56 protein-coding genes (2 of these 56 running past the window's edge) are annotated in these 57,671 nt (G+C 50.6%); 40 read left to right on the forward strand and 16 right to left on the reverse strand.

Annotated elements, in window-relative coordinates; all coding sequences use genetic code 11:
• From Q2J34_RS07800 to Q2J34_RS07830, 8 genes are all read left to right on the forward strand, one after another.
• Positions 1-3,281, forward strand: the 3' portion of a protein-coding gene (locus Q2J34_RS07800) for an InlB B-repeat-containing protein (RefSeq protein WP_300969820.1). It extends 2,005 nt beyond the left edge of the window; the window shows 3,281 of its 5,286 coding nt (coding positions 2,006-5,286); the start codon falls outside the window, past its left edge; its stop codon occupies positions 3,279-3,281.
• A gap of 711 nt (positions 3,282-3,992) precedes the next feature.
• Entirely contained in the window at positions 3,993-5,222 is a 1,230-nt protein-coding gene (locus Q2J34_RS07805; protein WP_300969822.1) for a site-specific integrase, read from the forward strand.
• A 5-nt stretch (positions 5,223-5,227) separates the two neighbouring features.
• Positions 5,228-6,406, forward strand: coding sequence for a site-specific integrase (locus Q2J34_RS07810; protein ID WP_300969824.1), 1,179 nt, complete (start codon positions 5,228-5,230; stop codon positions 6,404-6,406).
• 167 nt (positions 6,407-6,573) lie between these two features.
• Complete coding sequence (locus Q2J34_RS07815) at positions 6,574-7,191, forward strand: TetR/AcrR family transcriptional regulator (RefSeq protein ID WP_300969826.1); 618 nt, start codon at positions 6,574-6,576, stop codon at positions 7,189-7,191.
• A gap of 98 nt (positions 7,192-7,289) precedes the next feature.
• Positions 7,290-8,123, forward strand: coding sequence for a hypothetical protein (locus Q2J34_RS07820; RefSeq protein ID WP_300969828.1), 834 nt, complete (start codon positions 7,290-7,292; stop codon positions 8,121-8,123).
• Between the two features lie 254 nt (positions 8,124-8,377).
• Positions 8,378-9,268, forward strand: a complete 891-nt coding sequence (locus Q2J34_RS07825) for a hypothetical protein (RefSeq protein WP_300969830.1) — start codon at positions 8,378-8,380, stop codon at positions 9,266-9,268.
• 249 nt (positions 9,269-9,517) lie between these two features.
• Positions 9,518-9,754, forward strand: a complete 237-nt coding sequence (locus Q2J34_RS09935; RefSeq protein ID WP_422764068.1) for a T9SS type A sorting domain-containing protein — start codon at positions 9,518-9,520, stop codon at positions 9,752-9,754.
• Positions 9,755-9,775: 21 nt separating this feature from the next.
• A complete protein-coding gene (locus tag Q2J34_RS07830; RefSeq protein ID WP_300969832.1) occupies positions 9,776-10,501 on the forward strand; it encodes a hypothetical protein in 726 nt (241 codons plus the stop codon).
• A gap of 543 nt (positions 10,502-11,044) precedes the next feature.
• Here Q2J34_RS07830 and Q2J34_RS07835 read toward each other — a convergent pair.
• Together Q2J34_RS07835 and Q2J34_RS07840 are read right to left on the reverse strand one after the other, a co-directional pair.
• Positions 11,045-11,344: a helix-turn-helix domain-containing protein gene (locus tag Q2J34_RS07835; protein ID WP_273474289.1), complete on the reverse strand. Its 300-nt coding sequence runs from the start codon at positions 11,342-11,344 to the stop codon at positions 11,045-11,047.
• Between the two features lie 5 nt (positions 11,345-11,349).
• A complete protein-coding gene (locus tag Q2J34_RS07840; RefSeq protein WP_300969835.1) occupies positions 11,350-11,628 on the reverse strand; it encodes a helix-turn-helix domain-containing protein in 279 nt (92 codons plus the stop codon).
• 442 nt (positions 11,629-12,070) lie between these two features.
• Between Q2J34_RS07840 and Q2J34_RS07845 the strand changes: the two genes are divergently transcribed.
• The 3 genes from Q2J34_RS07845 (at position 12,071) to mobV (ending at position 16,270) form a co-directional block, all read left to right on the forward strand.
• Entirely contained in the window at positions 12,071-13,261 is a 1,191-nt protein-coding gene (locus Q2J34_RS07845) for a VapE domain-containing protein (protein WP_300969837.1), read from the forward strand.
• A 473-nt stretch (positions 13,262-13,734) separates the two neighbouring features.
• Positions 13,735-14,679 carry a toprim domain-containing protein gene (locus tag Q2J34_RS07850; protein WP_300969839.1) on the forward strand — a complete coding sequence of 315 codons (945 nt, stop codon included), beginning with the start codon at positions 13,735-13,737 and terminating at the stop codon, positions 14,677-14,679.
• 334 nt (positions 14,680-15,013) lie between these two features.
• Positions 15,014-16,270: a MobV family relaxase gene (gene mobV / locus Q2J34_RS07855; RefSeq protein WP_300969841.1), complete on the forward strand. Its 1,257-nt coding sequence runs from the start codon at positions 15,014-15,016 to the stop codon at positions 16,268-16,270.
• A gap of 504 nt (positions 16,271-16,774) precedes the next feature.
• Here mobV and dprA read toward each other — a convergent pair.
• The 5 genes from dprA to gcvT all read right to left on the reverse strand — a co-directional run bounded on the left by dprA (position 16,775) and on the right by gcvT (position 25,938).
• A complete protein-coding gene (dprA, locus tag Q2J34_RS07860) occupies positions 16,775-17,929 on the reverse strand; it encodes a DNA-processing protein DprA (protein WP_298887602.1) in 1,155 nt (384 codons plus the stop codon).
• Positions 17,930-17,946: 17 nt separating this feature from the next.
• Entirely contained in the window at positions 17,947-21,648 is a 3,702-nt protein-coding gene (gene purL, locus Q2J34_RS07865) for a phosphoribosylformylglycinamidine synthase (protein WP_298887600.1), read from the reverse strand.
• Positions 21,649-21,721: 73 nt separating this feature from the next.
• Positions 21,722-22,444, reverse strand: coding sequence for a 2-phosphosulfolactate phosphatase (locus Q2J34_RS07870; RefSeq protein WP_298887597.1), 723 nt, complete (start codon positions 22,442-22,444; stop codon positions 21,722-21,724).
• A 19-nt stretch (positions 22,445-22,463) separates the two neighbouring features.
• Complete coding sequence (locus Q2J34_RS07875; RefSeq protein WP_298887594.1) at positions 22,464-24,725, reverse strand: DUF262 domain-containing protein; 2,262 nt, start codon at positions 24,723-24,725, stop codon at positions 22,464-22,466.
• Positions 24,726-24,846: 121 nt separating this feature from the next.
• Positions 24,847-25,938, reverse strand: a complete 1,092-nt coding sequence (gene gcvT / locus Q2J34_RS07880) for a glycine cleavage system aminomethyltransferase GcvT (protein WP_298887591.1) — start codon at positions 25,936-25,938, stop codon at positions 24,847-24,849.
• An 862-nt stretch (positions 25,939-26,800) separates the two neighbouring features.
• Here gcvT and Q2J34_RS07885 point away from each other — a divergent pair.
• Complete coding sequence (locus tag Q2J34_RS07885; RefSeq protein ID WP_300969843.1) at positions 26,801-29,221, forward strand: TonB-dependent receptor; 2,421 nt, start codon at positions 26,801-26,803, stop codon at positions 29,219-29,221.
• A 264-nt stretch (positions 29,222-29,485) separates the two neighbouring features.
• Here the strand turns inward: Q2J34_RS07885 and Q2J34_RS07890 are convergent, their stop codons facing one another.
• From Q2J34_RS07890 to serB, 5 genes are read right to left on the reverse strand one after another with little or no spacing between them, the layout of a single operon-like run.
• Positions 29,486-30,214, reverse strand: coding sequence for a glycosyltransferase family 2 protein (locus Q2J34_RS07890; RefSeq protein WP_300969845.1), 729 nt, complete (start codon positions 30,212-30,214; stop codon positions 29,486-29,488).
• Entirely contained in the window at positions 30,211-31,464 is a 1,254-nt protein-coding gene (locus Q2J34_RS07895; protein WP_300969847.1) for a glycosyltransferase, read from the reverse strand. The genes Q2J34_RS07890 and Q2J34_RS07895 overlap by 4 nt, the downstream gene beginning before the upstream one ends.
• A gap of 2 nt (positions 31,465-31,466) precedes the next feature.
• Entirely contained in the window at positions 31,467-32,435 is a 969-nt protein-coding gene (gene msrB / locus Q2J34_RS07900; protein ID WP_300969849.1) for a peptide-methionine (R)-S-oxide reductase MsrB, read from the reverse strand.
• 28 nt (positions 32,436-32,463) lie between these two features.
• Positions 32,464-32,784 (reverse strand): Dabb family protein, encoded by a 321-nt coding sequence (locus Q2J34_RS07905; RefSeq protein WP_300969851.1) that lies wholly within the window; start codon positions 32,782-32,784, stop codon positions 32,464-32,466.
• A 31-nt stretch (positions 32,785-32,815) separates the two neighbouring features.
• Positions 32,816-34,105, reverse strand: a complete 1,290-nt coding sequence (serB, locus tag Q2J34_RS07910) for a phosphoserine phosphatase SerB (RefSeq protein ID WP_300969853.1) — start codon at positions 34,103-34,105, stop codon at positions 32,816-32,818.
• 251 nt (positions 34,106-34,356) lie between these two features.
• Between serB and gltX the strand changes: the two genes are divergently transcribed.
• The 5 genes from gltX (at position 34,357) to rprY (ending at position 39,477) form a co-directional block, all read left to right on the forward strand.
• Positions 34,357-35,889 carry a glutamate--tRNA ligase gene (gene gltX, locus Q2J34_RS07915; protein ID WP_300969855.1) on the forward strand — a complete coding sequence of 511 codons (1,533 nt, stop codon included), beginning with the start codon at positions 34,357-34,359 and terminating at the stop codon, positions 35,887-35,889.
• Positions 35,890-35,942: 53 nt separating this feature from the next.
• On the forward strand, positions 35,943-36,404 hold the full coding sequence (locus Q2J34_RS07920; protein WP_298886264.1) for a S4 domain-containing protein: 462 nt from the start codon (positions 35,943-35,945) through the stop codon (positions 36,402-36,404).
• 52 nt (positions 36,405-36,456) lie between these two features.
• Positions 36,457-37,032 carry an alpha-ribazole phosphatase family protein gene (cobC, locus tag Q2J34_RS07925; protein ID WP_298886266.1) on the forward strand — a complete coding sequence of 192 codons (576 nt, stop codon included), beginning with the start codon at positions 36,457-36,459 and terminating at the stop codon, positions 37,030-37,032.
• Positions 37,033-37,137: 105 nt separating this feature from the next.
• A complete protein-coding gene (locus Q2J34_RS07930; RefSeq protein WP_298886269.1) occupies positions 37,138-38,661 on the forward strand; it encodes a sensor histidine kinase in 1,524 nt (507 codons plus the stop codon).
• Between the two features lie 84 nt (positions 38,662-38,745).
• Positions 38,746-39,477: a response regulator transcription factor RprY gene (rprY, locus tag Q2J34_RS07935; RefSeq protein WP_298886271.1), complete on the forward strand. Its 732-nt coding sequence runs from the start codon at positions 38,746-38,748 to the stop codon at positions 39,475-39,477.
• A 244-nt stretch (positions 39,478-39,721) separates the two neighbouring features.
• On the opposite strand, the gene Q2J34_RS07940 is transcribed toward rprY, so the two are convergent.
• Both Q2J34_RS07940 and Q2J34_RS07945 read right to left on the reverse strand, forming a co-directional pair.
• Positions 39,722-40,033 (reverse strand): hypothetical protein, encoded by a 312-nt coding sequence (locus Q2J34_RS07940; protein WP_298886273.1) that lies wholly within the window; start codon positions 40,031-40,033, stop codon positions 39,722-39,724.
• A gap of 693 nt (positions 40,034-40,726) precedes the next feature.
• Entirely contained in the window at positions 40,727-40,891 is a 165-nt protein-coding gene (locus Q2J34_RS07945; protein WP_300969857.1) for a hypothetical protein, read from the reverse strand.
• Between the two features lie 369 nt (positions 40,892-41,260).
• Here Q2J34_RS07945 and Q2J34_RS07950 point away from each other — a divergent pair, with 369 nt between their 5' ends.
• From Q2J34_RS07950 to Q2J34_RS07960, 3 genes are all read left to right on the forward strand, one after another.
• Entirely contained in the window at positions 41,261-42,358 is a 1,098-nt protein-coding gene (locus Q2J34_RS07950; RefSeq protein WP_300969859.1) for a site-specific integrase, read from the forward strand.
• Positions 42,359-42,458: 100 nt separating this feature from the next.
• Positions 42,459-42,752: a type II toxin-antitoxin system RelE/ParE family toxin gene (locus tag Q2J34_RS07955; RefSeq protein ID WP_300969861.1), complete on the forward strand. Its 294-nt coding sequence runs from the start codon at positions 42,459-42,461 to the stop codon at positions 42,750-42,752.
• A gap of 2 nt (positions 42,753-42,754) precedes the next feature.
• Complete coding sequence (locus Q2J34_RS07960) at positions 42,755-43,879, forward strand: ImmA/IrrE family metallo-endopeptidase (RefSeq protein ID WP_300969863.1); 1,125 nt, start codon at positions 42,755-42,757, stop codon at positions 43,877-43,879.
• Between the two features lie 98 nt (positions 43,880-43,977).
• On the opposite strand, the gene Q2J34_RS07965 is transcribed toward Q2J34_RS07960, so the two are convergent.
• Complete coding sequence (locus Q2J34_RS07965) at positions 43,978-45,054, reverse strand: type I restriction endonuclease (protein ID WP_300969865.1); 1,077 nt, start codon at positions 45,052-45,054, stop codon at positions 43,978-43,980.
• A 20-nt stretch (positions 45,055-45,074) separates the two neighbouring features.
• A complete protein-coding gene (locus Q2J34_RS07970) occupies positions 45,075-45,821 on the reverse strand; it encodes a LexA family transcriptional regulator (RefSeq protein ID WP_300969867.1) in 747 nt (248 codons plus the stop codon).
• 175 nt (positions 45,822-45,996) lie between these two features.
• On the opposite strand from Q2J34_RS07970, the gene Q2J34_RS07975 reads away from it, so the two are divergent.
• From Q2J34_RS07975 to Q2J34_RS08070, 20 genes are all read left to right on the forward strand, one after another.
• A complete protein-coding gene (locus Q2J34_RS07975) occupies positions 45,997-46,284 on the forward strand; it encodes a hypothetical protein (protein WP_300969868.1) in 288 nt (95 codons plus the stop codon).
• An 18-nt stretch (positions 46,285-46,302) separates the two neighbouring features.
• Complete coding sequence (locus Q2J34_RS07980; RefSeq protein ID WP_300969870.1) at positions 46,303-46,617, forward strand: hypothetical protein; 315 nt, start codon at positions 46,303-46,305, stop codon at positions 46,615-46,617.
• Positions 46,618-46,790: 173 nt separating this feature from the next.
• Positions 46,791-47,135 (forward strand): hypothetical protein, encoded by a 345-nt coding sequence (locus tag Q2J34_RS07985; RefSeq protein ID WP_300969871.1) that lies wholly within the window; start codon positions 46,791-46,793, stop codon positions 47,133-47,135.
• Positions 47,136-47,147: 12 nt separating this feature from the next.
• The gene (locus Q2J34_RS07990) at positions 47,148-47,378 is read left to right on the forward strand and encodes a hypothetical protein (RefSeq protein WP_300969872.1); all 231 of its coding nucleotides are present in this window, start codon (positions 47,148-47,150) and stop codon (positions 47,376-47,378) included.
• Between the two features lie 4 nt (positions 47,379-47,382).
• Entirely contained in the window at positions 47,383-47,691 is a 309-nt protein-coding gene (locus Q2J34_RS07995; RefSeq protein ID WP_300969874.1) for a helix-turn-helix domain-containing protein, read from the forward strand.
• 9 nt (positions 47,692-47,700) lie between these two features.
• Positions 47,701-47,991: a hypothetical protein gene (locus Q2J34_RS08000; protein WP_300969876.1), complete on the forward strand. Its 291-nt coding sequence runs from the start codon at positions 47,701-47,703 to the stop codon at positions 47,989-47,991.
• Entirely contained in the window at positions 47,978-48,247 is a 270-nt protein-coding gene (locus Q2J34_RS08005) for a hypothetical protein (RefSeq protein WP_300969877.1), read from the forward strand. Before Q2J34_RS08000 ends, Q2J34_RS08005 begins: the two co-directional genes overlap by 14 nt.
• The gene (locus tag Q2J34_RS08010; protein WP_300969878.1) at positions 48,234-48,485 is read left to right on the forward strand and encodes a hypothetical protein; all 252 of its coding nucleotides are present in this window, start codon (positions 48,234-48,236) and stop codon (positions 48,483-48,485) included. Before Q2J34_RS08005 ends, Q2J34_RS08010 begins: the two co-directional genes overlap by 14 nt.
• Positions 48,486-48,488: 3 nt before the next feature.
• Positions 48,489-48,836, forward strand: a complete 348-nt coding sequence (locus tag Q2J34_RS08015; RefSeq protein WP_300969879.1) for a hypothetical protein — start codon at positions 48,489-48,491, stop codon at positions 48,834-48,836.
• The gene (locus Q2J34_RS08020) at positions 48,833-49,255 is read left to right on the forward strand and encodes a hypothetical protein (RefSeq protein WP_300969880.1); all 423 of its coding nucleotides are present in this window, start codon (positions 48,833-48,835) and stop codon (positions 49,253-49,255) included. The genes Q2J34_RS08015 and Q2J34_RS08020 overlap by 4 nt, the downstream gene beginning before the upstream one ends.
• On the forward strand, positions 49,215-49,571 hold the full coding sequence (locus tag Q2J34_RS08025; RefSeq protein WP_300969881.1) for a hypothetical protein: 357 nt from the start codon (positions 49,215-49,217) through the stop codon (positions 49,569-49,571). Before Q2J34_RS08020 ends, Q2J34_RS08025 begins: the two co-directional genes overlap by 41 nt.
• Before the next feature lie 69 nt (positions 49,572-49,640).
• Complete coding sequence (locus Q2J34_RS08030) at positions 49,641-50,282, forward strand: ERF family protein (RefSeq protein WP_300969883.1); 642 nt, start codon at positions 49,641-49,643, stop codon at positions 50,280-50,282.
• Between the two features lie 132 nt (positions 50,283-50,414).
• Positions 50,415-51,332 carry a PD-(D/E)XK nuclease family protein gene (locus tag Q2J34_RS08035; RefSeq protein WP_300969884.1) on the forward strand — a complete coding sequence of 306 codons (918 nt, stop codon included), beginning with the start codon at positions 50,415-50,417 and terminating at the stop codon, positions 51,330-51,332.
• A gap of 18 nt (positions 51,333-51,350) precedes the next feature.
• A complete protein-coding gene (locus tag Q2J34_RS08040; protein WP_300969886.1) occupies positions 51,351-52,004 on the forward strand; it encodes an ssDNA-binding protein in 654 nt (217 codons plus the stop codon).
• 2 nt (positions 52,005-52,006) lie between these two features.
• Positions 52,007-54,511, forward strand: a complete 2,505-nt coding sequence (locus Q2J34_RS08045) for a virulence-associated E family protein (RefSeq protein WP_300969887.1) — start codon at positions 52,007-52,009, stop codon at positions 54,509-54,511.
• A gap of 423 nt (positions 54,512-54,934) precedes the next feature.
• On the forward strand, positions 54,935-55,231 hold the full coding sequence (locus tag Q2J34_RS08050) for a VRR-NUC domain-containing protein (protein ID WP_300969888.1): 297 nt from the start codon (positions 54,935-54,937) through the stop codon (positions 55,229-55,231).
• Entirely contained in the window at positions 55,218-56,663 is a 1,446-nt protein-coding gene (locus Q2J34_RS08055; protein WP_300969890.1) for an SNF2-related protein, read from the forward strand. Before Q2J34_RS08050 ends, Q2J34_RS08055 begins: the two co-directional genes overlap by 14 nt.
• 138 nt (positions 56,664-56,801) lie before the next feature.
• On the forward strand, positions 56,802-57,086 hold the full coding sequence (locus tag Q2J34_RS08060; RefSeq protein ID WP_300969892.1) for a hypothetical protein: 285 nt from the start codon (positions 56,802-56,804) through the stop codon (positions 57,084-57,086).
• Positions 57,087-57,144: 58 nt separating this feature from the next.
• On the forward strand, positions 57,145-57,348 hold the full coding sequence (locus Q2J34_RS08065; protein WP_300969893.1) for a helix-turn-helix domain-containing protein: 204 nt from the start codon (positions 57,145-57,147) through the stop codon (positions 57,346-57,348).
• 164 nt (positions 57,349-57,512) lie between these two features.
• A protein-coding gene (locus Q2J34_RS08070) for a terminase small subunit-like protein (protein ID WP_300969895.1) crosses the window boundary here: on the forward strand, positions 57,513-57,671 show its 5' portion. 330 nt of this gene lie beyond the right edge of the window; 159 of the gene's 489 nt are visible here — the first part of the coding sequence; it begins with the start codon at positions 57,513-57,515; its stop codon lies beyond the right edge, outside the window.

Below are 57,671 nucleotides of genomic sequence, written 5' to 3' on the forward strand. Positions count from 1 at the left end.
CCTTTAAGGAGGACAAGCCTGCTAAGCTCTGCACGATCAACTATACCAAGGAGAATGAGTGGGGTACGCTCGTCGCTTATTATGACACGCAAGCCTCTGGACGTATCAATGTCAAGCCTGGAGATAAGGTAGAGGAGGGATATATGATCACCTTCCTAGCTACTCCTAAGGAGGGCTACACCATTGATCACTGGACATACAATGGTACCAAGACTCCTACCGTCAAGCTCGAGATGCTGACCGTTACGGCAAAGGAAGATATGACTGTCGCCGTGGTATGCAACAAGGCAAAGCTATGTACCGTAACCTTTGATGCTGTCAGTGAGGGTGGCAAGATGACTGCCTCTTACCTCAAGGACGAAGGGTTCAACGGCTACAAAGATGTCTACATCAAGTCTGGCGACCAAGTGCCTGCAGGTACTGAAGTGACCTTTGTCGTAACACTCACAGAGGGCTACACGCTGGAGCATTGGCTCGTCAACAATACGAAAAAGGCCTGCGACAAATACAATCCGCTCCGCCTACGCGAGCTTGTGATCAACGAAGATACAGAGGTTAAGGCCGTCTATAAGGCTCCTCAGAAGCCTCAGCATACCGTCACCTTTACCGCTGGTGAGGGTGGTACTATCGCTGCAACGGTTGGTACTGATGCAAAGGCTATCGAGAGCAAGGATCAGGTAGAGCAGGGTGCTGTTATTACCTTTACCGCTACGCCTCAGGAGGGCTATGAGCTAGACCAATGGATGGTCAATGGCAACCCCGCCGTCGCTGGTGCCGATACGAAGATCGAGGGCAATAAGCTCATCGTCACTCTGGGTGACCAGGACCTCAAGGTCGAGGCGACCTTCAAGAAGCTTCCAGTCACCTACGAGGTTACCTACTCTGCTGGTGAGGGTGGAGATATCATCGGAGCTACTTACAATGGTCGTACGACCATACCTAGCGGGTCAAAAGTAGATGAGAATGTCTACATGCGCTTTACGGCGATGCCAAACACAGAGCAGGACTACAAGGTCGATCAATGGATTGTCAATGGTGAGGTACAGAGCCAGCTCGCTGGAAGACCTTATATCACTTGGCAGATTAAGGCAAAGACCGATGTCAAAGTCACCTTCAAAAAGGAGCAGATGTATGAGGTCGACTACAAGCCAGACAATGAGTGGGGAACTATCGAAGCCTACTATTACGATGGTGGTCGTAAGGTAGCTGTAGAGCCCAAGGCCAAAGTCAAAGAGGGTACCTTCGTAGAGTTTCAAGCTACGGTCAAGGAAGGCTATGCCCTAGATGCATGGACCAACAATGGTGAAGAAATCCCAGTAGCTGATATTGAGACCCTCAAGGCCAGCATCACACTGCGAGCTAACGCCGTCATTGATGTCAAGTACCATAAGCTAGTTGTCAAGCATGCTGTCTCCTTTACCGCTGGTGAGGGTGGTGCTATCGCTGCAACGGTTGGTACCGAGGCTAAGGCTATCGAGAGCAACGATCAGGTAGAGCAGGGTGCAGTCATCACCTTTACCGCTACGCCTCAGGAGGGCTATGAGCTAGACCAATGGATGGTCAATGGCAAGCCTGCCGTCGCTGGTGCCGATACGAAGATCGAGGGCAATAAGCTCATCGTCACTCTAGGCGACCAGGACCTCAAGGTCGAGGTGACTTTCAAGCAGACTACTCCAGCAGGGCACAAGGTTACGCTCACAGCTGGTGAGGGGGGTACGCTCCAGTGCTTCCTATCTGATGGTACAGAGGTACAGTCTGGTAGCACTGTCGATGACGGTGTAGCTCTACGGTTCAACGCTAGGCCTATGAGCGGTTACAAGACAGATCAGTGGACGATCAATGGCGAGCCATTTGCAAAGGGCAAGGGGCGCAACACCATCATCCAAAGAGCTGACAAGGACCTCAATGTCGAGGTCTCCTTCCTCAAGGACATAAAGCTTTACACTGTCGAGTATGTCGCTGGTGAGGGTGGTACTATCGCTGCAACGGTTGGTGCCGAGGCTAAGGCTATCCAGAGCAAGGATCAGGTAGAGCAGGGTGCTGTTATTACCTTTACTGCTACACCTCAGGAGGGCTATGAACTAGACCACTGGATGGTCAATGGCAAGCCTGCCGTCGCTGGTGCCGATACGAAGATCGAGGGCAATAAGCTCATCGTCACTCTAGGCGACCAGGACCTCAAGGTCGAGGTGACCTTCAAGAAGCTCATCGTCAAGCATACCGTCACCTTTACCGCTGGTGAGGGTGGTACTATCGCTGCAACGGTTGGTGCCGAGGCTAAGGCTATCCAGAGCAAGGATCAGGTAGAGCAGGGTGCTGTTATTACCTTTACTGCTACACCTCAGGAGGGCTATGAACTAGACCACTGGATGGTCAATGGCAAGCCTGCCGTCGCTGGTGCCGATACGAAGATCGAGGGCAATAAGCTCATCGTCACTCTAGGCGACCAGGACCTCAAGGTCGAGGCGACCTTCAAGAAGCTCATCGTCAAGCATGCCGTCACCTTTACCGCTGGTGAGGGTGGTACTATCGCTGCAACGGTTGGTGCCGAGGCTAAGGCTATCCAGAGCAAGGATCAGGTAGAGCAGGGTGCTGTTATTACCTTTACCGCTACGCCTCAGGAGGGCTATGAGCTAGACCAATGGATGGTCAATGGCAAGCCTGCCGTCGCTGGTGCCGATACGAAGATCGAGGGCAATAAGCTCATCGTCACTCTAGGCGACCAGGACCTCAAGGTCGAGGTGACCTTCAAGAAGCTCATCGTCAAGCATGCCGTCACCTTTACCGCTGGTGAGGGTGGTACTATCGCTGCAACGGTTGGTGCCGAGGCTAAGGCTATCGAGAGCAACGATCAGGTAGAGCAGGGTGCTGTTATTACCTTTACCGCTACGCCTCAGGAGGGCTATGAGCTAGACCAATGGATGGTCAATGGCAAGCCTGCCGTCGCTGGTGCCGATACGAAGATCGAGGGCAATAAGCTCATCGTCACTCTAGGCGACCAGGATCTCAAGGTGGAGGTCTCCTTCAAGAAGGTAAATGCTATCTCTCAGATCTCTGAGGCAGGGCTAGCTGTCTATCCTAACCCCTTTGCAGAGCGTATCGTCATCACGATACCAGCAGAGTGTATCGGTCAGACAGCCTACCTAACCTCTATGCAGGGAGAGATTGTCCTGCAGATGACTCTAGACCAGGTCGAGACCGTCCTCTACACCGACGCGCTCAGCCACGGCACCTATCTGCTACGAGTAGGTAGTCAGTCGCAGCTACTGATCAAAGAGTAATGATGCCAGACAGGTACCTTACCGTCTAACCCCCTGAGACTGCTCTCACAGTAGTCTCTACAATGCGAGGGAGGAGATATCATAAGGGTTATCTCCTCCCTCTTGCTATATGCCCGTCTGTGAAAGGTTCAGCACCACGTCTCTATACGCTAGAGGTACCAAATGGAGACTGTTGCATAAAGGAGAATTGCAGTGAGACTGTTGACTGTTGCACCAGTCTCCTCTAGCGAGCGGGTACCCGTTGCAGTGCCACGGGTTAGTCATCGTCATACTCAGTCGTATCATGCTGGCTCCGTATTACATACGAGTTCCAAAAACGGTTCCCCTCTTGGAACTTTTTAGTTCCAAGGGAGGAACTTTTCAGTTCCAGCGGAGGAACTTTTTAGTTCCAAGGGAGGAACTATTAGGGGGAAGGGCATTAGGGAGAGGATTGCGGGTAAGTATATGGAAATGAGAGGGATTTGCACGATATCTCAGTGGTTTGCACTGCGAGGTAAAGTGCAAAAGAAGTGGATTTGTGCAGAAGTTCCGTTACCAAATCGTTAGCCCATTCTCGGAATGGTAACGAAGAGGTAGGAGCAGGTAACTGACGGAAGAGTATTCGGTAAGTGAACTTTCTGCGATTCGGGTGCTGCTGCTCTGATATACAACGCTTTGCATAGCTGAGAACGCTCCGGTAACGGGTAACTTTGCCCATAAAAACAGAAGCGTATGCAAACAGACAAAATGAAGGTGTTGCTCTACCTCAAAAAGAGCGGATTGGACAGGTCGGGACTAGCTCCGATTATGGGGCGGATAACCTACGGGCGAACGATAGCTCAATTCAGCTGCAAGCTGTCGTGCGACCCCAAGCTGTGGAATGCTCGTGAGAGCAGGCTGAACGGCAAGAGCCGTGAAGCTGTGACAACGAATGGCAAGTTGGAGCGCTTGCTTCTCTCGGCGCAGTCGGCTTATCAAACCCTTTGTGAGCGAGGGGTTGTCTTTACAGCGACTGACATCAAGGAGTTACTGCAAGGTAGTATGCAAAGCCAAATCACTCTCTTGGAGCGATATGATCAAATGCTTGAAGAGATGAAGCAAAAGGTGGGGATAGAAATCAAGGGGACGACTTTAAGTAGTTACTACACTACTCGTAGGCACTTACACGCTTTTATCCAAGAGAAGTTCCACACGACAGATATTGCTTTCAGTCAGATTGAAGAAGACTTCTTGGATTGCCTACAACACTATTCTGTCGGAAAGCTGGGGCATTCGCAGGGTCATTATCGTAAGATGGCATTAGCGGTGAAGAAGGTCTGCCGTTTGGCATATCGTGAAGGGTTGATAACGCGACAACTGTTTGCTCACGTAACGATCGAACGAGGAGAGAATAAGCGACCTCGTGCATTGGATAGGGCTTCGTTGGATAAGTTGCAGACCCTGACCTTTGAGCCGTATGAGGTGGAGTTGGAGACTGCTCGCAACCTCTTTCTCTTCGCCTGTTATACGGGTGTTGCCTACTGCGATATGGTTGCCCTTAGTCGGGAGCATCTCTTTACGGATGATGAGGGGGCATTATGGCTTAAGTTCCGCAGACAGAAGACCAATACGCTTTGTCGGGTGAAACTCTTATCTGAAGCGGTGCGTCTGATGGAGCGACATCAATCAAAGGAGCGTGACACACTCTTTGCACCTATTCCTTATTCGGGCTACCTCGCCCACCTCAAAGCCCTACAACTTCGAGCTGGTATCACCATTCCCCTTTCGGCACACGTTGGTCGCCACACCTTTGCGACCTTGATCACTTTGGAGCGAGGAGTGCCGATTGAAACAGTGAGCCGAATGTTGGGGCATAGCAATATCCAAACGACCGAGCGATATGCTCATGTGACTCCGAAGAAGCTTTTCGATGAGTTTGAGCAATTCCTCTCTTTCACTGAAGAGCTAACCTTAACCTTGTAAGAGCTATGCGCAGTACATTCAGAATACTATTCTATATCAATAAGAGCAAGACCAAAGCAGACGGCACAACGGCAATCCTTTGCCGTATCACCATAGACGGAGCGAGCGTAGTGATAACCACAGGCGAAAGCACTGCCCCCCACGATTGGAGCGTGAAGCGAGGGGAGACAAAGGAGAAGAAGACCAACCAACGCCTGCAAACCTTTCGAGAGAATGTCGAACAAGGCTACAACTCCTTGCTTTACAAGTATGGAGCAGTGAGTGCCGAGTTGCTGAAGAACTACTTGCAGGGTGTCGGGAAAACTCCAACGACCCTGCTTGCTCTTAGTGCGGAAGAGCTCAAAGCCCAACGAGAATGCAGTAGTGCGGGGACGTATAGGAACAATCGGTACGCCGATAGGCTGCTTAACTCTTTTGTGCGCAGTCGCAGTGAGCAGGATGTCCCCTTGTCGGCTCTTACGATTGAGTTCTTTGAGGATTATCGCTGCTATCTGAAGAGGGAGGGCTATGCACCTGCAACGATAAATAGCCATCTCTGTTGGTTGAGTCGATTGATGTACCGAGCCGTCAGTCAGGGGACGATACGCTTCAATCCGTTTGAAGAGGTGAAGTATGAAGTCGTGGAGCGCAAACCTCGTTTTCTGAGTAAGGGCGATGTGGCAAAGCTCTTGGCATTCCCGTTGCAGGATGAAGGCGCAGAACTAAGCCGAAGAATGTTCCTTTTCTCGGCCTTTACAGGCTTGGCTTTTGTAGATTTACAAGGGCTACGAGCTTCGCAAATCGAGACGAACAGCGAGGGGAAGCGGTATATTCGCGAGGCAAGACAGAAAACAGAGGTGGAGAGCTTGATCCCCTTGCATTCGATAGCGGAGCAGATACTCTCTCTTTACACGAAAGAGAAGAGCAAGGGGGATTACAAGATATTCCCCGATACAATGAGCGACTGGAAGCTACTCCGTCATCTCAAAGCCGTGGGGTTGGCATGTGGCATCCGTACTCCGTTGACTTGGCACTGTGCAAGACATACGTTTGGGACGCTAACGCTAGAGGCTGGTGTGCCTATTGAGAGCATTGCTAAGATGATGGGGCATTCGTCTATTGCCAGCACGCAAATCTACGCCCAAGTCACCGACCAAAAGATTGCGAGGGATATGGATAAGTTGATCAAGAGAAAAACGAACTAGAGCGTACAAGAAGAGTTCTTTTACACGAATATTAGTGGGTGGAATGTACGGGAACGCAATCCTTCTATTGAGATTTGGTTGTTTGCTTTGTATTTCCTACCTTTGCTTCAAAGTTCACTCAGTAGTCGGTTTATTTTCTGATAAGAGTAGAACATATATAGGTTTATATGGCAAGAAAATCAAGCAAAGAGAACATAGTAAAAGAAGCATTTAGGCTTTTCATTTTAAAGGGATATGACAGAGTTAGTATTGCCGAAATTGAGAATGCTGCAAATGTTTCAAGAGGATTAGTGTTTTACTATTTCAAGAGTAAAGAGGATATGTTCAAAAGTGTGGGAGACATGTTCTTCTTCAATCATATCTCTTCTTCAAATGAAGGATCTCAATCAAAGTATTCCATTTCAGAAACACCTCTGAGAGACTTTATTGTAGAACAACTCTGTGCTATTAAGGACAGGATGGACTCCCTAAGTCAAATAAACAAAGGAGATGCGAAACATTTTCACTTCTATCGATTTATTCTTGAGCTCAAAGCTTTATATCCAAGTTTTGAAGATGAAATGAAAGCCTATGAGGAAAGAGAGTCCTCTTGTTGGATAAATATTATCGAATTGGCTAAATCCAAAAAGGAGATATCGTCAAGTGAAACAAGCGAAGATATAGCTTCTTTGTTTAGGCACACTTATATAGGTCTTTCGTTTAAAGACGCATTATTTTCAGGCTTAGATATTGAGCAGCTGGACAAACTTTGGAATACTCTATACTCACAAATCAGCACACATTGAGGTGGATAGGGGAGTACCTATACACCCTACACCATATAAACTGAATCACTCTAAATATATAGAGCAACCTAATACAAACCCTATAACACAATAAAGTTATGAAACGAATCCTATCAACCCTAACCGTACTGGTCATGCTACTCTCCTGTAGTCAAAATGCTCCAGCACCTAACCAAAAGGACGATCAAAAGAAAGCGAACAAAGAGCAGCAAGACCCTAACAAAAACGACAAGGGAGACCCTAGCGTAACCCCTCAAGGTGAGTATATCTGCTCTGGACATCAGATAAATCGCTACTACAAGATCAGTGACCTATCCATCAAAGAGGATGCTCTCAAGAAAGATCAAAACGGGAGCTATACGATGACCGTGGAGTTTGTCACTAAGAACTTCTATGGGTATAGAAAGCCAGCAGCAGAGGTGAGCAAGTTTGCTCAATGTGCCAAGAAGTTTGGAGATACCGCCTCTAGGATGACGTTCCCAGAAGCCATTGATCTAGGCTTTGCTTTATCGGCCTTCGTGAGCGATGTCACAATCACTACCGCTGAAGACTTTGACGCAACTCATTCCGCAGGCTCTTCACTATCAGACCTTGTAGAAATTGAGTATCTGACAGCCTATCCGAGTATCAAGCGTAACTATGACCCAGCAAGTCTAGAAGGGCTAATTGAGCCTAACGTGGACTACTCCGATCCTCGATATGGAGTGCAGCGCGTCAACAAGACTCTCAATAAGGTGTCGCAAGAGGAGCTTGCGATGGTCTATCTAGCACCAGACAATGCAGTGATAGATCCACAGGATCCACAACACAAGAATATCCTCTATCGCCTGCGCTTCACTAAAGCTCCTTCTAATAGCGTCCAAACAGTGACCATCAAGATCACAACGGACGAAGGTGTCTACACCGCAACAAAGAAAGTAGCCTTCTTGTAAAGGGCGGGCTACGTGTTACGCAACACATTAAAACTCGTGTAGGGGCGGATTTGTATCCGCCCCTACGTAACTCGGGTATCTTCTTGAAGTAAATATTTGACATCTCCTTTTCAAGTTGCGACTTTAAGGTGCTTTTCCTGATACACCCACTTTTGCTTTTGAATATGAGTGGGAGATTCTCGTTTGGAACAGTGCTTTTGTCTAACTGACAATCAAAAACTTGCACTTAATAATCACTTATAATACATAGGATTATGAAAAAGAAATTACTGCTGTTTATGCTGTGTTTGAGCGTTGGAATGACTGCTCTTTCACAGAGCAAGACTGATATCTATGGTCTATTGACGACCATGGATCATCCGTCAAAAGCCACTCAAGGAGCTATCCTTGCAATTATGACTGATGAAGCTTATATCCCGATACAAATTAAGGAGGGGGTGTATGCTACAGTGGCAAATCCGCAGTCCAATACACAAACACTATCGGGTAAGCCTATACAGCTAGACAGCATCTACCACTTTGTCTGTAGGCAAGATGGTGATGTCTACAGCTACGACTTCGAGCAACTCCATAAAGGCGCAAAATACGTCACTGTAGAGGGCTGTTTTGTGAATGAGACTATGGGGCCATCAGAGCCAGGGGGAGAGCCGCTCCCTGGGTTCTTCTTTTACTTTCTGACAACGACTGGACAAGAGATGGGACTAGCCAGCTTTTCTGGACGTTCTGAGGCTGCAAACACTTTAGGAGGGTGGAGTCGTGCACATTCGTATCTCAAGAACTGGTATGATTCGAGTGTTTCCCCAGACACATTATACACAGTAAGATTTCTCGAGCTAGAGACAGGATACTATCGAGGTCGCTACATCCCTACTCATCTGCTGAAGTCTAAGCCTTTGGCGGTACAGCAGATGGGAGATGAGAATAGACCTCAGATAGAGGTTGAACGTGGTAAACTGCTCATTAATAGTGAGCGTCCTATGACGTGCATTACGCTCTCAAATATCGCAGGCTACACAAAAGCGTATGACATCAACAACCCACAGGAGTTTGTCTTATCACTCCCATACCCTAATCAACCATATGTGATTCATATAGAATTCGCAGACGGCTCTACACCGTTCACTCAAAAGATACTACCGCTATGAAAAGGTTTACATTGATGGTCAGCTTCTTGACCTTGCTTTGTCTGAATATAGTAGCTCAAAACTTTGAGCTTGATGAGATAAGTAATATGTTTACAGAGGAGGAGTATAGGGCTAGTACTTCTGTTGCTCAACTCTGTACAGACAAGCTGTCGTGGCGTATCGCAAGGCGAGTATACTCGTCTAGATATGCATTGAAGAATCAGCAAGATAGTATCACTACCACAAAAAACTACTATTGAGGCATCGCCGATGAAGCTTTATCCTAACCCCACCGATGGAATACTCTCAATAGAGCTTACAGACGCTAGTCAAGACGGTGTAATAAAAATCACCTCAGCAGAAAGTGGCAAGACATATTACACCCTATCTACACAAGGTGAGAAAATATTGACGGCAGACCTTACTGGACTACCTAGCGGGGAGTACCTCCTCCATTACTACGATGGAACAGCTCTCATCGCTACACAAAAGATTCACAAGCTATAAACCAATCGAAATAATACTATTATGAAGTACTTCATCAATATGAGAAATGTCGTCTCTCTTATTGTACTTATGGCATTGGTGACGTCTTGCTGTAACTGCGGACTACCGACACCTCCTAAAAAACAAGATACTACAGAGGTCGTTCAGAAGAACACCTTCCAAGTAAAGTTCAGTGCCAGCCCAAACTCCTTCTCTGGTTACGGAGGTTATGGTAAGGTTCACGGCGTGCTACAAGAACTATCTCCAAGCGGAGAGCTACTCCATGAGACCCCCCTGAAGGACTCTGAGTTTACACTGCACTTTGAGAGGTATCCAACTGGGATAGGACCTCGTGAGTATGGACTTAATGAGTTTTTTGTCCGAGATGGTATAAATGCTGAGACGTTTAAGATTGAGGCCGAGGTCATCAGTGGCAAGGGCAAGGGCTGTAAGCAGACCATTCCCATAAAGCGTGGCGGGGAAAGATTCTCTTTTAGAGCTGAGCCAAATACGTTTACATCAAAGGGTGGATCAGGTAAGGTTCTAGGGACAGTGTACATTACAGACTTTGATGGTAACGTAATTGAGGAGCGTGATCTTGGAGATCCAAACTTTGGTCTCAATGTAATTGATAGCCATGAGGGTATTACGATTGATTATATCAATAAAACCTTCTCGATTGCTGAGGGTGGTTCAGCAACGTTTAAGTTACAGGCTGTTACAGTTGAGCGCAAATCTTATATTCTAGAGATAAAGCGTGAAGACTGATGCTCATAGAATCATTAAGGCGATAGCCTAGTAGAATTCTTTTGCTAACTAGAGAGGAGGGGGCTCTGAGAGCTTCTCTCCTCTTTTCTCTGAGTAGGTAAAACTACCTCCATATAGGGTACAGAAAAATCCGCATGACGTGCGAGTATCGGAAGTAAAATAAATGTGGTTCATCCGAGATTCTGTGTGATGACTTAACTTTGGACTAAGAAAGAAGCTGGCTCTATCTTTAGTACCTTTGAAAAAGTTAACCATTACCATTTCGGTACTATTATGACAGAAACCAGCTTCCTATATCACAATTTTGAAGTACACTAAGACTCGTGTGGGGGCGGATCTGTATCTGTATCCGCCCCTACGTAACGTAATTCGGTTATCTTCTTGAAGTCAACACTTAACATACCCCTTTTCACCTCACGACTTTAAGGTGCTTTTCTTGGCACACCCACTTTTGCTTTGTATGACGAGCCTGTCATACCGAAAGTAGGTCAGAAAACTTTCGTTTCCCGACCTACTCGATTAAATGTAAAAGGATCGTGGCGATTACAAGTTAACACGCTTCCTATAGTTCTCACTCAGTATTCTGTTGATGTCTGAGAGCCGATAGAGGATTTTCCCTGCAATTTGGGTGTAAGGGATAATGTTTTTATCCCGATAGTCTTGCAGGGTGCGAGGGGAAAGGAACAGTCTCTCGCAGACCTCCCTTCCTGTGAGGTAGATTTCACCTTCAAAAAGAGGACGATGAGTTTGAGCGATACTTCTGACTCGATTCGTCAAACCTTTAATGCCAGAGATGAGTTGCTTCATCTCTGGTGTTTCTTTATTGATCGTTTCGTACTCCATAGTCGTTAACCTTTACGAGTGTTAGAGTTAGCGAGGAGAGCTTCCACATCCTCTCGCATGTAATAGCACTTATGTCCGATTTGGATAAAGGGCAGTACGGACGAGTCCCGATAGTGCTGCAATGTTCGTTTACTGATGTTCAGTATTCGGCATACATCCCCGTTGTGCAATAAGTCAGGGAATTGGGCTGGTGGCGCAAAATGTTCATTGAAACTCTTTGTCAGCTCCTCGATGCACTCTTTCAGTTCCTCCCAAGCGGAGGTGTCAATGGCTGTAAATCTCATTTTGTTGTTGTGTTATTTGCGTTGTTATTACTTTCTGACGCAAAAGTAAGCAGGCTCTTTCACTATTTCTTCAAGCGCAGAGATAGCGGGATATACGAGGAAATATTAGGGAGAGTGGCTCTTGACCGCTATATGATTGTCCATACTTTATTCCATTGCGTCACTAGTTCAAGTAATCACTTCAATCCATCGAAGTAAAGCAACGCGATCCATAGCAAACGACACACTTTTCATTAGTGCTATTTGCACACTCATAGAGCCTCTTTTCCTCCAATCGGATTGTGAAAAGGGGCTTTTCGTTGTGTCGTGTCTGAGAAAAGCGATGCACTCTGATGCAAGAAAACCGTCCTTGTGTTTCTTGCGAAAAAACTCTTCTAACTTGGCTTTAGCTCTCGAAAAGGAGCTAATCATCAAAACAATGTAATACAAAGCAATCTGCACAATGAAGATAGAAGAAAAGGATAGCCCCTCCAAAAACGGCCAAATAGAAGCGTATCTTTCCGCTCAGTACGAGTTTCGGTACAACACCGTCTTGCACCGAGCCGAGTATCGTCCACAAGGCAAGGGCGATTACACCGCCGTAGACCGCTATCGTATCAACACCCTCAAGCGAGCCTTGGACAAGGAGGCCAACATACAGACCTCAACAGATAATCTGTACAGCATTATTGAGAGCGATTTCTCCCCACGTATCAATCCCGTGCAAGAATATTTCCGAGCCTTACCACTGACGAAAGGTAATGCGGAAGCCATCACAGCTCTTGCCGACTGCGTGCAAGTAACCAATTCTGAGAAGTGGGAGGAATACCTTACCAAGTGGCTAGTGGCCGTAGTAGCCAATGCTATGGACGACAAGCAGTGTCGCAATCACACCTGCCTTGTGCTGACAGGCGAGCAAGGCAAGTTCAAAACGACCTTTCTAGACCTACTCTGCCCACCAGCTCTATCCGACTACCGCTATACAGGAAAGATATATCCGCAGGAGAAAGATGTGCTGAGCCTTATCGGGCAAAACCTCATCATCAACATTGATGACCAACTCAAAGCTCTCAACAAGCGAGATGAAAACGAACTGAAGAACCTGATAACCTGTCCGCAGGTGAAGTACCGCATGCCTTACGAGAAGCACATTGAGGAGCGCCCCCACTTGGCAAGCTTCGTGGCTTCGGTCAATGGCAACGACTTCCTCACAGACCCTACAGGGAGCAGGCGTTTCCTCCCCTTTGAAGTATTGGCAATAGATATAGACCGTGCTAAAGCGATCCCGATGGATGCTGTTTACAGTGACGCTAAGCGACTACTGCATGAAGGCTTTCGCTATTGGTTCAATGATGAAGAGATTATTGAGTTGCATAGAAACAGCGAGGCTTTCCAAGTCTATACAGCAGAGATGGAGCTGTTACTCCGCTACTTCACATTTCCCTCGGAAGCTGAGATGGCTACGAAACGCTTCTATATGACCAATTCGGAGATTGTAGGGTATCTCTCCTGCTATACCCGACAACCCCTCTCTCCCAAACGGATGGGCGAAGCCCTGCGAAGGGCGGGCTATACGAGGGAGTGTCGCAGGATAAATGGCAATCCCGTATATGTCTATGCCGTCCGTAAGATTTACCCCGAGCAACCACCATAGCACTCTGTTGTTGCACTCCCTTTGTAATACCCCTTTCTCTTTTCTTTCCTATTCTCCTTACTACGTTACTACAACTAAGGATAATACAGTGAAAGAGAAAGGATTACAGAAGATATTCATCTTACGACATAGCTTACTACAATCCTTCTACGCTTCTACAGCTTAATAGAGGACAAGTGGTGTAGACAGATGGTGTAGTAGGATAAACCCCGACGAAGTGTTACACTTTTCTCTTTCACTGTCAATCACTTATCCTAGTGTAGAAAGGTAGTAAGATAAAAAGGGGAAAACTCCAAAAAGAGAAAATCAAGAAAACAGAACATGCCATGAAACAGCGAACAAAGAATACGAAGAAGCCGTGAACAAAGAATACGAAGAAGCCGTGAACAAAGAATACGAAGAAGCCGTGAACAATGAATACGAAGAAGCCGTGAACAATGAATACGAACAATCCAAATCCAAAGACAACAGCAATGAACAACGAATATTACGATCTACAACATCTTAAGGCAATACCAATAGCCGACTATCTGCATACTACCTATGGTGTCGAACCTGCCAAGCGGTACAATGGGTATGCTCTTTATCATGCACCCTACCGAGAAGACTTCAATGCTAGTATGAAGGTAGACTTTCGGGAGAACTTGTGGCACGACTACGGCTCAGGTCAAGGCGGAAGTATCATAGACCTTGTGATGCGTATGCAAGGGTGTAGTGCTTATGAAGCAATGAAACATCTTGCTGGAAAGCGAGAGACAATAGTTGCACCCTCTTCCTTTCATCGTGAAGATCACATAGAGCACAGAAGAGATGAGCCTAGAGCAAATAATAGAAGGCATATCCTCTCCATCAGCGATGAGTTGCCCTCACATCTGCAACGCTATCTTCGAGAGGTTCGCAAGATAGATCTTGCAGTGGCAAGTGGGTATCTCCGTCACATCCACTACGAGGTAGGTGGACGAGAATACTCCGCCATCGGATTTCCCAATCGTTCTGGTGGATATGAGCTTCGGGATGACAACGCATTCAAGGGAACTATTGCGCCAAAGGATATATCTGTGATTGCAGGACGAGAGGACAACGCCCCTCTCTGCATCTTTGAAGGCTTTATGGATTTCCTTTCCCTTCTTACGATAAATGGGAAAGAAACGGCTCCTTGCCTTGTATTGAACTCGGTCAGCAACATTTCACGAGCCATCGCCTATCTCCAAGAGCAAGACATTGACTCCGTTCGAGCGTTCCTCGATAATGACCCCGTAGGACGACAAGCACTCCTGACTATCCAATCATCAGATGTGACGGTAGAGGATATGAGCAGGCACTATGCCCGACACAAAGACCTCAACGAGTTTCTTGTAGCACAACGGGAAGCGCAGAAACAGAAAATAGTCCCTCGCAAAAGGGGGCTTAGACGATAACGCAAAAGAGAGAAATTTCAACAACGGAACCATCGGGTATTCAAAGAGACTAGAGCTGTAAATCGTATAGATGTGAGCCTTTGTTTCAAGAGTTATGGCACTCCCTCGGAGTTGCAAGTTTGCAGGGGCAAACTTAGAAACAAAGACTCAGTGCATTTAGAGAATGCAAGCACTTCAAAGGCAGGCTGCGGGACAGGGCGGAGCGGGCATTTGGAGAAATGCCATAGCTCATTAGGGCATTTTCTTCACGCTCCACTTCGTTACCGCTAAAAAAGCCCTCCTGAGCCAAGGGGAAGCAGCCCCTTTGGATACCCCCTAAAACTATATTCAACTTATGGGCTACGCAGTATTACACATAGACAAGGCTCGGGGCAACGACTCGGCAATGAGTGCCCACATCGAGCGAACATTCGTGCCGAACAATGTCGATGCCTCTCGCACGCACCTCAATCGAGACTTGGTGCAATTCCCCGCAAATGTCACCAACCGTACAGAAGCTATTGCACATCGCATAGCAACGGCTGGTATCTACCGAAAGGTTGCGGACAATCAAGTTAAAGCACTTCGTTTCATCCTCTCAGGATCACACGAAGATATGCTCCAACTTGAAAGCGATGGACGCTTAGAGGAGTGGTGCCATAGTACGATGCAGTGGCTTTATACCACCTTTGGTAAGGCAAACGTGGTGGCAGCCACACTCCATGCCGATGAAGAGACCCCGCACATACATGCGACAGTTGTCCCAATTGTCACGGGAGAAAGGAGAAAAGCCAAACAGGAAGCTGAGAATGGCAAGCGTAAGTACAAGACAAAGACAAACAAGATAAGGCTCTGTGCTGATGATCTGCTTACACCCAAGAAGCTCGAGGAGTATCAAACCTCCTACGCAGAGCAAATGCGACCATTTGGGCTGAGTAGAGGGGTACAAGGATCTGAAGCAAAGCATCGTACTAATATGGAGTATTACAAAGAGCTTCTCAAAGAGACCAAGCAGAAACAACTTGAGGAGGAAGAACTAATTCAAAAGGTCAGAGAGTTGGAAAAGCAGGCGGGCAAGCTCCGAGTAAAGGGTACGCTCTACTCGCTATTTGGCAACTCCGAGCTTGACAAGGCGGAACAGCGCATCGAAGAGTTGGAGCAAGAAGTCAAACGGCAACAACATCTTTCGGAAAAGGAGAAAGCCGAAATCCGCAAGGAGGTCATACTTCTTCAGGACACCATTAGAGATAAGGACAAGACTATATCTGAACAACACCGAGAAATCAAGGTGTACGAGGAGGAGCGGAGTTTTATCAAACGCTTCTTCCACAGCTTCTACCTCTTACTCAATATCCGTCTGATGCTCCGCAAAATGGGCTTTGATGATGATACGGTGGTCAAGATGCACAAAGATCGAGAGACAGTCCGTGGTACGGCTACAGCATATTCGGGAATGTACAAACGAAACTTCACGGAGGAAAATGCGGAGCTACGCATTATAACCAACGAGAAGCGTCAGCCTATTCTTACCATCAATGGACTATCTGTTTCAGATTGGTGCGAACAGAAATGGAAACAGTTTGTCAATCGTAATCGCTTGCAACGACTGTAGAGATAAGACATCTCCTTCCCCTTTCATTGTAATGTTTGGACTCCGACTAAACTTTTAAGAAGAAAATCACGCAAGAACGCTCACTTTCTCCCACGAATCACTATCTTTGCAAGTGATAATAGTGAGCGTTCTTTGGCTATCCAAAACGATGTACTTCAAAGCACTCCGCTCATTTCTAAATCGTTACCTGTCCGTGTCACCCCAAACGGTAACCTCTTATTTCTCAGCTAGATAGTCCGAAACCAAAAAATGCGGAGGAACTTTTTAGTTCCAAGGGAGGAACTCTTCGTTTCCAACGGTGGAAAGAAAAGTTTCCAGCCTTGGAAAACTTCTTTTCCTCCGTTGGAAATTTAATTTTCCAAGGCTGGAATGTTTTTGGAAAGTTGACAAAACGGTCGGCACCTCACGGCTGTCTCGGGTCTGTGGCATGACAAATAACGATGCGTCTCGGCAAGAGGGCTAGTTCTTACCGAGACGCATCGCTGTCTGTGAGGGGACGTGTGGCTAGATCTGTAGCTTGTAGCGCCCGTCGGGCTGGAGCGAGACGGCACCTTCGCTCTCAAGGAGGAAGAGTCGGAAGCTCACTTCGTCTACGCCCATGAGCGTCTGGTCACAGATAGTATCGATCGAGAGGCCATCGCCACTCTCTACGATCAGATCGAGGAGAGGACGTGTCTCAGGCTCTAGGCGAGCTCGCAGAGCATTGAGCTTGCTCTCGTGAGACATGGAGCCGACGGCACTGCGCGCCTCATGGTCGGGCTTCTTCCACTCGAGGTCTTCGCAGAGGTGAGTGGCTGAGGTGATGAGCTTGGCGATATTGTTGTAGATAAGGTTGTTGCACCCTTCGTTCTCGCGATCTGAGGGGCGACCCGGGAGGGCGTAGACGGAGCGGTCGTAGTCGAAGGCTTGGTGCGCTGTGATGAGCGAACCGCCACGCTCGGCAGACTGACCGACGAGGGTTGCCTGCGTGAGCCCCGCCACGATACGATTGCGCAAGACGAACTGATGTCGCTGGGGCTTGACACCCGCTGGGTACTCGGAGAGTAGAGCGCCACCGTGGGATACGATGCTACGAGCGAGGTTGCGGTGATTGCTCGGATAGATCATGTGAAGCCCGTGAGCCAGCACGGCTACGGTGGGCAAGCCCGCCTGCAGAGCCGCCTTGTGTGCGACAGCGTCTAGTCCAAGTGCCAGACCGCTGACGATGGTCACGCTGTCGGTCACGTTGGGCAGGTGGCTGATGATCGCCTGTAGATCCTCGACACCATGCTGCGAAGGCTTGCGCGTGCCGACGACACTGAGCGTCTGCTCCGCATGAAGTGGTGCTAGGTCACCTAGATAAAAGAGTATCAGTGGCGCATCGGCACACTGGAGGAGTAGAGGAGGGTAGTCGGCATCGTAGATGCTGACCATTCGTATGCCTAGATCGGCCGTGCGCTGTAGCTGCGCTTGCGTTTCCTCGAGCTTAGCCCGATCCCGTAGGAGCGGGTAGAGATGCGTGTAGACGTGGCCGTTGAGCCTTGCTAGAGCTTGTGGATCAGCCCATAGTGCTGTGGCTGATCCGGCAAACTCTATCAGATGGCGAGCGAGCTGTAGCGATACGCCCTTGAGCTGCGTCAAGGCGTAGATACAGAGATGCTCACGGCTTATCTCAGGCATTGGCTAGACGGAGTGGATTACTGCTTAGCGAGCCACTCGTAGCCGTTGCGGAAGAACTGTATCCACGGAGAGACCTGATCCTCCTGACGACGCTCTTCGGGGTAGAAGCCACACTGCCAGGTGAGCGTAGCACGCTCTGGGTGAGGCATCATAGCTAGGTGACGGCCATCGCTACTGCAAAGCGCTGCGATACCGCGCTCAGAGCCATTAGGATTGCCTGGGTAGGTATCGTAATGGTAGCGCGCTGCTATCTGCTCATCGGGTATCGTGGGGCAGACGAAGCGTCCCTCGCCGTGAGCCACCCAGACACCGAGCTGACAGCCCTCGAGACCTTGTGTCAAGATAGCACCTGTGTCGGCGATATCTACGGTTAGGAAGTTGGACTCAAACTTGTGCGAAGCGTTGTGCTCCAGCTTGAAGAGGCTTTCGCCCTGAGCATCCTTGCCGAGGAGCCCGAGCTGAGCCATGAGCTGACAGCCGTTGCAGATGCCGAGTGAGAGTGTGTCGGGGCGAGCGTAGAAAGCTTCGATAGCCTTGCGAGCTCGCTCATTGTAAAGGATACCCGCAGCCCAGCCCTTGGCAGAGCCTAAGACATCGGAGTGCGAGAAGCCACCACAGTAGACGAGCATGCGAACGTCGGATAGGTCGGTGCGGCCCTCGATGAGGTCGGTCAGATGGATATCCACCACGTCAAAGCCTGCGAGGTGCAGTGCGTAAGCCATCTCACGCTCACCATTGGTTCCGTTGTCACGTAGTATAGCAGCCTTGATGCCTGATGCCTTCGTGCGATGAGGCTCTAGACCAAGACCCGCATAGGTGCCAGCGAAAGCGTGCGGGAAGCGCCACTGTACGGGCTGCTTGCCCAGGCTCTCGTAGCGACTTGCTGCTAGAGCTTCGCCACTCTGGAAGCAGTCTAGCAGGTAAGACTTGTTTGCCCAGCACTTGCGTGCAGCATCGATGTCGATCTCGTACGTCTTGCCCTCTTGATGAATCATCAGCAGGCGAGACTCCGTAGGTGCACCGAGGTCGGCATAAGCGATCTCGTACTCCTCGAGGATACGCTTTGCCTGCTCTGCCTTAGAAACCTGTAGGATGACGCCCGGGTTCTCACTGTAGAGTGCCGTGACGAGGTCCACATGGGAGAGTTCATCGAGGCTGATCTCAGCACCTCCATGTGTATTGGCGAAGCACATCTCCAAGAGCGTTGTGACCATACCGCCCGCCGAGATGTCGTGACCAGCTAGGACTAAGCCCTTGTGGATTAACTCCTGAACGGCCTCAAAGGCGGTGGCGAAGTAGTCGGTGTCACCGACCGTGGGGAAGCTGTCGCCGAGCTGTCCCAATGCTTGTGCCAAAGCTGAGCCACCGAGTGCCATCGGAGCAAAGCTAAAGTCGATGTAGAGCAGACGGCTCTGCTTAGCAGCCTTGAGCTCAGGCGTCACGATGCCCCTGACGTTGCTCACGGGAGCTGCTGCGGTGATGATCAGTGTGCCTGGACTCATCACCTGCTTTCCGTCGGGATACTTCTGCGTCATGGAGAGCGAGTCTTTGCCCGTCGGGATATTGATCCCTAGATCTATGGCAAACTCACTACAAGCCTGCACCGCCTGATAGAGACGTGCGTCCTCGCCCTTGTTGCGACAAGGCCACATCCAGTTAGCGCTGAGCGAGATGCCACGTATGCCACCCTCGATGGGGGCAAAGACAATGTTCGTCAGAGCCTCTGCGATAGCCATCCGAGAGCCATCCCCAGCATCGATGAGTGCCACCTGAGGCGCATGTCCTACGGCAGTAGCCATACCGCTCTTGCCGTCGTAGTCTAGTGCCATAGCACCAAGATCGGAGAGCGGTAGCTGGAGCGCACCAACGCACTGCTGCTGTGCCACACGACCCGTCACGGAGCGGTCCACTTTGTTGGTCAACCAATCCTTAGAGGCGACCGCTTCGAGGGTCAGGACTTTGTCTAGATATTCGCGCCACAGCTCTTTGTCATAGCTGACTGGGGCAAACTGATGAGCGACTGTCTCGTCCTCCATAACTGTCTTGGGCGACTGCCCCAGCAGGTCGGACACGGCTAGGTCGATGGCAGCGCGTCCCTCCCGCTCTGTGCTAAAGAGGAGGCGCTCATCGTCGGTCGTCTCGCCTACCTTATATATAGGACTGCCCTCACGCCGTGCTATCTGCTCCATCTGCGCGTATTCGCGCTCCTGGATGAGCAGACCGACACGCTCTTGGCTCTCATTGCCGATGATCTCTCTAGCGGAGAGCGTCGGGTCGCCTACGGGTAGTGCGTCAATGTCGATGCGTCCTCCGGTCTCCTCGATGAGCTCGGTGAGACAGTTCAGGTGTCCGCCAGCACCATGGTCGTGGATGCTCACGATCGGGTTGTTGCCCTGCTCGCTGATGGCGCGGACCACGTTGAGAACACGCTTCTGCATCTCAGGATTGGCACGCTGTACCGCATTAAGCTCGATACCGCTACTGTACTCGCCCGTAGCGACAGAGCTGACGGCACCGCCGCCCATACCGATGCGGTAGTTGTCACCACCGAGTAGCACGACCGTCTCGCCAGGCTGTGGTGTCTCCTTCTTGGCATCTTCTTGGGGAGCGTAGCCCATACCGCCCGCTAGCATGATCACCTTATCGTAGCCGTAGAGCGTGCTGTCGGCACCCTCCTGATGCTCGAAGGTCAGTAGCGAACCATTGATCAAGGGCTGTCCAAACTTATTGCCAAAGTCACTAGCTCCGTCGCTCGCTTTCGTCAGGATCTCTTGCGGAGACTGGTAAAGCCACGGACGTGGGTCTAGCTTAGCGGGGCTAAGCTTCTGATCCTTCTCGAGGCGTGGGTAGGAAGTGATGTAGACGGCACTACCTGAGAGTGGTAGCGATCCCTTGCCGCCGCACATACGGTCGCGGATCTCACCGCCTGAGCCAGTAGCTGCTCCGTTGAAGGGCTCGACCGTCGTGGGGAAGTTGTGCGTCTCAGCCTTTAGTGCTAAGACCGTATTGCGCTCCCGTAGTGTAAAGGGAGAGGGCTCCGTCGCGCTCGTTGGCGCAAACTGCCAGACGCGGGGACCCTTGACAAAAGCCACATTGTCCTTGTAAGCCGAGACGATGCCGTTGGGGTTCTCCTTGGAGGTTTGCTTGATCATCGCAAAGAGCGAATCGTTTTGTCGCAAACCGTCGATGATGAAGGTACCGTTGAAGATCTTGTGGCGGCAGTGCTCCGAATTGACCTGTGAGAAGCCGAAGACCTCAGAGTCAGTCAGCGGACGACCGATGCGTGCCGAGACGCCCTGTAGGTAAGCTATCTCCTCCTCGCTTAGGGCTAGTCCCTCCTCCTCGTTGTACGCCTCGAGGTCCGTGATCTCACGGATCGGCTGTGGCTCAGCGGTCATGGCGAAGCTCTCCTGACCTAGCCCCTTGTAGATCGCTTGGAGCATTGGGTCGTAGTGTGGTTTCGCTTCGTGAGTACGTGTGAGCTGCTCGATACGATCGATGCCAGCGATGCGCATGTTTTGCGTTATCTCCACAGCGTTGGTACTCCATGGAGTCACCTGCGTAGGACGAGGGCCCACAAAGGTTCCCTCGAGGTGAGACTCGGGAGCCAGCTGCGCTCCGCCGAAGAGCCAAGAGAGACGCTCGCAGGTCTCCTCGCTGAGAGCTGAGGTGTGTGAGACGGCATAAATCGTATCACCAAGGACAAAGTAACTAATCATAGCGGGTTGTGTATAATGGGTCTGAAACTACTTACGTTGCAAATGTACGGAAATTAGCGTTGAGGGCAGCGGTTTAGACATATAGTTGCCCAGCATCGTTGAGCGTGGGAATGTGTGTCGAACTGTCTTGCTCGAGGCAGTGACGTAAGCTATCGGGATAGCCACGCTGTATCAGACGTTGGTTGTGATCGCAACTGTAGAGATAGTCGTAGAGATGCGCTCGGTGCTCGCGGTAAAGCTCTAGTGCCGTGCGGCTACTGTCGGTGAGTCGGTAGGTTGCGCCCAGCTCCTCTAGCTTGTCTAGGAGCGCAGCACCGTAGAGCGTGTCTTCGATGCAGAAGCTGTTTTGCCAACCAGAAGCGAGTACCGTCACGGCACGCCCCGAAGCTTGGCAGTGGCGCGCCACGGCGGTGAGATTGCTAAAAGCACCTACGATGATCTCCGCTGCGCCTGCCTCCCGAGCTGCGTGAATGGCTTGGGTGCCGTTGGTCGTCGTGAAGACGATGCTACGTCCGCCGATCCGCTCAGCAGTAAACTCGGAGGGGTCGTTGCCTAGGTCAGCCCACGGGCAACGCATCGCATTGCGCTCGGCAGCTACCACATAGCCCTTACCGAGAAAGCTCTCCGCCTCATCGGTCGTTGCCACGGGTATGATCTCCTTAGCGCCATGGTCAAAGGCTGCCACCATCGAGGTGCCAGCACGCAGTATGTCCACCACGACCACCACGCTGTCCTCCTGATGGTAGTAAGGGTAGAGCGCCGGGCACGGACAAATATCAAAAGTTAGGTGTGCCATATATACAGGTGGTGTTTACTTATTCTTCCTCTTCTTCGATTGTTATGCTGGACTTTGTCGTCCTTCTAATCTCAACAACAACATCTTTACGATCCATTCCTAGTAATAACATGGTTTTAGACATGCGATCCAATATCATATTGATAGTTGCGTCACAATGTACGAAGAGCTCTTCAGGCTTAATATCTGAAAGTTGAGTACAGAATTTATCTTCAAGGTTTTTGTATCGTGTCTGGTAGTTTGGCTGCTTTAATAATAGTTGGCTAAACCTACTCCAGTTCACGATAGAGTCCTTTCGACTAAAGACTTCTTGTTGATTAAGTATGAGTTCTTCCAACGCAGCTGGCTCTTGATATTTGAAGTACTTGACAAACTGGAGCAATGTTCCAGACCAGTTCTTGACCTCGTACGTTTGCTGATATACCCTAAGCTGCTTGGGCTTAGTTCCTTTTGCCCACTCTAAACTGCCATCAAACGGATATATAACACTTTCTGTCTTTTGATCTGAATCATCTTTCCAATTATTGGTCTGCTTGTATTCATCGGGTAGCGAGAAGGTGTCTAGGAAGAGACTAATCATACGATCTTGATGGTCGAGGATGCTTTCTTCACGCCATTGCTCATACTGACAGATGTTATGGCTGTATCCTATGTTCGAGGTAGCCAATCGTGCCTTCTTGTCAGCAAAAGATTTATTGCCCATTTCACCATTGAACTCAGTAAGTATCAGGTTGCCGATGTTGTGCAAGTAGTGCTGGTGTATCTCCTCAGCCTTCTCCTCGCCCAACTCGGAGCGCCACACTTCGTTGAGAGTCTGTGGCATAATGTGCTCGATAGTGACAAGTGGATCGTGAAAATCTACGGAAACTTTAGCCTGATGTTTCTCCATTTTACCTAGGATGAACTTACTATAGCTACTCACATCTTTGTAGAAAGCTAGTCGCTCTAAAGTCTCTCGAACTTCTTTATCGTTTGGTAAGCGTAATCTATAAAAGAGATTGGATAGAATCTTTATCAGTGAAGTCTCTCCGCTTGCTATTGCTGGAAGATAAGAGGTCAGTGTAGGGATGTTCTTATTCTCTGCTTGCGTTAATTTAACTACACGCCTACGTATCAGATAGGTGCGAATGGACTCTAGAGACTCTATAAGTAAGGTGTCGCAGATTGTCGTATTAGGGTTCGAAGACTGTCGCATATGAAGCAACTCTAGCACAAAAGGCTTAAAAGCTTCACTCGATATGTCGTGAAATATATTGTGTAGGAGTTCCTTAATGGTTTGATCATCCTCCTTGTTAGGAGACACGGGAGTGTAGTATTTAGGCTCTACAATGTTTAAGTAACAAGGAACGTAAGACTCTATATCTCTGATGAAATCTTTCTTGCTATCAAATGTACGCTCAACGAATTCTTTGAACTGATAGTACAGCTCTTTGGTGTTGTTGTCACTGACTACTTTATAGGATTTCTTGTTTTTGCACTGGAGGTAGTCGCGAAAGAATCTAGATGTGTACTCCTCTCCTACTTCTCCCAGTAGCTGCTCTATCTTAGGTTGCCACACCTCATCATAAATTGTTGTTTGCTGATCACTAGGCATTCCTAGTAATATATAGTTGCGGATCAGGTCCGATAGGGAGAGGGGCTTGCCGAGCGAATTAAGCGTCTCAAAGATGACTTGTGGATCTTCACCTTTGTATGGCTCTTCTGACAGCTCTATTATGGCTACATTTATTCGTTGAAGAGCAGTTATGAAGTGTTCCGCAGTTATGTCTTCGCTTTCCAGTTGTTTCTTTAGTAGTCTTATGAATAAGTTATACGCATCTGTTATTTTCCCGGGGACTGGTTTTCCCCCCATAACCAATGCTCCGTAAGCATCCCAGTCTGAAGTTACCTGCTTGAGTTTGATTTTGTCCTTGAACGTAGACTTCTCGTTAATGAGTAATGTGTTAGTGATATTTTGTTTTTCTTCTTGGTCTGTAGAGAGGTCTCGTAATGCAATGCAAAAGATCAAAGTAGTGGTCAGACGCTGCTGTCCGTCGATGATTACTTGTCGCTTAGCAAATGAACCTTGTCCTTCCCACTTGTATACTAAGGTCCCAAAGAAATGCTGCTGCTTATCTGTTTGCATCGGATCCTGTTCAGAGTGAACTAGTCTCATGACATCATCAAAGAAGCGATTTATTTGTTCTTTGCCCCACGAGTATGCTCTCTGATACGGAGGAATAAAAAATGACGTGTTATTAAGGCTTAGAGCTTCAAAGATTGATGAATTAGAAGTTTTCATAGGATGGAGTATCTGTTTGAGAAAGGTAGGTTGTATTGTCAAAGCCCTCCACGAGTGAGGCAGAGATGCTCAGTGGAGGGCTTTGCTTAGCGTGCTGCTTGTAGCTTAGCGCAGCGTGTGATTACTTGCGAAAGGGGGGCTTGACCACCTTAGCCTCAAGGTTGCGCTTGCGGACGGAGATGTAGATCTTGCTGTCTATCTTGCTGTACTCCGTAGAGACGTAGCCCATACCGATGCCCACCTTGAGTGCGGGAGACATGGTACCAGAGGTGACGACACCGATCTTCTCGCCAGCCTCGTTGACGATGTCGTAGTGCTGACGGGGGATGCCCTTGTCGACCATTTCGAAAGCGACGAGCTTGCGTGTCAAGCCCTTAGCCTTCTGCTTGAGCAGTGCTTCACGACCTACGAGGTCGGGCTTATTGTCTGTGAGCTTGGTGATCCAGCCTAGGCCACTCTCTAGTGACGTGTGCTGATCATCGATATCGTTGCCGTAGAGGCAGAAACCAGCCTCTAGACGGAGCGTATCACGCGCACCCAGACCAGCAGGCATGATGCCCTCGGGCTTACCAGCCTCAAAGATAGCGTCCCAGATCTTGTCTGCATACTGAGGGAAGAAGTAGAGCTCGAAGCCTCCGCAACCCGTGTAGCCTGTGTTAGAGATGATCACGTTGGGGCAGTCTGCGAAGGTGCCCACCTTAAAGTGGTAGTAGGGGATGTCGAGCAGGTTGATGTCCGTCAGACGCTGTAGTACTTGTGTAGCCTTGGGGCCCTGTACGGCTAGCTGTCCGATCTTTGCGGAGCCGTCCTCTAGGTCAGCGCCCATATCGTTTTGCTTGAGGCACCACGCCCAGTCCTTGACGACGTTAGCAGCGTTGGGGACGAGCATGTACTTGTTCTCTTCGTAGCGGTATACGAGGAAGTCGTCTAGTAGTGTACCCTGCTCCGTTGTGAAGCAGCTGTACTGTATCTGCCCCACCTCCAGCTTGGAGGCATCGTTGCTAGATACTTTCTGTAGGAATTCGAGAGCCTTCGGTCCCTTGACCCAAAACTCTCCCATGTGTGACACGTCAAAGACACCGACGCCGTTGATCACATTCATGTGTTCCTCAAGGATCCCCGTAGGGTACTCGATAGGCATATTGTAGCCTGCGAAGTCGTGCATCTTAGCACCCAGTGCTATGTGACGCTCTGTAAATGGAGTAGTCTTCATAATGGTATGATGTTATAGATTGATCTGTATTAAATAAGTGAGCTCAGCTCATTTGCTCCCCAAAGATAGTGAAAAAAGGGAATATCGCCCTCTCCTCACTGCTGACTCACCAGGGCTGACGCATTATATACAATGAACTCATCTGCCTCTCTATTCCTCGCTTGTCGCTCATGTGCAGCTCCTGACAGAACGATTATAACGCCTCACAGCCCTGCCTGGGCAAATTCAACGCTGGCTCGTTACGATAATTTAGAGTCGAATACATATCAAAACGGCGCTGTGTCGGGGAAAAGTGATTTCCACGTGGATATTTCGAAATCTCCAGGTGGAGAATAAAAAATTCTTCGGAGGAATGAAATGAAACTTCGGAGGAATGAAATGAAACTTCGGAAGAAATGATTCGCGCCCACGTGGGGAATAAAAAATATCCACGTGGAGATTTGAGATTTCCCACGTGGATATTCGAGAAAGGAGAGAATCGGACGAATTTCCCCGTAAAGATATGTAAATGGAGATAGAGGTTAGAGTTTAGAAGTTAGAAATTAGAGATCCGATCACTCTGATAGCTCCGATGGTTCCGATAGCTAACAGCCAATAGCTAACAGCCAATCCATGGGTGATACATTATATATAATGAGCGCATCTATGCCTCGCTTGTCGCTAATGGGTTGCTTCTGAAAAGAGGATTATAATGCGTCAGCCCTGAAGTCCATATAGCGAAATGTATATGCAACGATGATCTGTGTCATGCTTTTTGTGCAATGAAGACCTTTAGGATAGAAACGGCCGAAGTGTATGTGTCACACATCGTTAACATCTTTGGAGTACCTTTGCGAGTGAAATCAATCATCTCAAAGTTCGTATGCGACATCTCACTAAGCTCGTCTTTCTTATCATTACCCTTGCATTTACCGCTTATCTAAATGCTCGGTTAAATGCTCAGGAACCCTTTACACAAGAGGTACGCGGAGAGGTCATTTCCGCACTCCCTGACGATACGATCGTTGGAGCTTCGATCGTAGTAGTAGGTAGTGATCCACTCGTAGGGACAACGACAGGCTCAGATCAGAAGTTTTCTCTACGGTTACCTGTAGGTCGTTGCTCCTTGCAGATTAGTTGTATAGGCTATGAGTCTCAGGAGGTAGACCTCCTCGTTGTAGCGGGCAAGCAGAGTGTGCTGCATATAGCCTTGACACCGTCAGATACCAAGCTTGATGCTGTGGTTGTGACTGCTCCGTATGACAAGAGTACTCCTACGAATAGGTTTAGCCTAGCTGGAGCGCGTAGCTTTAGCGTTGATGAGGCGTATCGCTTTGCCGCTTCCCTGGGCGACCCTGCTCGTATGGTGCGTAGCTTCGCTGGTATTATGCCTGTCAACGACTCTCGCAACGATATCATCATACGAGGTAATTCACCCGCTGGGGTGCAGTGGATCCTAGATGGTATCGAGATTAGCAATCCCAATCACTTCAATACAGGTGTCGGTATGACTGGAGGTCAGGTGAGCTATCTCAATACTAATCTGCTGACCAACTCCGACTTTCACTTGAGTGCTTGGCCAGCCCCTTATGGCAATGCGCTCTCGGGCATCTTTGACTTGCGTCTACGTCGTGGCAATCTTGAGCGACATGAGTTCTGGCTACAGTCAGGCTTTGGTGGACTAGAGCTAGGTGCTGAGGGGTACCTGCGCAAGGGGAGTCAATCGTCTTACCTTGCTTCTTATCGCTACTCTGTCCCTGACATCATGCATGCTCTAGGCTTTAAGATGCCAGTGGTGCCACGCTATCAAGACTTCACGACGAAGCTCCACTTTGACCTAGGGTATGGGCATAAGCTCTCTTTCGTTGGACTGTTTAGCAAGAGTCATATAGGTTTTGCCACAAACGAGCTGGGAGACAACTTTGAATATGCCGACTACGACTTTAGTAAGCTTTCCTTCGCACAGCGCATAGCAATCAATTCGACAACTTACATTGCAGGGCTGACACATAGCGTACAGTTTTCTTCTCGCATGTCACTCAGTACGCAGCTCTCCTTCGTACGATCTGATACTGGTATGCCTGTTGATACGATGAACCTCCAAGGGGACAAGCAGAATCCTCAGTGGCATGTCATGTGGTCGGAGTCCGCACAGGAGAATAAGTGGTCGCTTCACTCAGATCTTACATGGCATCCCAGTAGGGAGGGGCTGCTCGTGGCGGGTGTCAGAGGTGATCTCTTTGATGCGTACTATATGGAGCAGACGGCTGATAGTACCTTCGCTCAAGGCGTGCGAACGATTGCTGAGGAGAGTCCGCTCTATGGCTTAATACGTGCTTATGGACAGTATCGTCATCGCCTAGGAGACTACTGGACAGCCACATTGGGGTTACATAGTATGTACCTTACGATCAATGATCACTATGCTGTCGAGCCTCGTATGGGCTTGCAGTATCAGCCAGCTCGCTCTCACACCATCGGTCTTGCTGCGGGACTATATAGTCAGATGCTCCCACGCTCCTTTTACTTCATACGTCACTATGCACCGCAGGGTATCGAGTATCGCAATAAGCGGGTTGATTTCACACGTAGTGCGCAGGTGGATCTCTACTACGACTGGGCTTTTGCGCCCAACTGGCATGCTAAGATAGAGGGATACTATCAGGAGCTGTACAGAGTGCCAGTGGTCAATGACCCGAACTCTATATGGACGCTCCTAGAGATAGGTGGCGCTGGACAAAACTACATAGAGCGTCAGAGCGATCTAGTCAATAAGGGGCGTGGTAGAAACTATGGTGTAGAGCTTACGGTGGAGAAGTTTTATAGCAACAACTACTACATGCTCTTTAACGCGTCACTCTACAGCTCGACCTATACGACAGGATTTCAGAAAGAGTGGTGGAGTACAGTCTTTGATGGCCGGTATCTTGTCAATATGACGGGTGGATATGAGTGGAAGTTGCCGAAGCACTGGGCGCTTTTTACCGATCTTAAGGCCTCCTATGCGGGGGGCATCCGCTACACACCGATACGAGAAGATCTATATAAGCAGAGCGGTCGCATAGAGCTTGACAAGACACAGGTCAATGCTCTTCAAGCTAAGGATTACCTCCGAGCAGATTTAAAGATAGGCGCTCGCCAGATAGGTCAGCGCATCACCCAGGAGTGGGCAGTGGACCTGCAGAATGTGACGAATCGTAAGAATGTCATGTCTATCCTCTTCGACAATGGGGAGTACTCGACGATGTACACGCAGGGCTTTATGCCGATGGTTACTTACAAGCTCTTTTTCTCTGTGAAATAACGAGGAGAGGCCGTCAGCCTTGCGTATTTCCCACGTGGATATTCGAGAAAGAAGAGAATCGGACGAATTTCCCCGTAAAGATATGTAAATGGAGACTAGAGGTTAGAAGTTAGAGGTTAGAAGTTAGAAGTTAGACGTTAGAGATTAGAGGGCAGGGGTGACACATTATATATAATGAGTCAACCCTGACGTCTCTTGCGTCATGGTCATAAGTTGCAAATAGTTTGCTCTGCAATTGTGACAACAAGGGCTATGAAGTCACTCTTATCGCTGACGACAAAAGAGGAAGCTGACGTGCCGTGTCAGGGCGGTGAACCAACCGTACCGCCTAGCCATGATGCGAAGCCGCTCGAGGAGCGAGGCGCGGTGATTGCGTGTGGTGACCCCCTCGTTGAGGTAGTTGACGAGATAGTCGTCGATGCGGTACTGGCTCTGGATGGCGTCGATGATCTTGATGCACCAGTCGTAGTCTGCCGAGTAGCGATAGCGCAGATCGTAGAGCGGAGCGAGCTTGCGTCGTGGTATGAAGGCTTGGTGGCAGATGAGCATACCATTGGCAAAGGCGCGCTGCGTCAACCGATGGGGCGGGCGCAACCGACGAGGATGTAGGTCCTGGTAGGTTCCGTTTACAATCATCGTGTCGCCATAGAGGAGGTCGGGCTGGTGCGTCTCAAGAGCAGCGCAGACGGTGCGGACCGTGTCGGGCGTGCGGAGCGTATCGCCCGCATTGAGGTACCAGATGTAGGTGCCGGTGGCATGACGCAACCCTTTATTCATCGCATCGTATAGCCCATGATCGGGCTCGGAGTAGACGGTAGCACGAGGGTAGAGTGTCTGGACGAGCGAGAGCGTCTTGTCTTGGGAATCTCCGTCTATGACGAGGTACTCAAAGCTTTGGTCACTTTGCTCGGCAAGGCTACGCAGCGTGGGCGCAATGGTTGCCTCCGCATTGTAGCAGATGGTGATGATGGTTAGTAGGGGCGTGGTGGTCATGAGTTTGCTCGCTGGGTGACATCTATTAACTGGGCGTAAAGCTGGGCGTACTGCTGGGCAATGGCTGTCGGGGCAAAGCGCAGTGCGGAGGCTCGGCACGCTTCGGGCTGATAAGCTGTGGCTTCGGTGAAGTGCTGCCAGAGAGCGGTCGCCATCTCTTGCGGTTTGTCGTGCGCCACGAGGGCGCCATTGACTCCATCGAGGACTATATCAGCGGGACCTCCTGAATCTCTAGCGATGACAGGCGTACCGCAGGCGAGTGACTCTAGGAGTGTCTGGCCAAAGCTCTCGCGCTCGCTAGTTGAGATGAGGACGGAGCTCTCAGCGTAAAGGGAGCGTAGTCGCTCCGCGTCGGAGATACTGCCCAGATGCTGTACGGGGATGGGGATCTGCTTGAGGAGTGTGCGGTCGGATAGGGCGCCGACGAGTGTGAGCTGCATTTGCGCTCTCTGCTCGCCTGCCAGATCGGCGAGTTGTCGCATGGCTTCGGTTAGGTAGCTCCACCCTTTGATCGGGTCGTCGACACGCGTCGCTACGAAGAGAATCTGATAAGGTCCTTGCTCGTTGGTGGTTCGGCTTCCTTGGCTCTGTGCCTGCTGATAGTACTGGGCGGAGAGGACATTGCCGATGGTGCTGATGCCTAGGCGAGGTACGATGGAGGAGCGTGACACCTCATTGGCAAGGCTACTGGAGACGGTGACCCAGTGAATAGGGTAGTGCGTCATTAGTTCGGCTTTGCGCTGCTGTACTCGTCGGTCTAGTCGGCGCAGGGGGGCTGACAGTTCACCAGGCTTAGTCGCCATCTGCTCGATGCCTTGCGCCCACCAGTAGTCATGGAGCGTGATGACGACGGGTAGCCCGAGCTTGCAGAGCTCCTCGAGGGTGCGGAGCGAGAGGAAGGCGTGCTGCGTCCAGTGCAGATGGATGAGATCCACCTTTGCGAGGTAAGGGCGCAGGGCACGCATAGAGATGCCGAGTCGGCCTAGAGAGGTTTTGAAAGTTTGCTCACGATTGAAGCCATTGAGCAGAGCAACAAGGGCGCGCTCGCTCCAGAGCTTACATTGCCAAGCTCGGTAAAGCCTCCGATCATTGCCAAGGGCGTGCACCCCAGCTAGGGTCTCCAAGTTCGGAGCCATGAGCAGTAGCTCAGCGTCTAAGCCGTAGTTTCGCTCAGCCTCTAGCAGTCGTAGCGCTGCGACGCCCGCACCGCTATTAGCCCCATAAGTGCTGAGGTGTAGGACCCTTGTCACAGTTACTTCTTGAAGTAGCGCAGGTAGTCGCCATACCCCTCAGCCTCCAGACTGTCTAGGGGAATGAAGCGCAGTGCCGCACTATTGATACAGTAGCGCAGTCCGCCTAGCTCAGCGGGACCATCCTCAAAGACATGTCCGAGGTGAGCGTCGGAATCTTTGCTACGCACCTCGGTACGCACCATACCGTGTGAGCGATCGGTCGACTCCTTGATCAGCTGGTCGTCAATAGGCTTTGCGAAGGCGGGCCAACCGCAACCCGAGTCAAACTTGTCTAAGCTGAGGAAGAGTGGCTTGCCAGAGACGACATCTACATAGATTCCTGCCTCAGTGAGGTCGTAGTACTCATTGTCAAAGGCAGGCTCCGTGCCAGCCTCCTGCGTCACGTGATACTGCATCGGCGTGAGACGCTTGCGAAGTGTATCGTGATCTACGTAGCGCACAGAACTCTCGCGTGCTATCTGCGTTCGGCCGATGTGACAGTAACCTCCTGGGTTCTTGCGTAGATACTCCTGATGGTATCTCTCGGCTGGGTAGTAGTTGCTCAGAGGCTTGCACTCTACCACGACGGGGTCGGCATAAGCCTGTTGTAGCGAGGTGAGAGCCTTCTCGATGATGGGACGCTGCTCCTCTTTAGTATAGTAGATACCAGTGCGGTACTGGGTCCCGTGGTCGGCGCCTTGGCGATTGAGCGTGGTGGGGTTGATGACGGTGAAGTATCGCTCTAGGATAAAGCTGAGCGGCACACGTTCCGCATCGTAAACTACCTGAAGAGTCTCGGCAAAGCCTGTTTCGCCTGTGCAAACTTCCTCGTAAGAGGGTTGCCGTCCCAGCGTGCCATTGGCATAGCCTACCTCGGTAGAAATGACACCGTCGACCTCCTCAAAGAAGGCTTGCATGCCCCAGAAGCATCCTCCTGCGAGGTAAATGGTATCACCTTTTAGATGATTGAGAGCATTCTGAGTTTTCATAGGATTATTGTCTTGTCTACACATAGCGTTAGTGAGGATAATGGTCGTGCAGCTTATAATCAATGCAAGTACGACCCACTTTGTACGGTTTGATAAGTTCATTTACTATTTGGATATGAGATGGATGAGATGAGTAAATAGCGAGAGCCTCTAGATCCTCTACATCAGCCTGAAGCATGAAGGTAGACGCCTCGTTGGGGTTGCAGTTGAAGAAGACCTCCATTGACTCTAGCTCGAGGATTTGCTCGGGAAGGTCTTCAAGAAGGTTTTCAATCTTCTGCAGATGAGCCTGCTGCTCCTCAGCGGAGCCTGGTAGTTGTAGCGTGAAGATGACGCAATGACGTATCATGTATTATATAGGGGAGTAAAGATTTAGACGATTAGTGTTTGGGAAAGAGTGTCGAGCAGGTGCCATCCTTCATGCACTCGATCATCTGCTCATCAAAGAGCGAGTCCTTGTAGCCTAGGAAGTAAAGGATGCCATCGAGACCGACGGACGAGATGCGCTGCTCGGCACTTGCCTTGACCTTGGGCTTAGCGTGAAAGGCAATACCTAGTCCTGCTAGCGAAAGCATCGGCAGGTCGTTGGCACCATCGCCTACAGCTACCGTCTGCATGAGGTCCACACGCTCTACCTGAGCGATCAGACGAAGTAGGTCAGCCTTGCGACGTCCATCGACCACGTCACCGACGTAGCGGCCCGTGAGCTTGCCATCGGCCACCTCTAGCTCGTTGGCGTAGACATAGTCTATGTCAAACTTCTTCTGCAGGTAATGGCCGAAGTAGGTGAAGCCTCCCGAGAGGATAGCGGTCTTGTAGCCCATCACCTTGAGCGTGCGCATAAGTCGCTCACATCCCTCCGTGATGGGGAGGTTGTGTGCTATATCCTCCATGACAGAGACGTCCAGCCCCTTGAGCAGCGCGACACGCTCTGTAAAGCTCTCGATGAAGTCTATCTCACCACGCATAGCTCGCTCTGTGATTGCCTTGACCTGGTCGCCTACGCCAGCTCTCATGGCCAGCTCGTCGATCACCTCGGTCTGGATCAGCGTCGAGTCCATATCGAAGCAGATCAGGCGACGCATACGGCGAAACATACTCTCCCGTTGGAAGGAGATGTCCATATCAAGCTCGCCACTCATCTGTAGGAGGTCTAGCTGGAAGGTGTGGACATCCTTGATATTGCCACGCATGGAGAACTCGATGCTCGCCATCGGAGCCTGCTGCGTTTGGTCTAGCGGAATACGACCCGTGAGGCGGCGGATGTTATCAATGTTAAGCCCCTGATCGGCAGCCGCGCCAGCCACAGCCGATAGCATCTCAGCTGTCATCTTGCGCGCTACGACGGTGATGATGTAGCGATTTTTGCCTTGGGCATTGACCCACTCCCCATATTCGGTTGTAGAGATAGGAGTAAAGCGTATCTGTACATCAAGTTCGTACCCCTTGAAGAGTAGATCCTTCAGTACGGAGCCTGAGTCATTCTCGTTCATCTGGAAGAGGATGCCCAGGTTGAGGTGACTATGTATGTCGGACTGGCCGATGTCTAGAATGTATGCGCCATGCTCTGCGAGGATGCCCATGAGCGAAGCGGTCACGCCAGGGCGATCGTAGCCCTGTATGGTCGCTAGCATTAGTTTGCCCTGAGCATTTAGTAATGGTGTGTTCATCTGATTAGGTTAAGATAAGTCGTTAGCATAATGGTTTTAGCTCTCCAAAGGTAGTGAAAAATCCAAACTCATATTGCTTTTTGATGTTGCAGAGCTAGGGGCTAGTAGAGTGAGACCTCACTTTTTACTATCTTTGTGGCATATTTATGAGGAATCGGCACAGGAAGCTCTATAAGCTTATGTGCTACTAATACAGAAACAAACTAAAGGGCTGAGTAAGCAGCAGACAATAGTAATAAATAGTAACAGCAATGGTTCGAGTTAGATTTGCGCCTAGTCCCACAGGTCCCCTACACATCGGAGGCGTGCGGACAGCACTCTTTAATTATCTCTTCGCACGTCATCATGGTGGCACTATGGTGCTACGTATAGAGGATACGGATAGCAAGCGCTTTGTGCCTGGAGCTGAAGATTACATCATCGAGGCTCTACAGTGGCTAGGGATAGAGATCGATGAGGGGATCGGCAGTGCCAATCAGCCTTACGGACCCTATCGTCAGAGTGAGAGACGGGACATCTATCGGGAGTATGTGCAGCAGCTCATAGAGCGTGGCGCAGCGTACTATGCTTTTGATACCGTGGAGGAGCTAGAGCAGGCGCGACAGGAGATGCCTAACTTTAGCTATGACGCCTCTACTCGCTCTAAGATGCGCAATAGCCTCTCGCTACCTAGCGAGGAGGTGACTCGTCTGATAGAGTCTGGCGAGGAGTATGTGGTGCGCTTTAAGGTAGACCCCGACCGCGAGGTTGAGGTCGATGACTTGATCCGTGGCAAGGTGGTCATCAGCTCTACACAGCTAGACGACAAGGTCCTCTATAAGAGTGCAGACGACCTGCCTACCTACCATCTAGCCAATATCGTCGATGACCACTTGATGCAGATCACGCATGTGATCCGTGGTGAGGAGTGGCTTCCTAGTGCGCCACTGCATGTCCTGCTTTATGAGGCTTTTGGCTGGCAGGACTCGATGCCTCAGTTTGCACACCTGTCGCTCCTCCTGAAGCCTCAGGGTAGTGGTAAGCTGAGTAAGCGCGATGGAGATAAGCTGGGCTTCCCAGTCTTCCCTCTAGAGTGGCGCAGTCCAGAGGATGGCTCTATATCGATGGGCTATCGTGAGCAGGGTTACCTGCCAGAGGCTGTGAACAACTTCTTAGCACTACTAGGGTGGAACCCCGGTACCGATCAAGAGCTTTTTGCAGATCCGCATGAGCCTATCTCGTCTGAGCTGATCTCCGCCTTCTCACTAGATCGTTGTAGCAAGAGCGGTGCACGCTTTGACTTTGAAAAGGCCAAGTGGTTCAACCATCAGTACATACAGATCGTCCCCGTAGAGCGTCTCATAGCTTATATACGCCCAGCTCTCAGCGAGCGTGGCTTGAATCCTTCGGACGAGTTGCTCGGAGATGTACTTCTGACGGTCCGTGATAAGGCGCAACTGCTACCCGACTTACTCCCCGAGGTGCTTTACTTCTTCGTAGCTCCCACCGAGTACGACGCTAAGGGACTCAAGAAGCACTGGAAGGCGGAGACCCCTGGCTACTTACAGGAGATGATCACCCTCCTCGAGGGACTCCCGAGTGAGGCGTCACTAGACACGATCGAGCAGGCTCTCTACGACAAGATCAATGGTGATGAGCTACCTATGGGTAAGGTGATGAACGGCATACGTATGGCACTCGTGGGCGAACCGCGTGGCGCACGTATCCATGAGATCATATACTTGCTGGGCATCCCCGAGAGCGTACGACGTATGCAGCATGCTATAGAGGAGATCAAGCTATAGCTACATGGATCGAAGTAATCAATGAACTAAACTTTAGATATAACGACTGAATCATGAGTTTGCGTATCAACAAACTTCTGAGCGATGCAGGTATCGGATCGCGCCGTGAAGTGGAGAAGTACATCGTCGCTGGGCGTGTCACGCTCAATGGCGAGCGAGCTGAGCTAACGGATTTCGTGGTAGAGGATGATATCGTGACGCTAGATGGCGAGGAGCTCCCTGTCAACGATATCTTGCGTGAGGCACTCTCGATGAAGCACTACTTAGAGGCTCAACAGGAAGAGCGAGAGACCAGAGATGCTGCTCGGGAATACGCCCCACGAGGCGGAGGTCGCTCCAATCGTCCTGCCAAGTCTGGTCCCAAGAGAATGCGGTCAGACCGATATGGCGAGGAGCCTAGAGAGTCTAAGGGACATCCCAAAGGAAATAAATCTTACAAGGCTAAGGGTGGTGATGCTCATGGTCGTCGACGTGACAACCGTGGCAAAGACTTTAACAATGACGATAGGTGGTGATCCCAGCACCTATCTTGTTGCTAGATATGAATAGATAAAAGGAAACGAAAGGATGCAGATAACATTGGTCAGACATACCGCAGTATCACCTGAGTGGCAGGTCGTATGCTATGGTAATACAGACATACCTCTAGCAGACACATTTGCCGAGGAGGCTCCTCGTGTGGCTGCCCAGATTGATCTGTCTCTCTATGACCGCATCCTCTCCAGTCCACTCTCTCGTGCGCTCAAGTTGGCGCAGCACTGCGTACCACAAGGTACTAGGATAGAGATAGACGATCGTCTGAAGGAGATGAACTTTGGCGACTGGGAGGGGAAGCATTGGGACAGCATCCTAGAGGAAGATCAGGAGGTAGCAGCCTTCTTCGAGTACTTTATCGAGCAGCCAGCTCCTCGTGGCGAGTCACTACGAGACTTGTCACAGCGTGTTGCTGAGCTACTGGATGAGCTCTACACATCAGGTGCTCAGCGTGTGCTCCTCTTCTCCCATGGCGGTGTCATCAACGCTGTGAGAGCTATGGCGGGGCGCATCACGCTGCAAGAAGCTTTTGCTCAGATCCTACCTTATGGCAGCGTGACGACGATCGATCTAGATGAACTCATACATATAGATCAAATCAAGATCTGATAAAGTGTCTTACTTGCGTACGATAAGAAAGTAACTAACGTGGGAAAGCGAACTATTTGGACTATAATCATCTTGCTCGTGGCTATTGCGACGGCATCTATCTTGATGCAGTTGAGAAACTTTAGCTATGTCACGGAGCTATACAATGACTACTTTGAGACTTTGGCTCAGAGAGCATTGGATGAGGTCTCTCGTTCACTAGAGCGAGACGAGGTAGATCGTCAGCTGCGCTCGGTACTGACACAAAACGACCTACAGCGGTTTGGCTTGCAAGACTCTCTCCAGTCTGATCAGGAGGTGGGCGGAATACTATCGGCTAGCTACATGTCTGACGGCAGTGAAGTGTGGAATGGCTACGGCAATGCTAAGCGTGCGACCTGTCCTCCATGGGCACAGGCTCGCATGAATAGGCAGGGCACAGAGCATGCTAACGTATTGCAGAGTAAGTTGCTCAACACGTACTTCTACCACCGCAGCCTCCTTGATGAGGCGGTACTACGCACTATCCTAGAGCGCAATGATCAGCCTCTTAGACAGAGGGTCAATGTAGACTTCTTGCAGAGTGCACTGGTGCGTGAGCTGGAGCTCGTAGGCATCACGGAGAAGTTTGAGTTTACCATCCGTGATCGTAAGGGGCAGTCAGTCTACACGACCCTCCCGGAGGGTTACGACCCTTCACAACAGGCTCCTCTCGTGTTGCGGAGAGATATCTTCGTCCAGTCAAACTCTTATATAGATGAGCCAGACGATTCTGGTCTGCCCTATATTGAGCTGATCTTTACGGAGCATAGCCACCACATGGGCAATCTAATCTACACGATCCCCCCGATTGCTACGCTGGTGGTGATCGTGATACTCAGTGTGCTGGCCATTTTGATCCTTGTACGGCAGCAGCACTACCTGCGTGAGCGTGAGGACTTTGTGAGTAATATGACTCATGAGCTTAAGACGCCCGTTAGCTCCATACGTCTAGCCTGTGAGATGCTCGAAGACCCCTCTGTAGAGGAGTCGGAGGAGCGACGCAAGCGCATCACCCAGACCATGCTTAAGGAGGTAGATCGCCTCACGCTGCTCGTAGATCAGGTCTTACAGTCCTCAACGATGCAGCGTGGTGTGCTCAAGGTCTACCCCGTAGAGCTAGATGCTCACGAGGAGATTAGAGACCTAAGCAGTGCTTATGTTATGAAGATCACCGAGGCTCAAGGAGAGCTGGTGCTAGCTCTAGAGGCTGAGCACCATGAGGTCTTTTGTGATAAGATAGCCTTTCAGAACATTATATCCAATATAATAGACAACAGCCTGAAGTATTGCAAGGAGGGTGTACCGCCCATCATTACGCTCACCACGCGAAACGATGATACCTACCTTATCATAGATATACAGGATAATGGTATCGGTATCTCTCGTCAGGATAGGGGGCATATCTTCGATCAGTTCTATCGCGTCCATACTGGTGACCGCCATGACGTCAAGGGCTTTGGTCTTGGCCTGGCCTATGTACAGCGGGCTATCCAAGGCATGGGAGGCGAGGTCAAGGTCTTTAGCAAGCTCGGAGAGGGTACTAAGATGTCTCTCCGCATTCCCTTCCTAGTAGAGGGTGATTCTAAAATGCATAACAAGAAAAAGTAAACGATTCTTACTCAAGAACATCTAACTAACAAGAACATCTAACTAATAAGAAGCTAGATAATTCACAATAAATCAAATACAGCTATGAACAAGAAAGAGATTAAAGTATTCCTCTGCGAAGACGATGAGAGCTTAGGCTTGATGCTTCAAGAGTACCTTATAGCAAAGGACTATGAGGTAGACCTCTTTACAGATGGTGAAACGGGGCTAGAGGCCTTTGGTAAGGAAGAGTATGCGCTCTGCCTTATCGATGTCATGATGCCCAAGATGGATGGGTTCGAGCTGGCTAAGCAAATACGCGCTGCTAAACCCAATATCCCCATTATATTTGTCACTGCAAAGGATCAAAAGAAAGATGTGCTACGTGGCTTTAAGCTCGGTGCTGACGACTACATCACGAAGCCCTTTAGCATGCAAGAGCTCGAGGCGCGTATCTCAGCAATCATGCGACGCATCATCGGTGAGGAGCATGATGAGCAGCAGTTCTATCAGCTAGGCAAGCTGCTCTACGACACGAAGAAGCAGACCCTGACGACTGAAGATGGTAAGGTACTCACCCTAACCACAAAGGAAAACGACCTGCTGACGCTCTTCTGCGTATATGCCAACGAGACCCTCGAGAGAGACTATGCACTGAAGACTATCTGGGCTGACGCTAACTACTTCAATGCACGCAGCATGGATGTCTATGTGACCAAGCTCCGTAAGATCCTCCAGGCTGATCCCTCGCTAGAGATCAAGAATGTACACGGCAAGGGTTATCGTCTCGTCACTCCGATGAAAGAGATACCACAAGATCAGATCAAAAAGATCTAGTCTACCGCTTAAGGTAGCGTAAAAACACACCACCTGCCAGTGGCGACGAGGGTCCTAGTGCCTTCGTCGCCACTTGCTGTTTGTGGGTATACTGAGCCTGATACAAGATTATTGCTGTCCGATAAAGGTCTGAAAGGACATACCGAAGAGACTTTTATCAGACAGCAATAATTTTCTTTAGCTTCATCTTACACGACCGTATGTATGATGTACAGTGGTACGGCGGTGGGGGATAGCTAACTCTTTACTCTAAGTACATCTCCTCGAAGTCATACCCCTTTGGGGCTCGTCCTAGTTTAAAAAGATCATATTGAAGCTGGTAGGGAAGGCTCCCGCGTATAAACTTCTTATTGAACAAGCATTGTGTATCAATACTGCTATCCAATATGACTCCTCCTTTGAGGTATAGCTCTATACTCTCCCCATCAAGCAGATGCCGAAAACACTCAACATCTTTATCAAGCGATCTGTCAAAGTAATCAACACTATCAGAGTAGAGGATGAAGCTTTCAGCTGGTATCGATCTATACTTTTTGGCATGATAGGGCTTAATCATATATGCCTGTATCGAGTTACCCTGATGGAACCAGAGCAAGTTGTAATCATAAAATGCTACCGAATAGACATAGATTGAGTCGTTACTCAAAAGTAGCTCATCGACCAGTCTATTAGTCCTCTTTTGTAAACACAATTGAGGGCTACAACTAAGACACAATAAAGCCATCAATAAGACGACCACCATCCTTATATAACTACTTCTCATTTCGCGCATCCAGTTTGGAGCATAACCAAAACTTATTCCTTTCTTTATTAACAGTGATGTTTGAATTTGACCAAAACAGAAAAGACAAAACAAACAGTAAGATAGCCACATATAATCCCCTTTCAATACCCGATTTACGACAAAACACTCTGTCAAGCAACTCGTCATAATAGAAGGTAGTAGTATTATATCCAATTTGCAATCTTTCTCCGTTGGTTATATTAGTAGTATATTTCCGATTTCGATAAATAACCTCGACTATAGGATGTTGCCTTGAGCTATGTCTCATATCGATATTAACTATATTACAAGCTATATTGTATTGAGTAGTAGAGATGTTTCTCTCTCTTATATAAAGCAGAAACATATACGCCACAAAGAGGCCTAAGCCAATATTTATTAGACAAACAACGCTTCTTCTTTTCATTATTGGTTGTTGTTTTGGGTTGCTCTTTGAGTTTTACTATCGGCTGTTTTTGAAATGGTCTATCTGGAGTCATAGGTACTACCATTCAGGACGGTAGATATGCCATTTACTGGAAATGTCACCTTGCTGACAACAGGAAGTCCATTGCTCACGGCATCATAGCTGTAGAGATTGTCCATGATACCACAATGCCTCAGAACGTTAGAGTGTGTGATTGAGTTCATACTGCTTTCCTACTTATTTCGCCCATCCAATTCGGAGCATTTTTGTTATTTACCACAGCAAACAACCAAACACATGAACATAGATAAAGAATAAAGTACCAAGCGACATATCTTACTGTCACATCGTGTTGTTCAAATACTTTATCGCATTCTTTGTCGTAAAACAGTCTTATATTTTGGAGTGTGAAAGCACAGCGTCATTTGGTTACACAAACAGAAGACAAACGAACGACAAAAGCAGATAGAGATAAGCAAGTATCATAGCAGTGTTTGAGTCGAGAGCAGGGCATCGGGATTTATCTACCTTTGCCTTGCTTTTGTCGTGTTTTTGTTGTTACTTTGTTGCTCGGAAGAAACGAGCAACAGAAAATGAACGCAAACGCAAACGAACCAGTCAAGCTCCGCAAGCGCAAGACACGCACGGGGCTGTACAGCCTCTACCTAGACACATACGCCAACGGCAAGCGCACCTACGAGTACCTCCGCCTTTATCTCGTCCCCGAGAAGACGAGGGAGGACAAGCGCAAGAACAAGGAGACGATCCAGCTGGCGGAGGCGATCCGTGCTAAGCGAGTGATCGAGTACCACGAGGGACGGTACGGATTTGACACGAGCGAGCAGGACAAAGTGCTACTATTTGACTACTTCAAGGCGCAGATGGAGAGGCAGAAGCGCAAGACTGCGTACTGCTGGAGCGGTAGTCTCCAGTACATTATGAGGTACGAGAGGCGTAGGAACATAACATTTGCCGAGGTCACGCCCGAGTGGGTCAAAGGCTTCAAGGATTACATCGAGGGGCAAGAGCTGTCGCAGAACAGCAAGGCAATATACTTTGACAAGCTCCGAGCCTGCATCAATAAAGCGTACCGAGAGGGGATTATAACGGACAACCCCCTCAAGCGTGTCGGGAGCATCAAGCACGAGGAGAGCAAGCGAGAGTACCTTACAATAGAGGAGGTACAGAGGTTAGTAGCAACGGAGTGCGACAGCGAGGTGGTCAAGCGGGCATTCCTCTTCTCGTGCCTCACGGGGCTACGCAAGAGCGACATTATGCAACTACAATGGGGAGACGTACACAAGGAGGGCGACTATACACGTATCACCTTTCGCCAGCAGAAGACTGGCGGGCAGGAGTACCTAGACATCACACCCGAGGCTCGGGAGCTTATGGGAGAGGAGCGAGGGGCGGAGGAGTTAGTCTTTGACTCTTTTCCAGCCGTGTCGACTATAAGCGCAGTAATCAACGTATGGACGGCACGGGCGGGCATACGCAAGCACATCACATTCCACTCAGCCCGACACACCTTTGCAACGATGATGCTAACGCTCGGCACCGACCTCTACACGGTCTCCAAGCTCCTCGGGCATCGGGACATCAAGACGACCGAGATCTACGCTAAGATCGTGGACAAGGGCAAGCAGGAGGCAGTCGCTCGCATACCGTCCATACTGGGCAAGGAGGAGTAGCGGGCAACTATCCAGCAATATCGGATAGTTCAAAACTTACCAGCGTTTGGTAATTTCAAAAAGTATTTGTACCTTTGCAGTGTAAGAAAAGAAGAGGTTAATGCGAATCGTTTTTGAAGACCCTAGGCTTGAGAAGTTGCTAGCAAACAAGGCAAAGGCGTACAGAAAGTACGGACACAAAGCTATCAATACGCTCTACGCACGATTATCAGACATTGAGAGCGTGGCTAGTGTCTCTGAGCTTGCGATGTTGCCTGGAGACTTTCATCAATTAAAGCATAATATGAGCGGTTTATGGGCTTGTTCGCTGACGGGAGCCTTACGCCTTATTATGAGGGTTGAGGACGATATGACAGCCATTATCGAAATTACGGACTATCACAAACGCAAGTAGCTATGACAGACAAAAAGAACACATTCACAATCCCAGTAGTATCACCACCAGGGGCAACGCTGAAGGAACTCATAGACGAGTGGGGTATGAGCCAGCAGGAGGTCGCAGTCCGATTGGGAAAGCTACCAAAAGATGTAAGCTTACTTTTTGCGGGACGACTGAGAGTAACGCCAGACTGGGCTGAGCGTCTAGAGCTAGTCACTGGGCTGAGTCGTGGCTTTTGGTTGCGACGACAAGAGAGCTACGACGAGTATCTCAAGCGTGAGGAAGCAAAGCCACTTGCGAAGAGAGAGTGGGACAACTGGGCATCGCTATTCCCGACTAGAGAGATGATTAAGCGTGGCTGGATAGCTCCAGCAACCGCAGCCATTAGGGACATAACGGAGGCGGTGAAGTCGTTTTTCGCCACAACGTCCGCAGAGGCGTGGGGTGATGTCTATCTACAACGACTGCAAGCAAGCTTATTCCGCAAGAGCGAGAAGAGCGACCCATACGCTCTCCTTGCGTGGATTAGGCAGGGAGAGTTGCAAGCTAGAGAGCTATCAGCCACAAGAAGCGAAGAGTTTGGGGAGTATAGCAAGCAGGAGCTGAAGAAAGCAGTGCCAGCGATCAAGCAGGCTCTAGAGACACCAGCAGACGCACCTCGTAAAGTGCAAGACATCTTATTGTCGGTCGGGGTCAGATTAGTCTACCTTGAGAGCTTTCCCAAGGTGTCCGCCAACGGAGCAACAATCCACACGGGGAGGTACCCCATCATCATCTTATCAGACAGAGGCAAGCGGTACGACATCTTCGTCTTCTCTCTGATGCACGAGGTCGCACACCTATTGCTACACGTAGGCAAAGAGACCCCGATGCTCATTGACGACAGCGAGCAGGAGCGACTAGAGATAGAAGCCGAGGCGGACAAGTGGGCAACAGACACACTAGTGCCTAACGTGGACTTTGGTGCAATATTAGTACCACCCACCCCCGAAGAGGTGATCCAGCTAGCCAAGAGCCAAGGAGTACACCCGAGCATAATAGTCGGACGCTTACAGCACGAAAAGATAGTCTCCTACAGAGCAGGAGGAGCCACATACAAGAACTTGATAGAGAAGATAGACCTACAAACGGGGACTGTCTAATAAATAGTCACACAGCCACAAGCAAGAGAGGGGCGCATCGTGAGGTGCGCCCCTTTCTTGTACCATTTTCGTAGGGTCACGCAAAAGGTCGGTAGCCGTTACTTGTCGTACCGTTTTGCTATCTCGATCAGCTTGTCCTTATAGTTATAGATGTCGCTCAAGTCACCATCGACCAAGTCGACATTTTCCTCCAGCTTGTCCTCCGTGATAAATGAGATCCGCCGTATATCCCGATAATTAAATCTGAGTCGGCAGACCGTCTGAGTGACCTTGCCGTCAAGGATAACGGCAAAGTAATTCTTCGTGTCTTTGTAGGAGATGCGGTCGGGGCTAATGTACTCACTTAGGATAGCCCGACAGATATGGTACGCATCCAGCTCCTCATCGGTAGTCTCAATACCATTGTCAGCCACAGTCTCCTCCTGCTCATCGGTAGGCTCCTCAGTCGCTTTGTCCGCAGGCTCACTCTCCTTCATTGCGACCTTCAGACGATCAGCGATGATGTCGTTAATGTAGAGGGATATAGACCGCTTGAGGAGCGGTTGAAACTCCTCGACAACACGCTGAGTCACTATGCCCGTATACAATTGCTTGACGACATAGCGGGTAAAGTCGGGACTCGGGTCGGTTAATTCAGTTTGGATCACCGCCCGAAGCTCTCCGAGATACTTCAGCTCGTTAGCGGTCGAGAGGACGGTCTCGACGTTGAAGTACGACTTGTGGAATTTCTTCAGCTCCTCAATCTGAGCATCCTTCAGTGCCTGCAGGTTCACCTCGAGAAATGGGACGGTGTCCATTTGGTTGGGCTTCTCGAGGTCGGTATAAAATCGCCATATTATACCATTGGTCAGTACGCCAAACTTAGCCGTCGAGACCCCGAAGTATCTTAAGAGTTGATTGTCGTATAGCGACAAGTCCTGCGCCCAGTGCTTGCACTCGATCAGTATCACAGGTTCGCCATCCTTGAGGATCGCATAGTCGATCTTCTCGCCCTTCTTTGTGCCGATGTCGCAAGTATACTCGGGCAAGACCTCAGTCGGGTCGAAGACGTTGTACCCTAGAGCCGTAAGCATCGGCATAATCAGTGCGTTTTTGGTCGCCTCCTCGGTCTGCAGATTGTCCTTTAGCTTGTCAATCTTCTGTCCGATCTGGAGGATCATATCTTTTAAGTCCATATCTATATTAGTTGAGGTTGTTATGCGAAGTAAGCGATGCTGGCACGGACACGCCACAGCCCCACAACGTGGGAGATCGGGATCTCAAAATCCTCGTACTTGTCATTGTCCGAGCGAGCTATCCAGTACTCTCTGCGCTTTGCGGGATTGTCGTGCTTGTATAGACGCTTGACGTAGTCCGTCATTGCCTTTGGGTTGGGGTCGTCTGGGTCGTGCAGGACGATAGCGAAAGCCTCTCCAAAGGGTATCGACAATGGCTCATCGTGGCGAAACCACACTCGAGAGACCGCCAGCCGTGACCCCTGCGGAAAGGTCGGAGCCATCGAGTCTCCAACCACGGGAACAATCATATCAGCCCGCACATCGGGCATCGTCCATACGCTCTCTACCTCGTTCATCTCTTCTGCAAGCGGGTAGCCGTCATTGCCCCCCTTGAAAGGCTCTGAATACATCGGGATCAAGGCAACACCCAGCTCTTTAGCCAGCGACTTCGCTTTCTCCAGCTTATCCAGCGAGAACTCTGTCGGCTCCGTCCGTGGATCGTGACCGCCCAGCATATCGCCCTCGCCAGTGAGGAGCCAAGCGGAAGAAATCAAGAATTTATCTTGAATAGCCCTCGCCAGCTCATACGAGACGCTAGACTTACCAGCCTTTATGTCGTAAAACACTTGAGGAGTCTTGAGATTCAACTCCTTTGATATAGCATTGTAGCTCTTGCCTATATGCTCTCTTGCTTGTTCCAAGCGGGAAAATTGATCTTGTTTCATACTGATAGTAAGTAGGTTACGAGATTTGAGTGAGATTGTCTTCAAGAAATTCAAGAAAACGCTTGCGTGATTCAAGAATTCTCTGTACCTTTGCAGTAACAAAGTAAGGGAGTAGAACCTCCACCACATAAGTAACACCACAAAAGTAACGCAAACCAAGCAAGAAAACAAGACTATGACACAAGAAGAACTAAGAGAAAATCTAAAGCGCTACGACTTCGAGGGCGTAACGAATGAGAAACTGCTGGCGGTCAGAGACACCGCCAGGGATGTGCAGGAAAAGCTACATAGCATCTGCAATGAGCTACGCAACTACAACGACTTAGGCGTACTCTACGCCAACCCCGATGAGGTGAGAGACTGCGTAAAAGAGTGCCTCCAAGCACTCGCAGACGAGGAAGCTATGTACGGAACTTTTGTCAAGAGACTAGGAGATGAGATAGTCAAGAGACTAAACAAGTAACCACAAGCGGACAAGGATATGATACAGACAGTAACACTACACGAGATTGCAAGGGGGCTAAACAGTATCGATATTAAGGCGTACAGCCTATCATTTCTAATCACCTACAAGGCATACACCCACGAGGCTATAGTCAAGCTCGAGCGATCAGCAAGAGAGATCAAAGAGTACATGATCTTAGACATGCCAGCAGGAGATGCAGCATGCGTGGAGGTTAAAAACCTAAAGAATGAACTAGTATCTGGTATCGAGAGACAAGCAGAGGTCTACAGAGACCACCTCTCGAGCGTAGACAAGGAGATAACCAAGCGACTAGAGGCAACCGACAAATGATGGTAGTCAGCGTAGAGCAGAGACACCATCCAACAGTAGCTATGTACAACCTTTGCCTCTGACACTACGCACGAGAGACGCCACGGGGGCGTCCGTGAGGACTAGGGGCAATGCAAGCGCCCACCCCGTGCGTCGCTACTAACAACACAACCAACACACCAAACAATAAGACTATGAGACAATACAAGGAGAGCGAGTGGAGAGAGGAGTACGAGGAGCTCAATCGGGAGGGCAGGTGCTCAACGGAGATGGAGATATTCTGTAACGCTATGAGCATCAGCAGAGCTACAACACGAGGAGCAGTCCTCCACAGCTACTTCAGTCTGCCACCGGAAAATCAGCTTGACCGCCACTACATTCTAGATGCCCGCAAGCGACTTAAAGCTATCCGCAAGAAGCGCAAGAAGCGAGTAATAGACAAGATACGCCAGTGGCGCAAGTCAATCACCACGAGGATATACCGCTGGCAACTCCAGTGCGAGTACAAGCGGATCATGAGACACGACCAAACCAAATAACACAATAGAGCAATGAGCAAGACAAGAGAGCAAATCATCATCCCCGCACGGGATTATGAAAAGTACAAGCTCTGGACAGACATCAACAGAGCGTACGACAAGATGCGTCGGGACGAGCCCGACAAGAGTAATAACACCATACACACCTACATCGGTGCGACCTATGGCGTATCCATCAGCACCGTCATCAACGCAATCAGCAGATGCACGGAGACAACCAGTATAACACTAACACGGGAGTAAGACCATGGCAACAACATCAATTGACGACATAAAGCGCCAACTCGATCGAATCGAGCAGTACGCAGGCATCGCCTCAAAGGAGGTGCTCACGCTCGAGGAGACAATGATCTACACGGGGTGCGCACGCACGACCCTCTACCGCCTCACCAGTGCCAAAGAGATACCCCACTACAAGCTGGGGCAGGCGCTCCGCTTCAAAAAGTCCGAGCTGGACGAGTGGCTCACCCGCAACAAGGTAGCGACCGCCAAGGAGATCGAGAGCAAAGCCGTCACATACATGACGCTCAAGGATAAGGGCTACGCCCGCAAATAGACCAAGAATATGACACCGCAAGGACTAACTAAGCTGAAAGAACTAGCGACTGAAGTAGACGAACTCCTATCTAAGACTAAAGGGCTGGTGACACGTATCCGAAATTTCTACGGATATGAGGAGGACGTCTTAGACTGGGACGCCCATATGCAACTATTAAACGCAGGTGCCGCAATGAAAGATGCTGTACCGTGTATGAAAGATGCTCTCTTAGGGCTACAGAAAGCGTACAACGCTGAGGAGGAGGATATGAAGTTTAACAATGTACTACCAGACGACCAAGACGATGACGAAAGATGAACTGATAAACGGGCTCCTTGACTGGGCTGCCGAGGACGAGGACAATCTCAGCGTGATGATTATCGCAGGAGACGCTACTGGCGTCAACGTGGCTGGCAACTGGTCTGAAGATAATGATAACATGCTCAGAGCCATGACTACGGCCATGTGCACGAATGAATACGTAAGAGATGTATGCGCTAAAGCACTGGAACTAGCAAGGTTACAAGAAGTAACAAAGACAATTATAGCAAACGACTACTATGACAAAGAATAGACTGGTAACGATTGAAAGCTGGCTCCGAGTGCTGGGGCTGGCGTTGCTGGGCGGTGTGGGCTTTTGCCTATTGCTGCATGACCTAGACGCAGGCACCCCCACCTTGTCGATGGGCTGGAGCATCCTCGCCCGCATCGCAGGCGCAGGCATCCTCTACCTAGCATGCAAGGTCGGCAAGGCACTACACAAGTGGGGTATGCTACCGACAATACTAACGGATAACGGACAAAACGACTGAGCTATGATGACTGAAGATCTAAAGCGTAGCCAAGAGAGCTACCTGCAAAAGGTGCTGGACATAGCACGAGAGATACCAGCACAGAGAGGGGCTAGCCTGCAGAAGCAGTACTACGCACTCAAGGATATAACCAACGGACTGAGAGTAGCGATCCAAGGGCTAATCGACCTGCAGAGGCTATACGCCCCCGACAAGATAAGCTTCAAGCTCCTCCCCCTCTCAGAGACACTCGAGGACTACCACAGCATCGCCCGCACAGCATCCATCGACACGATACGAGCTATCGAGAGGGTTATAGCCTCCGAGATGCGCCAGCTAGAGGAGCCAGACGGAAACCAAACAGAGCAATGATAGACTACGACAGCGACATCTCCGTCACACGACTAGACACGGGAGAGATAGCCCACATACGGTACGAGCAGACAGACGACTATCCACGCCTAGCCGACCGACTGAGAGTCACGGCATACGACCAAGCGAGAGACCTCGCACAAGACTGTCGCACGTTACTCGGTGATACGATCGAGCTACTAGACCACGCCCGAGTAGGACTCACCGACGAGGAGGAGGCACTACTGGACAAGATAGTTGACGCATCACGCAGGGCGCACACGGCACTCCGAGAGACGTTCAGCGGACTGGAGGAGTGGAACCAACTCGATGGGCGCAAAGCACTCAATGAGCGCAAAGCACTCAATGAGCGCATGAAACAACAAACACAACAGAGCAATGGACAAGCAGGTACAAGAGATCACAACCAACGTGACTGAGACGGGAGAGATCCAGCTCGTACAGTACGACTGGACACCCGACAAGGAGGACTTTCCACGCCACGCAGACGTGCTGAGATACACGGCATACGACCAAGCGAAAGACCTCACAAGCGCACTCGACAAGACGCTCTGCAATACAATCGAGCAACTACACGAGGAGCAAGACGACCTCACAGGCGTGGAGCAGGCACGACTGAACGAGATATACACCACGATGCACAGAGCGTACACAGCTCTCAAGGACACGATCAGCGGGCTATGGGAGTGGCACGTCGCCGTGGATCGCACGCCACAGAGCGCATGGCGCAAATAGACAAGGCTCTCAAGGACTTAGAGGAGAGCGACAAGACAGACAATATCAACCAATAACACAATAAAGACAATGGACGCAATAAGCATCAAGCAAGGAGCGCACAGCGCACTACTACTACACCTCGCACAGATACAGAGCGAGCTGAAAGCACCCAAGGGGCAATACAACAAGTTTGGCGGTTTCAAATATCGCAGTTGCGAGGACATACTCGAGGCGGTCAAGCCTCTACTCAAGGAGCTGGGACTAGTTCTCCTCATCACGGACGACATTGTCCAGATAGGCGAGCGGTACTACGTCCGAGCCACCGCCACAATATACGACAGCGAGGGGAGCTACATTAGCAACTCAGCTCTCGCACGTGAGGATGCAAACAAGGGCAAGATGGACGGCTCACAAATGACTGGCTCCGCCAGCTCATACGCCCGCAAGTACGCCCTCAACGGACTCTTCGCCATCGATGACACCAAAGACGCAGACACGGACGAGTACACCAAGGCGCAGGAGGGCAAGAAGTCGACAGCCAAAGCAACGGCACAGCCAGCCTTCACGGACGAGATCAAAGGCACACTAGCCAAGGCGCAGACGGTGCAGGAGCTGGTGGAGACCTTCGGACGGCTCCCGCAGGCACTACGAGACAGCGCAGAGGTCAAGAGCTACTGCGCTCAGCTCAAGAGCAACCTAGAGACCCCGCAACCAGCGACCAAAAAATAGATGCGCATCTATTGAACAAAAGACCTAGGTCTATCGAACAATAGACACCTGTCTATCAATCAATAGACACCTATCTATCAATCAATAGACAGCTGTCTAATTTCAACCAATCCAAAGCAAGCAAAAAAGAAAATGAAAGCAACCGACTTAACCACCTCCCCGATCTTCTTTGACCCCGAGGTACACGAGTATCTCCTTATCGGGAGGGACTTCTCAACAATAGCCTACAGCGGGGTCACCTCCATACTCAGTCAAGTACTCTTCCCAAACAAGTACAAGGACGTGGACGAGGACGTGCTGGCGAGAGCAGCCGCACGTGGCACACGCATCCACGAGCTATGTCAAGCCACCGACACGAGAGCCACGGAGCCACGGGAGGGCGACGACCAATATGTCTCTGAGGTGACCAATTACGAGTTACTCAAGCTGAGCAACGACATCACCATGGTCGCCAACGAGTACCTCGTGAGCCGTGACGATTGGGGCATAGCTAGTCAGATAGACTGCGTGGACAGCGAGGGAAATTTATACGACATCAAGACCACCTACCGACTAGACACGGAGTACGTGTCGTGGCAACTATCCTTCTACGCTGAGATGTACGAGGCGCAGAATCCAACGCTCAAGGCGGGCAAGCTCTACGCCATCTGGCTACGAGGTGCCGAGTGCAAGCTCGTCGAGGTGCCACGCAAGACGCCTGCGCAGATCCAGCAGGTCATAGACGCATGGCAGGCGGACGTGACACTCACGACAGCCGATGGAGACGACATAGACCGCCTCGTAGCTATCGAGGAGCAGATCGCCATCCTCAAGGACGCACTCAGCGAGCTAGAGATCAAGCGCACCCAAGCACTTGAGCCGATACGTGCGAAGATGGACGAAGACGGAGTCAAGAGCGTGGACAACCCCCGCATTAAGATCACCCTCGTAGCGGACAGCACCTCCACACGCTTCGACTCCAAGCGGTTCAAAGCTGACCACAGCGACCTTTTCGCCCAGTACAGCACGGAGACAACACGTGCAGGCTATATCAAGACAACACTCATCTAATTTTTAACCGATACAATTATGACAATCCAACCAAAGAGCAAGGAAACAGTAGCATGGTCGGGCGAGTGCCCGATCACTTACGTAGACTTTGACACCCCCCGAGAGCCACGATTCGAGGGACAGAAGCCCCAGTACCAGTGCATCGTCCTCATTGACAAGCAGGACAAAGCGACACTCAAGGCTATCGGAGAGGCAATCGAAGTAGCCAAGGGCAAGCTCACGGACACAGACCCCGCCGAGCCTTTCGCACCGCTCCTCAAGGATGGTGACGAGCGCACGGACAAAAATGGCGATCCAGTCGAGGCTTTTGCGGGCAAGTGGTACTTCACTGCAAAGAGCAGCGAGAAGCCCAACGTCTACAAGCTCACCGACACGGGAGCCGAGCCAGCAGCAGCGGGCGAGGTGACCAACTGGGACAAGGGTCAGGTGGTCGTATACTTCAACGCATACGACTTTCAGGGGCGCAAGGGCATCTCGGCACGACTTCTAGGCTTTTGCAAGACTGGCACTACACGAGAGAGCAAGGCACCGATGCCAGCCGACGCCATGTTCGGACACCTCGGAGCCACGGCTCCAGCCAACAGCCAACAGCCAACGGCTAACAGCCAACCACTGCAGACGGGCTTCAACCCCAACGCACAAGTAAGTGTCAACGACGACTTCCCCTTCTAGCCATGGTCACACCCGACTCTACATATACTATCGCAGTAGGGCGGTCAAGGCGGGACACCGAGTGGCACAACACAGCGGTCACGTGGGGCAAGCTCAAGGAGCTACTCCAGCACCGACGCACAGCCTGCACCCTTAGAGAGTATCAACAACTCTCTAAGGAGGAGCAGGGGCGCATCAAGGACGTGGGGGGCTTCGTGGGCGGTGAGCTTAAGGCGGACGGCAGGCGCACAGCCGACAATATCAAGTGTCGCACGCTCCTGACGATAGACGTGGATCACGCTACCAAGCTACCAACCAAGATAGCACCGCACTATGCCCTCATCGTCTACTCCACACACAGCCACACACCCGAGGCACCTCGCTATCGGGTGGTGGCACCCCTATCACGACCATGCAACGACATCGAGTACCAAGCGGTGGCGCATCGCATGGCGGAGGGGCTGGGCGTGGACATAGTCGATATGACCTCCTGCGAGCCGTCACGACTCATGTACTGGGCGGCTGCACCTCGGGACGCTGAGACCTACTACTACCAGCAGGACGGAGAGCCAGTAGACGTGGACGCTATGCTCGCCACCTACAAGGACTACACCAACACAGCCGAGTGGGCAGGCGCACCACGAGTGGGCAGACCACGCACCACACCGCGAGGTGCATCGGCACGGATGGAGGATCCACGCATCAAGGACAACATCGTCGGCTCATGGTGCCGTACCTACGACTGCATCGACGTACTCGAGCAGATGATCCCTAACCTTTACAAGCCAGCGGGCTTCAACAGATACACCCACATAGGCTCCTCATCGTGGGGCGGGCTTTGCATCTACGACAACGGCACATTCTGCTACTCATTCCACAACACCGACCCCATAGGCGGGCAACTGCTCAACGCATGGGATCTGTACAGACTGACGCACTACGCACACCTAGATGCACGAGCAGCAGCCACCACACGAGCCGACAGACTACCCAGTTACACAGCTATGGCAGAGTACGCACTAACGATTCCCGAGGTCAAGCGGGACTACCTCGCACATACCAAGGCACGCAACACGGCAGACCTCGCAGAAGTGGGATTTTCTTTTTCGGAAACAACCACTCCAGCAGAGGACACGGACAACGAGGACGATCCCGACAGCTGGCTCAGCGAGCTAGCGACAGACGCCAAGGGCAACATCGCCAACACGCTGACCAACTACGCTCTAATCCTCAAGCACGACCCCAACGCTATCAAAGGGCGGGTCGTTTACGATGAGTTCAGAGGAGAGAAGCGGGTCATCGGTGACCTACCGTGGGAGCGCACAGACAGCACCTCGTGGACTGACGCTGACACAGCCTGCCTAGCTCTCTACATAGACCGCACCTACAAGCTACGGAGCAAGGACTATCTGACGATGATGCTCGATGCCGTCACGCAGGGCAACGACTTCAGACGCAACGTGGTGCAGGAGTTTATCGAGCGGGAGCGATGGGACGGCACGCAACGAGTGGACAACCTCTTCATCAAGTACCTCGGGGCGGAGGACAACGACTACAGCCGTATGATCACCCGCAAGAGCCTCGTCGCCTGCGTGGCACGAGCCTACAAGCCCGGCATCAAGTACGACCAGATCACCGTACTCGTAGGCTCCCAAGGTATCGGCAAGTCGTCAATCTTACGCAAGCTGGCAGGCGGGGGCGACCTCTTTATGGACAGCTTCACGATGGACGCACGCTCCAATAAGATGCAGGAGAGCGTCCGAGGAGCGTGGATCATAGAGATCCCCGAATTGGAAGGCTTTTATAAGCAAGACATGAATGTTATCAAGTCCTTTGTCAGCAAGCAGAGCGACACCTATCGACCAGCCTATGGGCGGGAGCAGATCAAGGTACCACGCACATGCGTCTTCTTCGCCACGACCAACGAGGGGGACTTCCTCCGAGACAGCAGTGGCAACAGACGCTTTTGGATCCTCCAGTGCGGGGAGCCACAAGCACCGCTCAGCGAGCTAACCGCCAGCGAGGTGGCGCAGGTATGGGCGGAGGCTAAGGTCATCTGGGACGGAGGCAAGGAGCGACTATACCTTAACAAGGAGGAGAGCAAGGAGCTAGCCAAGCGACAGCGAGAATACGATATGGACAACGACCTACTGGGAGAGCTACAAGCCTTCCTCGAGATACGACTCCCAGCCGACTGGGAGGAGTACAGCAAGCTAGAGCGACGAGCCTACATACAAGCACGCAAGAGCGGTGCAGCCTACACTCGCACGGAGATGGCGGGAGGCAACCTCGTCACCGTCAAGGTCGACGGCGTATGCCCCCGCATCGAGATCTCAGCCGTCGAGGTACTCAACGAGTTCTTCGGTGAGGACAACGGGCGGGCGAATATCCAAACACGGAAGGCGAACAACCTACTCCGTAAGCTAGATGGCTGGCGAGAGTCGGGAGAGAGGATAACCCTCACGGGAGGGTACGGACGGCAGAAAGTATTCGCAAAAGATCTGACAAATGGGATGGGAGAAAAGTAGTGGCTTATTAAGTGGCTTATTAGGTGGCTTATTAGTGGCGTATGAATTTAATAAGCCAGCAAAAACGGCTTACTGGCTTATTCGAAAAAGCGAATAAGCCACCATAATAAGCCACAGCCAAACGCAACAAAAACAAGCAATTACAACTTCAATGGCTTATTGGATTACTAATTCTGAATGTTTGAGGAAAAGGGCAATCTACATACAGATAATTGAATATTGGGGTATGTACAGACGGTAGGCGCTCAATACGTGCGCGTGCGAGGATTAATAAGCCACCAAATCGGAGGAACGGAGAAATCGGAGCGGAGACACTACACGTGCGAGAGCAACAACGAGCAGAAAGACCCCAAGGAGCGCAAAACAACCTTCGAGGGGATAACTACACAAGACAATAACGAAACGAGCTAGAAACGCAAGGAAATGAGCAAAACGAGAGAGTACAGCGAGAAGTACCTAGAGCGTAAGCTGGTCGAGCGGATAAAAGCACACGGGGGGCTTTGTCTGAAGTTCGCCTCGGTCACCGAGGCAGGCTACCCCGACCGCCTTTGTCTGATGCCCCACGGCAGGACGCTGTGGGTCGAGCTGAAGACAACGGGGCGCAAGCCGACCAAGCTACAAGAGATACGACACCAAGAGCTACGAGAGCGTGGCTTTGCCGTCTACGTCGTGGACGATATGATAACCTTAGAGCAGGCAGTGAGAGATGCTACAGCGTAACCAATTACACGAGTACCAAGAGCGGGCGGTCGAGTGGATCAAGACGCACAAGAGTTGTGCGCTATTTCTCGAGATGGGACTAGGCAAGACCGTCAGCACACTAACAGCTATCGCAGAGCTTAAGGAGGCGGGAGCCGTCTCCTCCGTGCTGGTGATAGCCCCCAAGCGAGTAGCCGAGCGGACGTGGACGGACGAGATAGAGAGATGGGCGCATCTCGCAGGGCTGACAGCCGTCAAGATCCTCGGCACCCCAGCGCAACGGCTCAAGGCACTCAGCACGCCAGCGGACATACACATCATCAATCGAGACAACGTGGCGTGGCTGGACAAGGTGCTGTCGGTACCGCTCAAGCCCTTTCCATTTGACACCCTAGTCATCGATGAGCTGAGTAGCTTCAAAGCATACGGCACGCAACGCTTTAAGGCAATGAAGCACCTCCGCACGAGGTTCAACCGCATCATCGGACTAACGGGTACGCCCTCGCCAAACTCACTGATGGACATTTGGAGCCAGCTCTACATCCTTGACGGTGGCGAGCGTCTCGGGGAGTACATAACCAAGTACCGACAGACCTACTTCACGCCAGGGCGAGGTCGTGGGCATATCGTCTACGAGTGGATTCTCAAGCCGTGGGCATCGGACGCTATCTACGAGCGCATCGGTGACATCTGTATGAGCATGAGAGCCGAGGACTACCTCTCGCTCCCGCCCGTCAACTACGTCAACGTGTCGGTCGGTCTGACGGACAAGGAGCGCAAGGAGTACCGAGACTTCAAGCGGGACAACGTCCTCCCGACCGCTGACGGAGTCATCACCGCCAGCAACGCAGGCGTCCTCTGTGGCAAGCTCCAGCAGTGGACGGGGGGAGCCATATACACTGAGGAGGGGGCAGTCGCTCCCACGACACCTGCCAAGCTGGAGCGACTCAAGGAGATGCTCGAGGAGATACACACCCCCGTCATCATCGCCTACCACTACAAGCACGAGCTGGCACGACTGAGAGCTGAGTTCCCGCAGTCTAAGACGATAGACGAGGCGGGAGTCTTTGACGCTTGGAATCGTGGCGAGGTGCCTATCCTCCTCGGTCACCCCGCCAGCATCGGTCACGGACTCAACCTCCAGCGAGGCGGTCACACGATCATTTGGTACACCCCCACGTGGAGCCTCGAGCTATACGAGCAGTTCAACGCCCGCCTCGCCCGCCAAGGGCAGACGGAGCGAGTGACCATCTACCACCTCATAGCCGACGGCACCATTGACCAGCGAGTGCTGAGCGTCCTCGCCCGCAAGTCCACGATTCAAGACGCACTCATGGACGAGCTCAAGGCGGACAGCCCGACCAAGCCCCAGCGCCCGAGCAAGCCCCAACCGACAGCCACCCGACCGCTTGCTGTAGCCATTTCCAGCCCCCGCACCCCACCGCCCTTTTGATCCCACAAAAGAAATCGCAAATTAGTAGGCAGAAAATTTGGCAGTATAGAAAATTCTTCGTATCTTTGCAATAGCAAAGGGGGAGAGATACCCACCCGAGCAACTAACAAGACTAATAACCAACAAACAAATACTACTATGATTACCTACAAGCACTACAACAACTACAATGACTTCGCAGAGGCTAACAACGAGGACTGGCTAGAGAGCTACCTCTACTTCAACAAGCCAAACGCATCACACGATGCAGAGGGCATCAACGAGGCGATGCCAGCAGACGAGCAGGAGGAGCTCCGAGAGGCTATCGAGAGCAAGGGGCTAGAGCAGGCACTAGAGGACATCTTCGGCAACCTAACCTGCGTACAGATCGAGGGCGGTCACACGGGACGTGAGGAGGACACGATCTGGTACTACATCAACTAACAGCAGGCAGATGGGCGGGGCAACACGCCCCGCCACTGCTATCTAAAAGGACAAATAAATGACAGCAGAAGAGATACAGCAGGCAGCTGGCAGGCTCCGTGAGGAGCAAGGAATAACTAAATACCGAGTAGCGCAGGACGGAATCTTCAGCAGTTGCAACACACTCACACGCTTCGAGTCGGGCGAGCAGACAGCCCGACTAAAGTCGGTCGAGCGCTACCTAGACTACCTAGGCTATAAGTTGGTGATCGTCCCCAAGTAGACGACCGCCACGACAACCACGAGAGAGGAGTGCCACACCACGGCACCCCTCTTTTTTTTTGCGCTTTGTTACTTCATATTAAATACGTATCTTTGTGGTATACAGATAGATAGCGCAAACGTAGATAGTGAAACGACAAGAGTAGATAAATAGAGCAGCGGGCAATGAAGTACAAGAAGGAGATCATCGAGATAATAAGGGCGAGCATCACGGCAGGCGAGACGTACAAGCAGGCATACACACGGGCAGGGATCACAGAGAGTACCTTCCACGAGTGGAGAAATAAGCACCCCGAGTTTGCCGAGATGATCAAGGAGGCGGAG

Source organism: Porphyromonas vaginalis (assembly GCF_958301595.1).
Lineage (GTDB): Bacteria > Bacteroidota > Bacteroidia > Bacteroidales > Porphyromonadaceae > Porphyromonas > Porphyromonas vaginalis.

Bases quoted from the DNA above. Each gene is read 5' to 3' on its own strand.
- Q2J34_RS07805 (WP_300969822.1), top strand. From the start codon at position 3,993: ATGCAAACAGACAAAATGAAGGTGTTGCTCTACCTCAAAAAGAGCGGA.
- Q2J34_RS07810 (WP_300969824.1), top strand. From the start codon at position 5,228: ATGCGCAGTACATTCAGAATACTATTCTATATCAATAAGAGCAAGACC.
- Q2J34_RS07815 (WP_300969826.1), top strand. From the start codon at position 6,574: ATGGCAAGAAAATCAAGCAAAGAGAACATAGTAAAAGAAGCATTTAGG.
- Q2J34_RS07820 (WP_300969828.1), top strand. From the start codon at position 7,290: ATGAAACGAATCCTATCAACCCTAACCGTACTGGTCATGCTACTCTCC.
- Q2J34_RS07825 (WP_300969830.1), top strand. From the start codon at position 8,378: ATGAAAAAGAAATTACTGCTGTTTATGCTGTGTTTGAGCGTTGGAATG.
- Q2J34_RS09935 (WP_422764068.1), top strand. From the start codon at position 9,518: ATGAAGCTTTATCCTAACCCCACCGATGGAATACTCTCAATAGAGCTT.
- Q2J34_RS07830 (WP_300969832.1), top strand. From the start codon at position 9,776: ATGAAGTACTTCATCAATATGAGAAATGTCGTCTCTCTTATTGTACTT.
- Q2J34_RS07835 (WP_273474289.1), bottom strand. From the start codon at position 11,344: ATGGAGTACGAAACGATCAATAAAGAAACACCAGAGATGAAGCAACTC.
- Q2J34_RS07840 (WP_300969835.1), bottom strand. From the start codon at position 11,628: ATGAGATTTACAGCCATTGACACCTCCGCTTGGGAGGAACTGAAAGAG.
- Q2J34_RS07845 (WP_300969837.1), top strand. From the start codon at position 12,071: ATGAAGATAGAAGAAAAGGATAGCCCCTCCAAAAACGGCCAAATAGAA.
- Q2J34_RS07850 (WP_300969839.1), top strand. From the start codon at position 13,735: ATGAACAACGAATATTACGATCTACAACATCTTAAGGCAATACCAATA.
- mobV (WP_300969841.1), top strand. From the start codon at position 15,014: ATGGGCTACGCAGTATTACACATAGACAAGGCTCGGGGCAACGACTCG.
- dprA (WP_298887602.1), bottom strand. From the start codon at position 17,929: ATGCCTGAGATAAGCCGTGAGCATCTCTGTATCTACGCCTTGACGCAG.
- purL (WP_298887600.1), bottom strand. From the start codon at position 21,648: ATGATTAGTTACTTTGTCCTTGGTGATACGATTTATGCCGTCTCACAC.
- Q2J34_RS07870 (WP_298887597.1), bottom strand. From the start codon at position 22,444: ATGGCACACCTAACTTTTGATATTTGTCCGTGCCCGGCGCTCTACCCT.
- Q2J34_RS07875 (WP_298887594.1), bottom strand. From the start codon at position 24,725: ATGAAAACTTCTAATTCATCAATCTTTGAAGCTCTAAGCCTTAATAAC.
- gcvT (WP_298887591.1), bottom strand. From the start codon at position 25,938: ATGAAGACTACTCCATTTACAGAGCGTCACATAGCACTGGGTGCTAAG.
- Q2J34_RS07885 (WP_300969843.1), top strand. From the start codon at position 26,801: ATGCGACATCTCACTAAGCTCGTCTTTCTTATCATTACCCTTGCATTT.
- Q2J34_RS07890 (WP_300969845.1), bottom strand. From the start codon at position 30,214: ATGACCACCACGCCCCTACTAACCATCATCACCATCTGCTACAATGCG.
- msrB (WP_300969849.1), bottom strand. From the start codon at position 32,435: ATGAAAACTCAGAATGCTCTCAATCATCTAAAAGGTGATACCATTTAC.
- Q2J34_RS07905 (WP_300969851.1), bottom strand. From the start codon at position 32,784: ATGATACGTCATTGCGTCATCTTCACGCTACAACTACCAGGCTCCGCT.
- serB (WP_300969853.1), bottom strand. From the start codon at position 34,105: ATGAACACACCATTACTAAATGCTCAGGGCAAACTAATGCTAGCGACC.
- gltX (WP_300969855.1), top strand. From the start codon at position 34,357: ATGGTTCGAGTTAGATTTGCGCCTAGTCCCACAGGTCCCCTACACATC.
- Q2J34_RS07920 (WP_298886264.1), top strand. From the start codon at position 35,943: ATGAGTTTGCGTATCAACAAACTTCTGAGCGATGCAGGTATCGGATCG.
- cobC (WP_298886266.1), top strand. From the start codon at position 36,457: ATGCAGATAACATTGGTCAGACATACCGCAGTATCACCTGAGTGGCAG.
- Q2J34_RS07930 (WP_298886269.1), top strand. From the start codon at position 37,138: ATGCAGTTGAGAAACTTTAGCTATGTCACGGAGCTATACAATGACTAC.
- rprY (WP_298886271.1), top strand. From the start codon at position 38,746: ATGAACAAGAAAGAGATTAAAGTATTCCTCTGCGAAGACGATGAGAGC.
- Q2J34_RS07940 (WP_298886273.1), bottom strand. From the start codon at position 40,033: ATGATTAAGCCCTATCATGCCAAAAAGTATAGATCGATACCAGCTGAA.
- Q2J34_RS07945 (WP_300969857.1), bottom strand. From the start codon at position 40,891: ATGAACTCAATCACACACTCTAACGTTCTGAGGCATTGTGGTATCATG.
- Q2J34_RS07950 (WP_300969859.1), top strand. From the start codon at position 41,261: ATGAACGCAAACGCAAACGAACCAGTCAAGCTCCGCAAGCGCAAGACA.
- Q2J34_RS07955 (WP_300969861.1), top strand. From the start codon at position 42,459: ATGCGAATCGTTTTTGAAGACCCTAGGCTTGAGAAGTTGCTAGCAAAC.
- Q2J34_RS07960 (WP_300969863.1), top strand. From the start codon at position 42,755: ATGACAGACAAAAAGAACACATTCACAATCCCAGTAGTATCACCACCA.
- Q2J34_RS07965 (WP_300969865.1), bottom strand. From the start codon at position 45,054: ATGGACTTAAAAGATATGATCCTCCAGATCGGACAGAAGATTGACAAG.
- Q2J34_RS07970 (WP_300969867.1), bottom strand. From the start codon at position 45,821: ATGAAACAAGATCAATTTTCCCGCTTGGAACAAGCAAGAGAGCATATA.
- Q2J34_RS07975 (WP_300969868.1), top strand. From the start codon at position 45,997: ATGACACAAGAAGAACTAAGAGAAAATCTAAAGCGCTACGACTTCGAG.
- Q2J34_RS07980 (WP_300969870.1), top strand. From the start codon at position 46,303: ATGATACAGACAGTAACACTACACGAGATTGCAAGGGGGCTAAACAGT.
- Q2J34_RS07985 (WP_300969871.1), top strand. From the start codon at position 46,791: ATGAGACAATACAAGGAGAGCGAGTGGAGAGAGGAGTACGAGGAGCTC.
- Q2J34_RS07990 (WP_300969872.1), top strand. From the start codon at position 47,148: ATGAGCAAGACAAGAGAGCAAATCATCATCCCCGCACGGGATTATGAA.
- Q2J34_RS07995 (WP_300969874.1), top strand. From the start codon at position 47,383: ATGGCAACAACATCAATTGACGACATAAAGCGCCAACTCGATCGAATC.
- Q2J34_RS08000 (WP_300969876.1), top strand. From the start codon at position 47,701: ATGACACCGCAAGGACTAACTAAGCTGAAAGAACTAGCGACTGAAGTA.
- Q2J34_RS08005 (WP_300969877.1), top strand. From the start codon at position 47,978: ATGACGAAAGATGAACTGATAAACGGGCTCCTTGACTGGGCTGCCGAG.
- Q2J34_RS08010 (WP_300969878.1), top strand. From the start codon at position 48,234: ATGACAAAGAATAGACTGGTAACGATTGAAAGCTGGCTCCGAGTGCTG.
- Q2J34_RS08015 (WP_300969879.1), top strand. From the start codon at position 48,489: ATGATGACTGAAGATCTAAAGCGTAGCCAAGAGAGCTACCTGCAAAAG.
- Q2J34_RS08020 (WP_300969880.1), top strand. From the start codon at position 48,833: ATGATAGACTACGACAGCGACATCTCCGTCACACGACTAGACACGGGA.
- Q2J34_RS08025 (WP_300969881.1), top strand. From the start codon at position 49,215: ATGGACAAGCAGGTACAAGAGATCACAACCAACGTGACTGAGACGGGA.
- Q2J34_RS08030 (WP_300969883.1), top strand. From the start codon at position 49,641: ATGGACGCAATAAGCATCAAGCAAGGAGCGCACAGCGCACTACTACTA.
- Q2J34_RS08035 (WP_300969884.1), top strand. From the start codon at position 50,415: ATGAAAGCAACCGACTTAACCACCTCCCCGATCTTCTTTGACCCCGAG.
- Q2J34_RS08040 (WP_300969886.1), top strand. From the start codon at position 51,351: ATGACAATCCAACCAAAGAGCAAGGAAACAGTAGCATGGTCGGGCGAG.
- Q2J34_RS08045 (WP_300969887.1), top strand. From the start codon at position 52,007: ATGGTCACACCCGACTCTACATATACTATCGCAGTAGGGCGGTCAAGG.
- Q2J34_RS08050 (WP_300969888.1), top strand. From the start codon at position 54,935: ATGAGCAAAACGAGAGAGTACAGCGAGAAGTACCTAGAGCGTAAGCTG.
- Q2J34_RS08055 (WP_300969890.1), top strand. From the start codon at position 55,218: ATGCTACAGCGTAACCAATTACACGAGTACCAAGAGCGGGCGGTCGAG.
- Q2J34_RS08060 (WP_300969892.1), top strand. From the start codon at position 56,802: ATGATTACCTACAAGCACTACAACAACTACAATGACTTCGCAGAGGCT.
- Q2J34_RS08065 (WP_300969893.1), top strand. From the start codon at position 57,145: ATGACAGCAGAAGAGATACAGCAGGCAGCTGGCAGGCTCCGTGAGGAG.